Genomic DNA, 56,123 nt, shown 5'->3' on the forward strand with positions numbered 1-56,123 from the left:
GAGCTCCTCACCGGTGGCGGGGTGCGGACACTGCGCCTCCACACCAGCCTTTAGAACTTCGGATACCTAGACACATTGAGGCTCTGCGCATGTTCTGGCCCATGCTCGCCATCGCCCTGGGGTTTCTCGGGATCGCCGTCCTCGGCGTGCTGGCCGTCAAGGTCTTCATCGAGGCCCAGCGTCTGGGACGTCAGGTGACGCGAACGACCCAGCGCATCAACCGGGCGGCGGAGGACCTGGAGCGGGCCGCGACGGATCTTGCCGCCACCGGTGACGCGTTGCGCTAGATGTACTGCCCCACGATTGTGCGAGCCTGTGAACAGGGGCGATGGATCCGCGAGGGCGCGGCCTCCAGTTTCTCGGGTTCGGAGGGTACGCTGCTGAAGCGGCCCTGAGAGCGAGGCATGGGCCGTAATCGCAAGGATGCATGGGTATTGCCCTGCGTTTACTCCTGCGGGATACGATCGCTGACAGTACGACGATCGGACGTCCGTCCGACGTTCGATCCGCCCCACCCCTGCTGCCTCGGTGAGAAGGTACACGCATATGTTCGGAAGGCTCGGCGCTCCCGAGATCATCCTGATCCTCGTCGTCATTGTTCTGCTGTTCGGCGCGAAGAAGCTTCCTGACATGGCTCGCTCGCTCGGCAAGTCGGCCCGCATCCTCAAGAGCGAGGCCAAGGCCATGAAGTCCGAGGGCAGCCCGTCGGCCACCCCGGCCGAGCCGGCGAACGACGCAGCCCAGGACCAGGCCGCCCCGCGCACCATCAAGGCCGCGCCCGGTGACGTGACCAGTTCGCGGCCGGTCGCCGAGCCGACCGACTCGACCAAGCGCTGACAAGACTCGATCAAGCGCTGACAAGAAACGGGCCGACGCAGGCGCCCTGATCGGTGAGGGCCTGCTGCACGAGATGAGGACGTGGGTTGCTCAAGTCTGCCCGCAAGCAGGAGATGGACCCAGAGGGCCGCATGCCCCTGGTGGAGCACCTGCGTGAGCTGCGCAACCGGCTGGCGAAGGGCATGCTGGCCATCGTTGTCGTGACGATCGCCGCAGCCTTCTACAGCCAGGCGCTGATGGAGTTCCTCTCTGCTCCCGTGCCCCGTTGCGAGAAGGGACTGGGCGAGACAACCGGGGGCGCGTGCGCGGTCATTGCGTACACCGACCTTCTCTCCCCCTTCACGACGACGGTGAAGGTCAGCCTCATGGCCGGCGTCATCATCGCCAGCCCGGTCTGGCTGTACCAGCTGTGGGCGTTCGTGGCGCCCGGGCTCCACAAGCACGAGCGGAAGTACACGTACGCCTTCGTGGCGGCCGCAGTGCCGCTGTTCCTCGGTGGTGCCGCGCTCGCCTACACGATCCTGCCGATCAGCATGCGTGTCCTGTTGGGCATTACGCCCGACGGGTCGGCGAACATCCTCCCGATGGACAAGATCCTCGACTTCACGGTCCGGATGGTGCTCATCTTCGGAGCGGCTTTCGAGCTGCCGCTGCTCCTGATCATGTTGAACCTGACGGGCATAGTGACCGGACGTCGCATGCTCGGCTGGTGGCGCGGTGTGGTCATGGGAGTGTTCGTCTTCGGGGCAGTGGCGACTCCCACCACCGACCCCGTGGGGATGATCGCGCTCGCGGGTCCGATCGTGGTCCTGTACTTCATGGCAGTCGGTTTCTCTGTGCTGAACGACAGGCGGCGACGCCGTGCCGATCCCGACGCCGAACTGGACGACGACGAGGCATCGGATCTGGACCTCACCCCCGAGGACGTCGGTGAGATCGAATCGGTCTCGTCCGCCCGGGCGTTGCCCGCACAGGCGAGTTCGGACCGGGACCGCGTGAACGGTTACGACGACATCACCTGACCTTGTAAGGTCCCCGGGTGACCAGCGAGATCACCCTTTTCGTCAATCCCACCGCAGGACGCGGACGGGGCGCGCACGCCGCGCAGCCGGCCGCTTCCGCGTTGCGGGACGCCGGATTCTCCGTGCGCACGGTTCTCGGCGAGGATGCCGACGACGCCCTGCGGCGGGCCCGTGAGGCCGTCGCGGGCGGGACCGGTGCACTGATAGCCGTCGGTGGGGACGGCATGATGTCCCTCGCCCTGCAGGCGGTCGCGGGAACGACGACCCCGCTCGGGGTCGTGGCCGTCGGCACCGGGAACGACTTCGCCCGCGCGCTCGGGCTGCCGATACGGGATCCGGCCGCCGCCGGACGGCTGGCCGCCGAGGCCCTCAAGGGCGGCGCCGTCCGCGAGATCGACCTCGGCCGGGTCGGTGAGCGGTGGTTCGGATCCGTGCTCGCCTCCGGCTTCGACTCCCGGGTCAACGACCGCGGGAACCGGATGCGGTGGGTCGGCGGGCGGTTCAAGTACGACCTCGCGATCCTCGCCGAACTCGCCGCGTTCAAGCCCATTCCGTACCGCGTCAGGCTGGACGGCGGACCGGTCCGGGAGATCGAGGCGACGCTCATCGCCGTCGGCAACGGATCGACGTACGGAGGCGGCATGCGGATCTGCGCGGACGCCGTCATGGACGACGGGCTGTTCGACGTGACCGTCGTCGGGGACTGCAGCCGCACCACCCTGCTGAAGGTCTTCCCCCGCGTCTACAAGGGAACGCACCTCAGCCACCCCAAGGTCACCGTGCACAGGGTTTCCTCGATCGAGCTGGCCGCAGCCGGTGTCACCGCGTACGCGGATGGTGAACAGCTCGGGGCGCTGCCGCTCACCGCGACCTGTGTGCCGGGTGCGGTGAGAGTGCTCGCGCCGGGTTCTCCCACGGGAATTTAAAGATCGCGTCACTGTCAGAGGCGGCGGGTAGGCTCGTAAGCAAGATGACAGAGGACCTCTCACCAGCTGAGCGATACCAGGCTTCTCGGACCCGTGCCGCCGAGCTGGCCACGGCACTCGCGCCCTTCCGCGAGATGTACGAGTTCGATCTGGACCCCTACCAGATCGAGGCATGCGAGGCACTGGAGGCCGGCAAGGGGGTGCTCGTCGCCGCCCCGACCGGCTCGGGCAAGACCATCGTCGGCGAGTTCGCCGTGCACCTCGCCCTCGAACAGGGCCGCAAGTGCTTCTACACCACCCCGATCAAGGCCCTGTCCAACCAGAAGTTCGCCGATCTGGTCAAGCGCTACGGACCGGAGAAGGTCGGCCTGCTGACCGGTGACAACAGCGTCAACGGCGATGCCCCGGTGGTCGTCATGACCACCGAAGTGCTGCGGAACATGCTGTACGCGGGCTCGCAGGCGCTGCGCGGCCTCGGCTATGTGGTGATGGACGAGGTGCATTACCTCTCCGACCGCTTCCGGGGCGCCGTCTGGGAGGAAGTGATCATTCATCTCCCGGACTCCGTGACCTTGGTGTCACTGTCGGCGACGGTGTCCAACGCCGAGGAGTTCGGCGACTGGCTGGACACCGTCCGCGGCGACACCCAGGTCATCGTCTCCGAGCACCGCCCCGTGCCGCTCTGGCAGCACGTGCTGGCAGGCCGCCGGATGTACGACCTCTTCGAGGAGGAGACCGATCACGGCGGCCGCGGAGCGGGACGCCGCGAGGTCAACCCCGATCTGGTCCGGCTCGTCCGGATGGAGAACCAGCGGGCGTACAACCCGCGTGAACGCCGCCGCGGCAAGATGGTCCGCGAGGCGGACCGTGAGCGCGAACGGCGCCAGCGCAGCCGGATCTGGACCCCGGCCAGGCCCGAGGTCATCGACCGGCTGGACGCCGAAGGGCTGCTCCCCGCCATCACGTTCATCTTCAGCCGGGCCGGCTGCGAGGCCGCCGTACAGCAGTGTCTGCACGCCGGACTACGGCTCAACGACGAGGACAAGCGCCGCCTGGTCCGCGAGATCGTCGAGGAGCGGACCGCATCCATCCCCGGCGAGGACCTCCATGTCCTGGGCTACTACGAGTGGCTCGAAGGGCTGGAGCGAGGCATCGCCGCGCACCACGCAGGCATGCTGCCCACGTTCAAGGAAGTCGTCGAGGAACTGTTCGTACGAGGGCTCGTCAAGGCCGTCTTCGCGACGGAGACCCTCGCCCTCGGCATCAACATGCCCGCACGTTCGGTCGTGTTGGAGAAGCTCGTCAAGTGGAACGGCGAACAGCACGCCGACATCACCCCGGGCGAGTACACCCAGCTGACCGGGCGGGCCGGACGGCGTGGGATCGACGTCGAAGGCCATGCGGTGGTGCTGTGGCAGCGCGGCATGGACCCGGGGGCGCTGGCCGGACTCGCGGGTACGCGTACATATCCGCTGCGGTCCAGCTTCCGGCCCTCGTACAACATGGCCGTGAACCTGGTGCAGCAGTTCGGGCGGCACCGCTCGCGCGAGCTGCTGGAGACCTCCTTCGCACAGTTCCAGGCGGACCGGTCGGTGGTCGGCATCTCCCGCCAGGTCCAGCGGAACGAAGAGGGACTGGAGGGCTACCGGGAGGGCATGACCTGCCACCTCGGTGACTTCGAGGAGTACGCGCGACTGCGCCGCGAACTCAAGGACCGGGAGACGGAGCTCGCCAAGCAGGGCGCGTCGCAGCGGCGGGCCGCGGCCGCGGCGTCCCTGGAGAAGCTCAAGCCCGGCGACGTCATCCATGTCCCCACCGGCAAGTTCGCCGGACTTGCACTGGTCCTCGACCCGGGGCTGCCCGCTGGACGGACCAATGGGCACGGGCACCGCGGGCTCGAATACCACGACGAGCCGCGGCCGTTGGTGCTGACCGCCGAGCGGCAGGTGAAGAGGCTCGCCTCGATCGACTTCCCCGTTCCGGTGGAGGCCGTGGAGCGGATGCGGGTGCCGAAATCCTTCAACCCGCGTTCGCCGCAGTCGCGCCGTGATCTGGCCTCCGCGCTGCGGACCAAGGCCGGGCACATAGTGCCCGAGCGGCACCGCAAGGGGCGGTCCGCCGCGGCCGACGACCGGGAGATCGCCCGCTACCGGGCGGAGCTGCGCGCGCACCCCTGCCACGGGTGCGACGAGCGTGAGGACCATGCGCGATGGGCCGAGCGGTATCACCGGCTGCAGCGCGACACCAGGCAGCTGGAGCGGCGGATCGAGGGGCGGACGAACACGATCGCCCGCACCTTCGACCGGATCGTCGCACTGCTCACCGAGCTCGACTATCTGCGGAGCAATGAGGTCACCGAACACGGGCGGCGGCTTGCGCGGCTCTACGGCGAGCTGGATCTGCTGGCGAGCGAATGTCTGCGGGCCGGGGTGTGGGAGGGCCTGAACCCTGCCGAACTTGCCGCGTGCGTCTCGGCGTTGGTGTACGAGGCGCGGCAGGCCGATGACGCGGTGGCGCCGAAACTGCCGTCGGGGCCCGCGAAGACCGCGCTGGGCGAGATGGTCCGGATCTGGGGTCGGCTCGACGCCCTGGAGGAGGAATTCAAGATCAACCAGGCGGAGGGGGTCGGGCAGCGTGAACCCGACCTGGGGTTTGCCTGGGCGGTCTACATGTGGGCGTCGGGGCGGACGCTGGACGAGGTGCTGAGCGAGGCGGGAATGCCGGCGGGGGACTTCGTGCGGTGGTGCAAGCAGGTGATCGATGTGCTGGGGCAGATTGCGGCCGCGGCTCCGCGGGACGGCAGCTCTGTGGCGCGGAGTGCACGTAAGGCGGTGGAGGCGGTGTTGCGGGGGGTTGTGGCCTACAGCTCCGTGGGGTGAGGTCTGCGGGGTGCGGGGTGGTGCGCCTGCGGCGGGTGTCCTACCCGCGCCTTCCCGAAACCGGGGCTCTGCCCCGGGCCCCGGTCCTCGAACGCCGGACGGGATGGAAGGGTGCCGGACGGGTCGGGTGTACCGGCCCGCCCGGCACCTCTTGGTGTTACGGGGCCGTACGGGCCGCGTCCCGCTTGGCTACTTCCTCGCGGACTATCGGGATGACGTGCCTTCCGAAGTCGATCGCGTCGTCCAGCAGGTCGTAGCCGCGGGCGGACAGGATTTCCACGCCCAGGTCGTAGTAGTCCAGCAGCGCCTGCGCCACCGTCTCCGGTGTTCCCACCAAGGCCGTCGAATTGCCGGCGCCGCCCGTTTCCGCCGCGGTCGGTGTCCATAGTGCCCGGTCGTGGCGCTCGTTCTCGGCGGCCACTGCGAGGAGTCGTTGAGAGCCGGCGTTCTCCGGGCTGTTCAGCGGGGGACGGCGGCTCAGCGGTGCGCCTGCCTTGCGTGCCTTGATGCGTGCCAGCGTTCGGTGAGCCTTTTCCCAGGCCAGTTCCTCGGTCGGTGCGATGATCGGCCGGAAGGCGACTTGGATCCTGGGGACGTCCCGACGGCCGGCTGCCTTCGCCGCGGCCTTCACCGATGCGATCTGTTCCGCGGTCTGTGCCAGCGGTTCGCCCCACAGGCAGTAGATGTCGGCCTCGGCGCCCCCGGCCGCGTACGCCGCCGGTGAGGAACCCCCGAACGAGACCCGCGGATGCGGCTGTTGCACAGGGAAGGTGTCGCTCACGAAGTCGTTGAAGCGGTAGTGCGTACCCTCGTGGTCGAAGGGCTCGTGCGAAGTCCACGCCTTCTTGATGATCCGGATGGCCTCACGGGTGCGCGCGTATCGCTCGTCCTTGGTGAGGAAGTCGCCCTCGCGCTGCTGCTCATGGTCATTGCCGCCGGTGATGAAATGCACGGCGAGGCGGCCGTCGCTGATCCGGTCCAGGGTTGCGAAGGTCTTGGCCGCGAACGTCGGGTACGAGACGTTGGGACGGTGCGCGACCAGGATCTGGAGCGTTTCGGTGCGGGCCGCGATGTAGGCGGCGGCGGGGGACGGGTCGGGGGAGCCGGAGCCGTAGGCGAACAGCACTCGGTCCCAGCCGTGGTCCTCGTGTGCGCGGGCCAGTTTGAGCGTGTACGTCTTGTCGAAGGACGCCCCGGAGCGGGGTGTCACTTCGGAACCTTCATTGGTTGCTGCGATGCCGAGAAACTCGACGGGCATGGCGAAGCCTCATCTCGTGCTGCGGGGGAACCGGTCGTGTGAAGCGCTGACGTCGGAGCAGTCAGGAACAACACGAGGCGGACCACACTCGACCGAAGTCGATGTGGTCACGGGTGACCAGCCGCAGCTGAGGGCGCATCTGCCCAGTGGAACAGGCGTGTTGGTGCCGAGTCAACTGTTTCTGGGGTCAACGACCGAGGTACGCGCGCCACCCGCCGTGCGATGTGATGTCCGCGGCGCCTTCCAGCGCGTACGGCTCGCACAGGAAACCGGTCACCGCGGCTCCGTCCGCGAGTTCGACCCGGCCCAGCGTCATGGGCGCCGGGAGAGCGGCGACGAGTCGCCCGAGTCCTTCGGCGGGCAGCTCCCACAGCTCTGCCTCGATCGCGGCCCCGCCCTCCCCGATCCGTTCCAGGCCGGGCTTGGGCGGGTCCGTGCGCAGGGCGTGCAGACGGTAGACGGGGGCGGTGGTCGTGGTACGGACCAGACGGGCGCCCAGGGAGAGGAGTTGGGGGTTCAGAGGTTCGCCGGTCAGGTGGGCGCCCACCACCGCGATCCGGGTGGGCGGGGTCAGCAGCGTGGCGATTCGGGCCAGGCGTTCATCGGTGTGCGCCGGGCCGATCAGCATCACGCCGAACGGCAGGCCGTCCACCTCGCCCGCAGGGGCTGCCACCGCGCACAGGTCGAACGGATTGGTGGAGTTGGTGAACCGGCCGAGGCGGGCATTGGCGCCCAGCGGGTCGGCGGCGACCTCGGCGAGCGTGGGGTGGCCCGGTGCGGTGGGCAGCAGGAGGGCGTCCGCGTCGCCGAGCGCGGCTGTTGCGGCGGTGCGGAGGGCGGCCAGCCTCGCCTGGTCGGCGAAGAGCCGGTGCGCCGGGATGTCACGGGACGCGGTGATGATCCGGGCGACCGTGGGGTCGAGGTCGGGCGCGGTGGGTGCGCCGTCGATGAATGCTCCCACCGCGGTGTAGCGCTCGGCGACGAACGCACCCTCGTACAGCATCGCGGCGGCCTCGGTGAACGCGGTCAGGTCGATGGCCCGGAGCACCGCGCCCGCCGCACGGAGGCGGGCAGGTGCGGCGCTGCGGATCGTGGGCGTGAGGGCCTGAGGTCCGGGAACGGTCGAGGTCCGGGAGCGGTGGGCGTCAGGGCTTTAGGTACGGCTGTGCGGACGGCTCGCCCGGGGACGTGGACAGGCCGGCGCGGCAAGCCAGTTGGAGGGCGAGCCGGACATCCGGATCGTTCAGATCGGCGCCCGTCAGCTGGACGATCTTGCGAATGCGGGCGCCCACCGCGTTCCGGTGCAGATGCAGGGCCTCTGCCGCGCGGGCGGGCGAGTTGTTGTGGTCCAGATACCCCTGGAGCGTGCGCAGCAGCGGCTCGGCGCGTTCCGGACCCAATGCCAGTACGGGGGCCAGGAGTTCGGCGACCGCTTCGCGCGCCGTGTCGGAGGCGTACCACTCCAGCAGCATCCGGTCGAGGCCCACCGCGTCATGCGCGGCCACCGTCGGCCCCGCATCGCGCGGCACGGCGGCCCGGGCCTCACGGGCGGAGGTGCGGATACCCAGCGGGCCCCGGTGCGGTGAGCCCACGCCGCATCTCAACCCGGCCTCGGGGCGCAGTCCGGCCAGCCGGTCCACCACACGTCGGGCACGGGCCAGGGTGGCGCGCCGCCCGTCCGTCCCCGGGTCGGCGGGCCAGGTGCTCAGCAGGACGAGGGCATCGTCGACCAGGGCGGCATTCCACTGGACGGTGTCGGTGGGCGGTAGCACGGGGGCGGTGGCGTGCGCCGCCGGTCCGTCCCAGGCCCGCAGCAGGGTCAGCGCCTGGGACATCACCGCGTCCAGTGCCTTCGGCCGGTTCGCGGCGTCGAGGCCGCCGGCCTCCACCCGCAGTGCGATGTGCCAGCCGTCGACGGGCAGCGCGAGCGCCCGGCCCCGGGCAGCCAGTCGGGCGGCCTGGTCCTGCGGGGCCACGAGCAGTTCGGCGAGCAGCCGGCCGCGGGATCGCACGGGGACGTCGCCGTGTCCGCCGCCCGCTGCCGCGAGGGCCGCCAGCGCGAGGACGGAGCGCACCGCCGACCCCGCGTGACCGGTGCGGGCCGGGGCTGCGAGCCGGATCTCGCCGTCCGGACCCGCGGCGGCCGCGCCCTCCTCGCCCGGACCCGCTGCCCGCAGCTCCACGGGTACGCCGAGCGCGCGGGCAGCCGCCGCGGCCACCCGGTCCGGGTCACCCGCAACGGCCGGCACCTCCAGTGCCGCGGCCGCGACCCGGGCCAGCGCGTCGGCCGCGGACCCGGCCACCGCCCGCTCCACGGCCACCACGAGTCCGGCGAGATCCCCGTAGGCGTACAGCACCGCGACCCGGCCCCGCTCGGCGAGCGCCCGCGCCGTGGCGGTCACCTCGGCGGGCAGCCCGTGCGGCGCCTTGGTCACACCCGTCAGGACCAGTGCGGCGGCCCCGGCTGCCGCCGCGTCCCGCACCGCCACATCCAGCAGATGCCCCGGCACCGGCGCCAGCAGCACGGCGACCGTCCCGGCGGGCAGGGCGGCGAGCCGGTCCGGGCGCGGTTCCAGGCGCACCCCCGTGACCTCCACCGCGTCGAGCGGGCCCACCAGCGGTCGGACCCCGTCGAGTCCGGGGGAGGAGAGGAGCTCCAAGATGTTCGGCATCCGTCCAAGTGTGCTGCAAGCACATCGAGCCGTTCAATCGTGAGCCGCCGGCCCATACGGGGCGTGCTCTGCCTCCCTACGCTGGGGTTCATGCACGTGGACGCCGGAGCACTCGCCGACTTCGCGCGGGGCTGTGCCGTCCTGGGATCAGGGGGCGGCGGACCCGCCGATGTGACCCTTCCCGTCGCCGGACAGGCGATCGAGGAGTGCGGTCCGGTGCCCGTCGTCGACCCGGCCGCGCTGCCCGCCGACGCGCTCGTCATGCCCGTCGGGCTCGTGGGGTCGCCCGCGGTCGCCGCCGAGCGGATCGGCGGCCGGGACGAACCCGCACGGCTGCGTGCCCGCTTCGAGACCCTGCACGGTGCGCCGGTGGCCGCGGTGATGAGCAGCGAGATCGGCGGCCTCAACGGCTGCGTCGCCGTCGCCTGGGCGGCCCGGCTGGAGCTGCCGCTGCTCGATGCCGACTCGATGGGCCGCGCCTTTCCGCGCATGGACCAGAACGTTCTCGAACTGGCCGGACTGCGCCCGGGACCGGCCGTCCTCGCCGACGAACACGGCCACACCGTCGTCATCGACGATGTCGACGGCGCGCACCTCGAACAGTTCGCCCGCGCCGCCGTCGTCGCCTTCGGCGGGCGTGCCGCATCCACCGACTACCCGCTCACCGCCGGGCAGGCGGCCCGGCACGCCGTCGCCGGATCCGTCACGCGCGCACTCGCCCTCGGCCGCGGCGAAGGCCCGGCAGCGCTGCTCACCGGCAAGGTCTCCTCGGTCCGCAGGTACGCCACCGAGGGCGCCGACGGCGACGACGCGACGGGCGTTCTGCTGGAGGGCGCGGGCCCCGATGCGGGACGGCTGGTGCTCGTCGAGGCCCGCAGCGAGTTCGTCGCGGCCCTGGAGGACGGCACACCGCTCGCCGTGGTGCCGGACGTGATCGCCCTGGTCGATGTACGGACGGGCTGGGCCGTCCCGGTCGAGGAGGTCCGCTACGGCCTCCGCGTCCACCTCGTCACGCTGCCCTCCGCCCCGGCCTGGTACACGCCGAACGGGCTGCGACTGGCGGGCCCGTCCGCCTTCGGCCTCGCAGGACTCGCAGGCCTCGGTGGGTCCGGTGGGGTCGCCCGGGACGGTTCTCCGAGCACTCGCAGTCGCCCGCCCCGGGGAGGCACCCCGTGATCCTCGGTGTGGATGTAGGGCCCACCAACACCGATGCCGTCCTCCTCGACGGTGATCGGGCGGTACGGGCCGTCAAGGTTCCCTCGGTCGCCGGCGACGCCGTCGGGTCGCTCGCCGCTGCCGTCGGCGCGCTGCCTGCCGAGCTGCGCCGCCGGGCCACCCAGCTCGCCGTGGGGCTGCGGGTCGCTGCCCGTGCGGTGAAGGAGCGGGACGGGCTGGCCCGGGTCGGAGTGCTGCGCGTCGGGGGCGCCGCCGCCGACGCCGTGCGGCCGTTGTTCGGCTGGCCCGAGGCACTGCGCGACGCCGTGTGCGCGGGCACCGCGAATGTCAGGGGCGGCGGGGGCCTCGCCCCGCGTGACACCACTCCGCTCGACCGGGACGCCGTCGCCCGGTTCGGCGCCGCGCTCGCGGGCCGCGCCGAGGCGTTCGCGGTCACCGCCGTGTTCTCGCCCGTCGACGGCAGCCAGGAGCGGGAGGCCGCCGAGATCCTGCGTGCCGAGACGGGCCCCGAAACGACCGTCCTGCTCTCCAGCGACGTCGGCACCCTCGACCTGCTGGCCCGAGAGAACGCCACGGTCCTCGACGCGGCCCTGTCCGTGCTCGTGGCGCGGGTGGCCGGCGAACTGACCGCCACCCTCCCGGGCCTCGGCCTCGCCCCCGGTGCCGCCGTCCTCGTCACCCGCAGCGACGGCACCCTGATGAGCCTGGAGTATCTGCGCCGCCAGCCCGGACTCAGCCTGGGCAGCGGCCCGGCCTGCACCATCCGCGGCGCCGGACTCCTGGCCGGACTCCGCGACGCCGTGGTCGCCGACATCGGCGAACGCCGGGCCCGGGTCGGAGCACTGACCGGCGGCTATCCGCAGGAGGCCGGCCCCGGCGAGCGCATCGGCGGCGTCCCGGTCACCCTGCGCTTCCCCGACCTGATCACCGTGAGCGCCGACGCACACCGCGAACTGGCCGAGGCCGCCGACCGGATGCGCCCCGCGGCCGGACTCCTCCCGCTGATCCTGGTCGGCGGCGGTGCGGACGGTGTGCCCGGCCGGGTACTCACCGGATTCGACGTCGTACGGCCCGAACACGGCGGCGTCGCCGGGGCGTTCGGCGCCGCGGCCAGCCCGGTCGGCGGGCACTGCGACCGCATCGTCCGCCGAGGGACCGGCCGCCGCCTCGATGTCGTACGCGACGAGGTACGGGACCTGGCCCGGGCCGGCGCCGTACGGGCAGGGGCCGATCCGCGGCGCGTACGCACCCATGCCGAGCCGGACCTGCCGGTGCCTTATCTGCCCGGCGCGGTACTCCTTCGCGCACGGGCCGTGGGACCGCCTCTCCCGCTCTGACCCCCGCTCCCCACCTCATTTCTCCCCTTCGGAGCAGCCCGGTGCCGTGCTGCTGCGCCCTCCTGCCCGCCCCGCCCACCCGAGGACCGTCCCCATGACCCAGCAGTTCGATGTGCAACCACAGCCGTCCGCACAGAAGCAGAAGCAGAAGCAGCCGCTGCAGCAGTCGCAGGCGCAGACGGACGAGGACTACCCGCTTGAGCGGGTGCCGCGCGCGGCCCGCTACTCCTGGTTCAACGTCGCCGTGCAGCGCTTCGGCCAGCTCTCCGACCTGACGCAGTTCCTGCTGGGCGCCGCGCTCGGCGCCGGGCTCTCCTTCTGGGGCGCGTTCTGGGCGTTCACGCTCGGCTCGGTGATCCTGGAGATCGTCTGCATCTTCGTAGGCATCGCCGGTATGCGGGAGGGCCTGTCCACCTCGATGCTGGTCCGCTGGACCGGCTTCGGACGTTACGGCTCCACCCTCATCGGACTTGTCATCGCGGTCAGCCTGTTCGGCTGGTTCGGTGTGCAGACGGCGGTGTTCGCGGCCGGACTGCACTCCATCGTGCCCGCGCTGCCCGTCTGGGCCTGGTGCCTGATCTGCGGGCTCGCCGTCACCGCGCTCGTGCTGCGTGGTTTCCGCGCCATGGGCTGGACCGCGTTCGTCACCGTCCCCGCCTTTCTCGGCCTCGCGGGCTGGGCGATGATGGTCGAGTTCTCGCGGCACAACATCGGCGATCTGGTGGCCTCCGCGCCGTTCGGCGCCCACATGTCCATCGCCACCGGCGCGACCATAGTCGCCGGCTCGTACATCGTCGGCGCGGTCACCACCCCCGACATGACCCGCTTCAACCGCAACACCGGCGATGTCGTCAAGCAGACCGTCGTCGGCATCAGCCTCGGCGAGTACGTCCTGGGCCTCGGCGGTGTGCTGCTCGCCTACGCGGTGAAGTCCTCCGACCTGATCGCCATCATCACGTCCTCCTCCGGAGTCATCGGCGTCATCGTCCTGGTCTCCGCCACCGTGAAGATCAACAACTGGAATCTTTACTCGTCGTCGCTCGGCCTGATCGGCGCGGTCGAGGCGCTCTTCAAGGTCCGGCTGAACCGGGTCGGTACGACCGTCACGATCGGGGTGCTCGGCAGCCTCGCCGCCGCCGCCGGAATCCTGGACCGGTTCACCGACTTCCTCACGGTGCTCGGCGTCCTCACCCCGCCGGTCGCCGGAATCATGGTCGCCGAGTACTTCGTGGTGAAGAAGTGGCGGCCGCAGCTCGACGCGTCCCGCTCCGTCGGACGGCTGCCCGAGACCGAACCCAGCTGGGTGCCGGCCACGATCGCCCTGTGGGCCGCCGGATCCCTCTTCGGCTGGCTCGGCGACCACTACCAGTGGTGGGGGATCCCGGCACTCAACTCCCTGCTGCTGGCCGGGCTCGGCTACGTCGTCCTCGGCAAGCTCGGCCTGGTGCGCGGCGCCCGCGACCTGCCGTTCGCACAGCCCGTACGACCCGCCGCGGCGATCGAGGCGGAAGCGGGCACGGCCTGGTCGTCGAACGCCACCGCCTGACCCGTACTCCCACCCCCTACGAAAGACAGACACACCATGCGCATCGGAATCGACGTCGGAGGCACCAACACCGACGCCGCCCTTCTCGGGGACGACGACCGGATCGTCGCGACCGCGAAGACCCCCACCACCTCCGACATCACCTCCGGCGTCACCGCGGCGATCCGGGCACTCGACCCGCCGATGGAATCCGTCAACGCCGTCATGATCGGCACGACCCACTTCCTCAATGCGCTGATCGAGGGCGCCCGGCTCGCACCCGTCGCCGCCGTACGCCTCGGCCTGCCCGCGACGGCCGCCCTGCCGCCGATGACCGACTGGCCGGATCGCCAGCGGGCGGCCGTCGGAGGGCACGGCTATCTCTGCCACGGCGGGCGGGAGTTCGACGGACGGCCGCTGTCGCCGCTCGACCCGCAGGAGCTGAAGCGCACCGCCGCCGACATCGCCGCGCGCGGGCTGACCTCGGTGGCCGTCTCGTCCGTGTTCTCACCGGTCGCCGAGGAGGACGAGCGCCGGGCCGCCGAGATTCTCGGCGCGGAGCTGGGCCCGGGCGTCCACTTCTCGCTCTCCCACGAACTGGGCCGGATCGGACTGCTCGCCCGTGAGAACGCCACGATCATCAACGCGGCCCTGCGCGACCTGGCGGCCGCGATCGTGGAGTCGTTCGCCAAGTCGCTCGCCGAGGTCTCGTTGACCGCGCCGTTCTTCCTGTCGCAGAACGACGGCACCCTGATGGACGTGGACTTCGCCCGCGCCTACCCGGTGGCGACCTTCGCCTCCGGGCCCACCAACTCGATGCGCGGCGCCGCGTTCCTGTCCGGTCTCGGCGACTGCGCGGTCGTCGACGTCGGCGGCACGACCGCGGACGTCGGCATACTGGCGGGCGGCTTCCCGCGCGAGGCGGCGGGCGAGAGCGAGGCCGCGGGCATCCGCACCAACTTCCGTATCCCCGACGTCCTCTCGCTCGGTATCGGCGGCGGATCCCTGGTGTCGGCCGACGGCGGGACGGGCCCCCGCTCGGTCGGCTTCCGGCTCACCGAGGAGGCGCTGGTCTTCGGCGGTACGACCCTGACCGCGACCGATCTCGCGGTCGCCGCGGGCCGCGCCGACATCGGCGACCGCTCCCGTGTCGCGCATCTGGACCCGGAGTTCACCGCCCGTGCGCTCGACCGGATCGCCGAGCGGCTGGCCGAGGCCGTCGACCGGATGCGCACCTCGGCCGGACCGCTGCCGGTCGTCGCGGTGGGCGGCGGCAGTGTGCTGGTGCCTTCGGCTCTGCCCGGCTTCGACGATGTGCGCCGCCCCGGTCACTTCGACGTCGCCAACGCCGTGGGCGCCGCCATCGCCCAGGTCGGCGGGGAGGTGGACCGGGTCTTCCAGGTCCCCGAGGGGCGCAGGGACTCCGTACTCGCCGAGGCCCGCGAGGAGGCCGTGGGCCGCGCCGAGAGCGCCGGCGCCAGGCCCGGCACGGTCCGCATCGTGGATGTGGAGGAGGTCCCGCTCGCCTATCTGCCGGGCGGTGCAACCCGTATCCGGGTCAAGGCGGTCGGCGACCTCGACCTGAACGGCATCGGCAGCACCCACGCCCCGACCGGGGCGCGCGACACCCATGGAGCAGCGTCACATGCGTGAGATCAACCTCGACAATCTGGACGACATCGCGCGCGGCGCGGGCATCCTGGGCACCGGCGGGGGCGGCGACCCGTACATCGGCAAACTGCTGGCCCGCGAGGCCATCCGCAAGCACGGTCCGGTCCGGCTCGTCGCCTTCGACGAGGTGCCGGCCGACGCGACCGTCGTACCCGTTTCCGGGATGGGCGCGCCGACGGTGCTGCTGGAACGTGTCCCGGCCGGTGGCGAGGAAGTGGCCGCCCTGCGTGCCCTGGAGAAGCACATCGGCCGGCCCGCCACCCACATCGCGCCGATCGAGGTCGGTGGTGTCAATTCCATGCTGCCCATCGCCTGCGCCGCCGAGGCGGGGCTGCCGCTGGTCGACGGCGACGCCATGGGCCGTGCCTTTCCCGAGGCGCAGATGGTGCTGCCCGGTCTGATCGGAGTGGCCAACACACCGATGGCGCTCGCCGACGACAAGGGCAACAGCATCATCGTCGACGCCGTCTCCAACCACGCCGCCGAGCGCATCGCCCGGGCCGTCTGCGTGGAACTCGGCTGCCAGATCTCCAGCGCCGACACCGTGATGCGGGGGGACCAGCTCGCCGACGGTCTCGTCCCCGCCACGCTGACGCTCGCCGAACGGCTCGGCGTTGCCGTCCGCGAGGCGCGCGCGGCACACGCCGACCCGGTGCACGCGGCCCGCACCATGCTGTCGGGCACCCATCTGCTGACCGGCAAGGTCGTCGATGTCAGCCGCCGCACCCAGGGCGGCTTCGCCCGGGGCAGCGCCCGTTTGGAGGGCATCGGCGACGAGGCGGGCCGGGTCCTGGAACTGGGTTTCCAGAACGAGCATCTGCTCGCCACCCGCGACGGCGAGACCGTCGCCACCACACCCGACCTCATCTGTGTGCTGGACACCGACACCGGTGACCCGGTGACGACGGAGGGCCTGCGCTACGGCCTTCGGGTCAGCGTCCTCGCGGCCCCTTGCGACCCGCGTTGGACCACACCGGGCGGCCTGGCACTCGCCGGGCCGCGGTACTTCGGGTACGACGTGGACTATCTGCCGTTCCGGCCGGTCTGATACGCGGCACCGGCCCGGCAGCCCTCGGCCGGTCCGCTCCGCGCGGACCGGCCGGGGTTCCCTGTCTCAGACCGAGCGCTTGCCGCTCTTCATCGACACCCCTACGCAGACCAACCCCAGCAGCACGGTCAGTCCGCCGATGATGACGTTGTTGAGGATGATGCCCAGGTCGGGGCCGCTGCCGACGACCCACGTCGAGGCGATCAACCAGGCGCCCATGGCGCATATGGCCCAGCTCAGGCCGTACATCCGCTCCGGCATGACGGTGAACCCGAGGCCCAGCACGGCGATCGCGATACCCATGATCAGGTTGTTCGTCATGAGTGCGGGCTGACTCGCCGTGAAGTGGAGCACCCAGGGCGAGATGGCGCAGTAGAGACCGATGAGGAACACCGGTGCGTCCACCAGGGCCACATCACGCCCGCCGAGCATTCGGGTGTAGCGATCGCGCATTTCAGAAATATCGGGGTGACTGGCCATGTCACGGCCGGTGTGCGAGACGTTTGACATGAGTTCGTCTCCTTCGCTGTCGCAGACCTGAACGGCGCCTTTGTGTGCAGAATGGCCTGTTATGAATATTCTGCTCTTATCTCACCCTTATGTGTAGATTCAAGGTGTACGGATATCCGTGGGAACCGCACCACATCGGTCGCTGTCCAGCCGCCTGGCCAGGGCCAGCAGATCGGTCGTCCGCAGCACACGGTCCCCGTACCCCGGCATCGGCACGTGCAGGGGCTCCGTCCAGCGCGACGGAATCGCTTCGAAGCCGTACACCGCCCCCGCCAGACCACCGGTCACCGCCGCGACCGTGTCCGTGTCCCCACCCACGTCGACTGCTGCGGCCAGGGCGTTCTCGTACGTACGTGCCGTGCGCAGCGCCCAGAGCGCGGTGCCCAGACACGGCCACACCGCACCGTTGAACTCCGTTGCCGCGTCCGGATGCCAGCCGGGCGCGAGGACGGTGGCCCAGCGCTCGCGGTGATCCTCGTGTACGCGGTCCAGGGCGCTCGGGACGGCGGCGAGCGGATCGTCGCCGTTCAGCGCCACCCTGATCAGCTCATGGAACACGGCGGTGCCCTCCCAGGCGGCCCGGTCTCCGTGCGTCGGCGCCGCGATCCGGCGGGCGGCGTCCATCGTCGCCACCCGCCCCGCCCGCGCGAAGTACACCGCCGGCGCGGCGGCCCGCATCAGCGAACCGTTGCCTGCCGCGCGCCCGTTGACCTGGAAGTGCAGCGCTGCCGCGAGGTCCCAGGGGGCACCGCTCGTCAGGACGTCCTCGGTCTGCAGGCCGATGTCCTTCGGCCCGCCTTCCGCCCATCGGCGAAACCGGCCGAACATGTCGGGGAGATCGAGTCCGTCCTGCTCCAGCAGGGACTCCGCGACCAGAACGGCCATCTGGGTGTCGTCCGTGGCCTCGCCCGGATCCCAGCCACCACCGCCGCACATCGTGCCCACGCCGTCCGGGAAGCGGGCCGCGTACACACAGGCGGGGCCGAATTCGAACGGCGCCCCCAGCGCGTCACCGACCGCCGATCCGACGACGGCACCTGCCACCCGGTCCTGCCGGTCCACGACGCTCGGACGGTTCATCCGGTCAGCCTACGGAGGACGACCTCCTCCCGTACACGCGATGACCCGCACCGAGCAGCACCGTCGCGCCCAGGAAGAGGAGCGTGAACCACTGGAAGTACCAGTGGCCGCCCGCCGGGTCGTACACCGCTGCCCGCGGCCAGGCCAGATCGACCGTCATGCCCGCCCCGTACAGGAAGGCCAGGGCGTTGACCGGGACACCGTCACCCCGGCCGCGCTCCGTGGAGCGGTGGTGCGGTCGGGGTGAGGCCCGGCTCGGTCTGCCCCGGTTCAGGGCACGTCGACCACCACCGAGTGCCAGCCGGTCGCACCGTTGGGCACGGTGCCTGTGCGATCGCCGGTCTGGGTGGCGCCGGTTCCGTCGGTTGCGCGGACCTCAAGGGTGTGATGGCCGGATGCGGCGGGCCACTCCCACACCCACTGGCGCCAGGTGTCCTGGGTGTCCGCGGCAGCCAGCCGTGCCGTGTGCCACTCCCCGCCGTCCACCCGGACCTCAACCCGGGAGATACCGCGGTGCTGGGCCCAGGCCACCCCGGCCACCGGCACCGTGCCGGCCTTCGGGGAGGCGAACGGACGGGGGGTGTCGATCCGCGACTCGGTCTTGACCGGTGCCTCCTGGGACCAGCTCCGTTCGACCCAGTAGGCGTCGTAGGCATCGAACGTGGTGAGTTCGATGTCCTTGATCCACTTGCAGGCGGACACGTATCCGTACAGGCCGGGAACGACCATCCGGACCGGGAAGCCGTGCTCGAAGGGCAGCGGCTCGCCGTTCATGCCGAAAGCGAGCATCGCGTCGCGCCCGTCCATGACCGTCTCGACCGGTGTGCCGATCGTCATGCCGTCCACGGAACGCGCCACGATCTGGTCGGCGGGCCCGCCCTTCGACGGGGGGCGCACCCCGGCATCGCGCAACAGATCGGCCAGTCGTACGCCGAGCCACCTGGCGTTGCCGACGTAAGGGCCACCGACCTCGTTGGACACGCAGGTCAACGTGATGTCGCGCTCGATGACCTCCCTCCGCAGCAGGTCGTGGAAGCCGACAGTGACGGGCCGTGTCACACCCTTGCCATGGATCTTCAGCTGCCATCTGCCGGCATCGACGCGTGGCACGACCAGAGCCGTATCCACCCGGTAGAAGTCCTTGTTCGGAGTGATGAACGAGCTCAGCCCCCGGATCCTCAGATCGGCGCCCGCCGGGACCGCCGGTGCGGCGGAACGGGGTACCGGGAGGACCAGGTCATGACGTGAAGCGGAGGCTCCGGCCTGGACGGAGGACGTGAGCCGCCGCCCCAGGACTCCCGCGCCGGCGGAGGCCACCGCCGCGGCGGTCGCCGCGACCACGAAACCACGGCGGTCGAAGACGCCGTTCGCCTCTTCGTCCCTCTCCCCGGCCGCGGGAGAGGGACGAAGAGCGGGTGTGAGCCGTCCGACCAGGAGATACAGCACTCCTGCGGCCACCACGGCACCCACCACCGAAGGCAGCGCGTCGGCAGGCGCGCCCTCCGGATGCCCTGCCGCCGCCACTGCCCCGACCAGACCGAAGACCAGGACGGCAGCCGAACCGAGCCGCCGGTGCCGCAGCGCCAGCACCCCGACCGCCATGGCGAAGAGCGCCAGCAGGATCAGGATCCCGAGCTGGAGCACCAGCTTGTCGGCGGTGCCGAAGTTCCGTACGGCGAAGTCCCTCACGGCCGGGGGCGTGCGGTCGATCACCGCACTGCCCACTGCCGTGACCGGGCCTGCCTCGGGACGTACGACAGCCGCGACCAACTCGGCGACCGCCAGGGCGCAGAACCCGGCGATCAGACCACTGAGCGCGGCGAGGGCGGCGCGCGCCCAGCCCGATCGCCGGGAACGCGTGGCCCCGGTTTGCCGCGAATCGTCTCGATCTTCACTCACAACCGGGATTCGTCGCCCCGCGCCGGACGGATTGGTCTGTCACTCGATCGGGTGCGAGTTTTTTCGGTCGATCCGGGACGGCACCTGTGACGAATCACGGCCGAGAGGCATCCGGAAGCGCCGGAAACGGCAGGGGGCCGGTCGGTGCCTGCGACCGGAGGGACGGGCATGACAGGGCAGCGGCGACGCATGGCCGCGCCGGTCGCGGTCGCGGCGACGCCGGCGACACCGCCGCCGGTGAGCTTCCTGCTGATCGGCGGAATCGCGCCGTCAGTCCAGGCCGCGTGCCCGTTCGAACCGGGCCCGTGCCTCTGCCAGGTCGACGAGCGGATCCGGGTAGTCGATCGCGGCCCTGCGCGGACCGGTCAGTTTCCACGGCTCATGGATCTCGCCGTTCGCCAGTTCCGCAAGCTCCGGCACCCAGCGGCGCACGTAGGCGCCGCGCGGATCGAACCGCTTGCCCTGGATCACCGGGTTCAGGACCCGGTTGGGGCGGGTGTCGGTGCCGGTACCCGCCATCCACTGCCAGTTGAGCTGATTGTTCGCCAGGTCGCCGTCGACCAGCAGGTCCAGGAAGTGCCGGGCGCCCACCCGCCAGTCCGCGTACAGCGTCTTGGTGAGGAAGCAGGCCGCGAGCATCCGGCCCCGGTTGTGCATCCAGCCCTCGTACGCCAGCTGTCGCATCGCCGCGTCGACCAGCGGATAGCCTGTGCGCCCCGCGCGCCAGGCCTCGATCTCGTCCTCGTCGGACCGCCAGCGGTCGTGCCGTGTGCGGTAGTCCTCCCAGGCGGTGTCCGGTCGTGCGGCGAGCACCTGGTGATGGAAGTCCCGCCACGCCAGTTGCCGTACAAACGCGTCGGCGCCCGGTCCGCCCCGCTGCCTCGCCCGGTTGATCACTTCGGCCGCCGAGAGACAGCCGAAGTGGAGGTACGGGGAGAGTCTGGAGGTCGCGTCACCGGCCAGATCGTCGTGACCGCTCTCGTAGTCGGCCAGGGGGCCGTGCAGCCAGGACGACAGCAGCCGGCGTCCGGCCGACTCGCCGCCCCCGGCGAGCCCGGGGGAGACCCCGGTCACCTCCGCCCGTTCCGGCAACGGCCCGGACTTCACGCCGTCCGGCAGCCGCACCGTGCGTGGCGCGGTGAGTGTTCCCCGTACTCCCGCCGCCTGCCAACGGCGGAAGTACGGGGTGAACACCGCGAAGTGATCACGGCCCGCCGGGACGACCCGGCCCGGGGCGAGCGCGGTGACCACTGCGTCGTGGACGTGCAGGGCGCAGCCGACGGCTGCCAGAGCCGTATGCAGTCGCGCCTCGCGGTGCATCGCGTACCCGCTCACCCCGCCGGCGATGTGCAGGCTCCGCGCGCCGGTCTCCACGGCCACGGCACGGGCAGCGGCCACGACGTCGGCGTCCCGGACGACGAGCCGTCCGCCGCGGCGGCGCAGCCCCGCGTCGAGGTCGGCGAGGCAGTCCGCGAGGAACGCCCGCCGGTTCGGCGCGTCGAAGCCGGCCCGGTGGATGCCCTTGTCGCGCACGAACAGCGGAACGACGGCATCCGCGTCCCGCACCGCGGCCCGCAGCACCGGATTGTCGTGCACCCGCAGGTCGGAGGTGAACAGTGCCACGGAGACGGTCATGGAGGCGGCGCGCCCTTCCCTGCGTCGGTCATTCTGTCCCCGCGCAACGGGTTGTCCCGGCTCTGCCCGGCGAACGCGGTCCGCCGGGCAAGTCCGCCCGGCGGAGCGGCCCCGGTCATGCCGGCGGAAAGTTCATCAGCGCCAGCGGCGCGGACGTCGGCCGCGCGGAGCCACCGGCCGGTTCCATCGTGATGCCTATGCCCGACGCACCGTCGACCGGGCCGTCCAGCAGGACGGCGTCGCTCGCGGCCGGGGTGTTCGTCAGCCCGGCGGAACGCATGGTGCCGTGGTCGTCGAACCACAGCTGATACACCCAGCCGCTGGGCGGCTGCCACATCCCAGAGGCCATGAACACGGCCCGGTTCTCACTCCGCGAGACCACGACCGTTCCCTTCGCGCCGCCCTTCATCGTGCCGGAGGAGGTCTTGGCGTCCGGAGCGGCAAGGACCCGGGCCAGCTGCTCGTTCTGCTGCTGAGCCGCCCGCACCTCCTGCCGGGCGTCCTGGGCCGCCCGGTGCTGCCGGACGGCGATCCCGCCGAATCCGACGGCGGCGGCGAGACAGACGGCGAGCGCGTACCTCGGCCACCGGCCGCCCAGCCCCGTACCGCCGGCGCCCCGCACCGTTGTGCTGTCGCCCTGGGATGCCGCGCCCGAGCGGCCCCGGCCGGCGCCCGACGGCGACTCCTGCCGTACGGTCGTGATCTCCCGCAGCACCCTGTCCCGCAGCCCTCGCGGTGAGGGCTCGGCCACCGCGAAGCCGAGTCGGGTGGCGGTCTCGGACAGCTCGCGCACTTCGACGGTGCAGGCCTCGCAGTCGCCGAGATGCCGTTCGAAGTCCACCCGTTCGGTGTCCGGCAGCGCGTGCAGGGCGTATGCCCCGGTCAGCGTGTGCAGTTCGGCGTTGCTCATGCGCTCACCCCGAGGCAGTCGCGCAGCCGGATCAGCCCGTCGCGCAGTCGTGTCTTGATCGTCCCGAGCGGTACGGAGAGCAGCTCCGACACTTCGCGGTAGGTCAGCCCCCGGTAGTAGGCGAGGGTCACGGACTGCCGTTGCAGCTCGGAGAGCGTCCGCATGCAGCGGCGGACCTGTTCGCGCTCCAGCCGGCTCTCCACCTGCTCGACGACCTCGTCGAAGGCGGGCGTACGGTCCAGCAGCGCCGCCCTGTGCTCACGGGCCGCCGATGCCCCGGCCGAGCGCACCCGGTCCACGGCCCGGCGGTGAGCAAGCGTCAGCACCCAGCTCATCGCGCTGCCGCGGGAGGCCCGGAAGCGAGGGGCCGTCCGCCACACCTCGACCAGGACTTCCTGCGCGACCTCCTCCGACTGGGCGGGATCGCGCAGCACGCTCCGTACCAGCCCGAGGACGGGCCCGCTGACCGCGTCGTACACCTTGGCGAAGGCATCCTGGTCGCCCCGGGCGACCAGTCCCAGCAGCTCCTGGAGATCGGGCGCCGCCGAGGGCGCTCCGCTGATGTACACGGCTTCTTTCACGCGGGCTTCCTCCCTGATCGCACATCGGTTCTCCGAGTGATCCGGAGCCGACGGCAGCACGGATTGGTCAGTGCGCGAGATCCTTCCACGCATCCCGAAATTCGCGATACATCGCGGTTGACGCGTCCGGGTGAACGCGATATGTTCGCACACGAGTATTCGAAAGCGGAGTGAAGGGCGGTGGGGCGGGTGGCCAAGCGGCGCAAGCTCGGCAATCCACTGGCGCTGACGGTCATGGTGCTGCTCGCCGAGCGTTCCATGCATCCGTACGAGATCGCCCAGACGCTTCGCCGACGCGGCAAGGAACACAGCGTCAAGATCAATTTCGGCTCGCTGTACACCGTCGTCCAGAACCTGGAGAAGCACGGTTACGTCGAGGTCGCGGGCGTCCAGCGGCAGGGCAACCGCCCCGAGCGCACGCTCTACGGCATCACCGAGGCCGGGCGTGCTGAAATGCTCGACTGGCTCTCCGATCTGCTCGCCGTTCCGGCCGTCGAGTACCCGGTCTTCGAGACGGCCCTCTCGCTTCTGCCGGTGCTGCCGCCGGAGGATGTGGCGGAGCTGATGGAGACCCGGGAGGCGGCGCTGGCGGTCCAGGCCGCGGCTCTCCGGGGGGTCCTCGGTCAACTGGGGGAGAAGCTGCCCCGTGTCTTCGTCGTCGAGACCGAGTATCAGCTCCACATGATCGACGCGCAGCTGGAGTGGATCAAGAACTTCCGCAAGGAACTCACCGACGCCTCGATCAGTGGCATCGCGGAGTGGAAGTCCTTCCATGAATCCGGTGAAGTCCCGCAGGACTGGAAGGACTTGGATCAACAGGAGATCGTCCTCGACCCCGGGTGGAAGGCGTAGCAGAAGCGGCACCACAGAAAAGGACCCCGGCGGGAGCTGTTGGAGCAGCAATCGCCGGGGTCTCGAACCCCGGACCGGCCATGCCGTGAGGGCTTAGCCAGGCGATCGAGGTGCGGCACACCCAGGATAGCCCGGCGCTCTTCACGCGGATCGGCTCGGCATACCCGAGTGCTCGGTGGACCCGAGCACCCCGCTGACCACAGGAGAGCTCTGTCATGAGCACCCGTGCGCCCGCAGTAGCGGCGCGAAATCTGACCAAGACCTATCCCGGCGATGTCACCGCACTGGGCGGCATGGACCTCGACGTCGATGCCGGCACGGTCTTCGGACTCCTCGGCCCGAACGGCGCCGGAAAGTCCACCACCGTCAAGATCCTCACCACCCTGGCCCGCCCCGACTCCGGCACCGCGACCGTCGCCGGACACGACGTCCTGCGCCACCCCGACCGGGTCCGCCGCGCGATCGGCGTCGTCGCCCAGAAGTCCGGCGCCGACCCCGTCGCCACCGGCCGTGAGAACCTCCTGCTCCAGGGCAGGCTGTACGGGATGCGGGGCGCCGCCGTCCAGCGCCGCGCCGATGAACTGCTGGACCACTTCGACCTCGCCGACGCCGCGAAGCGCCAGGTCAAGGGGTACTCCGGTGGTATGCAGCGACGCCTCGACGTGGCGCTCGGCCTGGTCCACCGCCCCGAGGTGCTCTTCCTCGACGAACCCACCACCGGACTCGACCCCGAGGCCCGCACGGCCATGTGGGACGAGATCTCCCGGCTGGCCGGCGACGAGGGACTGACCATCGTCCTCACGACGCACTATCTGGAGGAGGCCGACCGGCTCGCCGAGCGCATCGCGATCGTCGACCGCGGCCGGGTCGTCGTCGAGGGCACCCCCGACGAGCTCAAGGGTGAACTCAGGGGCGACGCCGTCCACATGGAGCTGCGCGCCGAGGGCGATGCCACGGCGATCACCGCCGGGCTGGCCGGACTGCCCGGGGTGCACGAAGTGCTGGTCGACGGCCGCCGGGTGAGCGTCCGCGCCGAGGACGGCGCCGCGGCCGTCCCCGTGCTGCTCGCCGCCCTGGAGCGGGCCGGTGCGGCGGTCGCCGCCGCCACCGTGGCCCGCCCCTCCCTCGACGACGTCTATCTGCGCTATGCCGGACGCCGTTTCTCCGAGGCCGAAGCAGCGGACGCCCGGCAGGTCCCTGCCCTCACCTCTGCGGGAGGCACCCGATGAACAGTCAAGTTCTCGCCCAGACCTGGTACATGACTCAGCGTCAGCTCATGGCGATCATCCGGCAGCCGGTCTTCCTGGCGATCTCGCTGATCCAGCCGGTGATCTGGCTGTTCCTGTTCGGCAACCTCTTCAGGAAGGTCGTCGAACTCGGAGGCTTCGGCACCACGTCCTATCTGGACTATCTGATCCCGGGCATCGTGGTGATGAGCGCCCTCGGATCAAGCATGTGGGCCGGTATGGGCACCCTGGAGGAGATCGAGCGGGGCACGCTCAATCGCTTCCTGACGACGCCGGTCAGCCGCAACGCGCTGATGAACGCCAATGTCGTACAGAACGGCATCAGTACCGCTGTGCAGTCCGTCATCATCGTGCTGCTCGGCTGGGCCGCCGGGGCCACTTACCCGGGCGGTGCGGGCGGGCTGCTGATCCTGGTCGTCGCCTCGATCCTGCTCGGTACGGTTTTCGGCGCGCTCTCCAATGCCCTGGGCATGCTGGTCCGTCAGCGCGAGTCGATCATCGGCATCAACACCTTTCTGCTGCTGCCGCTGACCTTCCTCTCCTCCTCCTTCATGGCCCCGAGCCAGATGCCGTCCTGGATGCGGCACATCGCCGACTTCAACCCGGTCGACTGGGCGATGGTGGCAGGTCGTTCGGCGCTGACGGCCGACCCCGACCGGAGTCTGGTGCTCAGTCGCGGGGGAGCCCTTCTGGTCCTTGCGGTGGCGGCGGTCTGGCTGTCGACCCGTACGTTCCGCTCCTACCAGAAGTCCGTCTGACGGGCGCCCTCACCGCAGCGACGCGTGACCGGCCCGGTCAGGGATTCCGTTCCCGGGCCGGGCCTTCGGCCGCAGCACCGCCCGTAGCACGAGAAAGATCAGCAGCCCGAAGGGTGACAGCACAATCGTCAGCACCAGCAGTGGCCCCATCACCGGCGCAGAGATCCCCAGCCGGCGTCCTTCCAGGAACATCCACTGGCCCAGCAGCAGATCCCAGGCGATGACCTGTGCCCAGATCGCCCCCGCTCCGTTCGCCAGGGCCGTCAGGTCGCGGAAGGTGTCGATATCGGGACTGCGGACCGCGTCCCAGAGCTCGGGGAAGACCGGCACGGCCATGACCAGATAGAGCGCAAGCACCGGCAGGACGGTGAGCGGGGACGCGGCGATACGCGCCGTGGGACGCCAGTTCGGTGCGAGGATCATGAGCAGCCAGAACGGGGCTGCCAGGAAGAACGAGATCTCGAAGAGTGCACCGGTCATGCCACGAGCTCCTTGTCGGCGAAATCGGAGGCGGAGTCTGAATCGGCTTTCTGTGGTGCGGCGGTTGACCTCAGTGCCCCATGGCCGCAGACGGCGGTCGCCGTCACGATCAGGGCCGCGGCGACGAGCGTCGCACCGTCCGGGTGGATCAGCGGCTGACCGCGCAGCGCCTGCCAGGTGACCAGCGCGACAACTGCCGCGTACGCACCGGAGGCGACCAGCACCAACCGCAGCCGGACCCGTGGGTCGCGCAGTCGGGGGAGGCGTGGGGCCAGGGCGACCAGTGCCAGCAGGAAGAGGGGCAGCAGTTGGAGCGCGTGCATGCCCACGAAGTGCGGTATGCGCAGATCCCCGCCCGTTGTCGACCAGCCTGTGAGGGGCATCGACGGGCCGCCGTCCGCTACACCGACGGAATGCGCGCCGATCACATCGGCGGTGTCGAGATTCCCGGCCGCCCGCTGCTCGGGCGTGGGCTGCGTCATCAGGAAGCCGAATCCGGCACCCACCAGGGCGAGCAGCACGCCCGAGCGGATCGCCCAGGCGGTGGCGCGGTCGGCTATGCGGGCGCGCAACAGCAGGACGGCTATGACCAGTGTGCCGGTCCAGAGCACGACGACGGTGACGGCCATCGTGTTGAACAGCGTCTCGTCGAACGGGGTGGCGTGGTTGAAGTGGCTGCGCTTCCCGCGGATCACCTGGCCGGTGATGATCGCCATTTCGCCCAGGCAGGCCAGGGCGACCACGGTTCCGGCCCACCAGCCGACGCGCCGGCCGCGGGTGACCAGCGCCAGCATCCAGGCCAGTGCGAGTGCGTACACGATGAACGAGACCGCGAACTTGAACGGCTTGAACCATATTGCCGAGCCCGCCAGGACCCGGTCGTCGACCAGCAGTCCCACGGCCGAGACGACCGCCATGACGGCCATCGTGGCCGCGAAGAGGACTAACGGACGGTGCCATGAACGCCATGAAGGCATGAGGACCCCTTTGCAATTATGGATAGTGGCACTTACCGCTATCCGATAGTGGAACTATCTATGATGGGTCGGGGGGTTGGCAAGCGCGGAAGGAAGAACACGCGGTGCGCATCGGCGAGTTGAGTCGCAGGTCCGGGGTTCCGGTACCGACGATCAAGTTCTATGTACGTGAAGGGCTGCTGCCCGCCGGGCAGTTGACCAGCCCGAACCAGGCGAGTTACGACTCCGGTCATGAGCGCAGACTGCGGCTGATCCGCGCCCTGCTGGATGTCGGCGGGCTCTCGCTCGCGGCCATCGGTGATGTGCTCCGGGCGGTCGAGGACCCGGAGCAGCCGGTGCACAAGGTGCTGGGTGTCGCGGCGAAGCGACTCACTCCGCTGCAGGGGGACGAGCCGGGGCCCGAGCTGGACGACGCCCGCGAAGACGTGGCGGAGCTGGTGGAGCGACGCGGCTGGCGGGCCGAGGCGCACGGTCCGGCCGGCGAGTGCCTGGCCGGGGTGATCGTCGCACTGCGGCGGGCCGGGCACGGCGGGTTCGTCGAGCTGCTCGACGACTACGCGGCCGCCGCCGAACCGGTCGCGCGGGCCGACCTCGACTATGTGGGGCGGCGGGTGGCGCGCGAGGACCTGGTGGAGAGCGTGGTCGTCGGCACGGTGCTGGGGGAGGCGATGTTCAGCGCACTGCGACGGCTCGCGCATGTGGACGCGTCCTCGCGCGCGTACGACGGCGAGGGTCGTCCGGGCGGCGGCGACGGGGCAGCGGTGCATGCCGCCGGTGGGTGAGCCGGCACCCCGGGAACACGTACGCCCCGGTCGGGGACCGGGGCGTACGCGAGTGAGCCGGTGTTACGCCGCGATCTCCTGCTCGCGCTCCACCTGTGCGTTCCACTCGCGCTTGACCGAGCGCCAGGCGTCGTCGTTCTGGCCGAGCCGCCAGTAGCCGGAGATGGACAGCTGGGCGAGCGGGATCTTGCGGTCCAGGCGCAGATGGCGGCGGATCTCCTTCACGAAGCCCGCCTCGCCGTGGATGAATGCCCGGACCTCGCCCGCCGGGAACTCCAGCTCCTTGACCGCGGCTGTCAGCGCCTCGCCGACCGGGCGCTCACCGCGGTGCAGCCAGGTCACCTCGACCCCGTCGGGTCTCACGATCCTCTGCTCCTCCGAGGCGTCCGCCACCTCGACGAACGCGTGCACCACCGCACCCGCCGGCATCTGCTCCAGGGTGGCGGCGATGGCCGGCAGGGCGCTCTCGTCGCCCGCCAGGAGATGCCAGTCCGCCGAGGCGTCCGGGCCGTAGCCCCCGCCGGGGCCGAGGAAGGTCACCTGGTCGCCCGCGACCGCCCGCATCGCCCAGGGTCCGGCGAGGCCCTCGTCGCCGTGGACCACGAAGTCGATGGCCAGCTCCCGGGCGACCGGATCCCAGGAGCGCACCGTGTAGGTGCGGGTGGTGGGCCACAGCTCCCGCGGCTGCTCCTCACGGATGCGGGCCATGTCGAACGGGTGCGCGTAGTCCGCACCCTCGGGGGCGAAGCAGAGCTTGACGTAGTGATCGGTGAACCCGGAGAGTCCGAAGCCGGCGAGACCGTCACCGCCGAGCACCACGCGCACCATGTGAGGGGTGATCTGCTCGGTGCGCAGAACGTGGGCCCCCTGCGCCTTGGGTGCCTGCCGTGCCGGTCGTTCTGCCACGAGGTTCTCCCTGCTCCGATTGCTTAGGCTTACCTAAGCTAGCACCTCAGTCGTGCAGTGTGGAGAGCAGGCGTTGCAGGGCACCGCCCAGCCCCCACTGCTTCGCGAGAGCTTCGAGGGCGGCGGGATCGCGTGGCTCGGTGGGCAGCGCGGGGTCGAACTCGGGCAGGGGTACGTCACCGGCGACGCGGACCACCTGCGGCGCGACGGCCACATAGTCCCGGGCCTCGTCGAGGCGCTTGCGCTGCGAGGGCGTCAGCTTGGCCGACGGATCGTCCACCGCGGCCATGATCCCGGCCAGATCGCCGAAGGCGTCCAGCAGTTTCGCCGCCGTCTTCTCGCCGATGCCGGGAACGCCCGGCAGCCCGTCGCTCGGGTCGCCGCGCAGCAGGGCCAGATCGACATAGCCGGAGCCGTCCACTGCGTACTTCTCCCGCAGCCACGCCTCGTCCGTCAGCTGGAGCGAGCCGACCCCCTTCAGGGGATAGAGCACCCGCACCCCGCGGGCGTCGTCGACCAGCTGATAAAGATCCCGGTCGCCGGTGACGATGTCCACGGGGCCGGTGGCCAGACCGGTGAGCGTGCCGATCACATCGTCCGCCTCGTAGTCCGCGACGCCGACCCGGGCGATGCCGAGCGCATCGAGGACATCCTCGATGATCGGCACCTGCGGGGCCAGTGTGTCGGGGGTCTCCTCCTCGTCGGGCAGCCCCTCGGCGGTCTCCACCGCGACGCGGTGCGCCTTGTACGTAGGGATCAGCTCCACCCGCCAGTGCGGCCGCCAGTCCGCGTCCATGCAGGCGACCAGGTCGTCCGGCCGGTGGTCCTGCACCAGGCGCCCGATGAAGTCGAGCAGCCCGCGGACGGCGTTGACCGGGGTCCCGTCCGGGGCGCGCACCGAATCGGGAACCCCGAAGTAGGCGCGGTAGTAGAGGGAAGCGGTGTCGAGGAGCATCAGGCGTCGCGTCACACCCCGATGATGCCGCACCCCACCGACACCGGCCGTCGCGGACACCGGAGCGAGGGGGCGAGCCCCCGGCGTCGGCCGCTCATGGGTGACCTGGGTCACTCTTGTGTTTGGCTCGTGTAAGTGGGGGCAGGCGCGCAGCCGGAGCGGATCACGTAGCAGTTTCAACTAGTGCACGTGCCATGCGGACCGAATCCGCGCTGCTCCACGGTCTGCCGGAGGGGGTGGCAGACCGTTTTTCGGTTCAACCCGCGAGGTGTATGTGTCAAGGCTGCAAGCTGAGCACTTGTACAAAGTGTTCGGCAGACGACCCGATCAAGCTGTGCAGAAGCTCGAAAGCGGCGCCGACCGCGACGAGCTGCGCGCCGACGGAACGACCGCAGCGGTGATCGACGCCTCGTTCACCGTCGAACCGGGACAGATCTTCGTCGTGATGGGTCTGTCCGGGTCCGGAAAGTCCACGTTGCTGCGCATGCTCAACGGACTTCTGGAGCCCACAGCCGGACGCGTGCTGTTCGACGGCCAGGACCTGACCGCCCTGAGTCCCGCAGAACTGCGCCATGTCCGGTCCTCCAAGATCAGCATGGTGTTCCAGCACTTCGCGCTCTTCCCTCACCGGAGCGTGCTGGAGAACGCCGCGTACGGCCTCGAAGTGCAGGGTGTGCCGCGCGCCGAGCGTGAGAAGCGTGCCGCCGAGGCGCTGGAGATGACCGGGCTCGCCGGCTGGGAGAAGTCCTGGCCCGACGAGCTGTCCGGCGGCATGCAGCAGCGTGTCGGCCTGGCCCGCGCTCTGGCCACCGACGCCGACCTGCTGCTGATGGACGAGTCCTTCAGCGCGCTCGACCCGCTGATCCGCCGCGACATGCAGGATCAGCTGCTCGAACTGCAGAAGCGCCTGAAGAAGACCATCGTCTTCATCACCCACGACCTCAACGAGGCCATGCGCCTCGGCGACCGTATCGCCGTGATGCGCGACGGGAAGATCGTCCAGCTCGGCACCGCCGAGGACATCCTCGTCACCCCGGCCAACGACTACGTCGCCTCCTTCACCCAGGACGTCGACCGCACCCGGGTGCTGACCGCGGGCGCCATCATGGCCGAACCGCACACCGTCATGGGCACCAGCACGGACAACGGCGAGGAACTGCGTACCGCCGACGACGTCCTCAGGGCCGCCCCGGCCACCGTCACCGAGTCCACGCCGATCATCGAGCTCTTCACGCCCTGCTCGCGGAGCGGAGTCGCGGTCGCCGTGACCGACGCCAAGGGCGAGCTCGTCGGTGTCGTCCCGCGCGCCCGGCTGCTCGCCGTCCTCGGTGAGCCGATGAGCCCCGCCGAGGCCCCGCAGGACGTCACGACCACCGCGAAGAAGGTGGCCAATGTTTAGGCTTCCTCTCGGTGACTGGGTCGACTCCGCGGTCGACTGGCTGCAGACCCACCTGGCCTGGCTGTTCGACGCGATCAGCTCGATCGTCAGCGGCATGTTCGACGGCATAGCCGCCGTGCTCTCCGCCCCCGCACCGCTGCTCTTCGCGGGCATCGTCGCCGTCATCGCCTGGTGGCTGCGCGGTCTGCTCGCGGGGGTGCTCGCCTTCGTCGGCTTCGCCGTCATCGACTCCGTCGAGCTGTGGGACGAAGCGATGGACACCCTCACCCTGGTGCTCGTCGCCACCATCATCGCGCTGGTACTGGCCGTACCGCTGGGCATCTGGGCGTCCCGCTCCAAGACCGTCAGCGCGGTGACCCGGCCCGTCCTGGACTTCATGCAGACCATGCCCGCCATGGTCTATCTGATCCCCGGCGTCATCTTCTTCGGCGTCGGCGTGGTCCCCGGCATCATCGCCACCATCATCTTCTCGCTGCCCCCGGGCGTCCGGATGACCGAGCTCGGCATCCGCCAGGTCGACGGCGAACTCGTCGAGGCGGCCGAAGCATTCGGCACCACCCGGCGCAACACCCTGCTGCGGGTGCAGCTGCCGCTCGCCCTGCCCACGATCATGGCGGGCATCAACCAGGTCATCATGCTGGGCCTGTCCATGGTGGTCATCGCCGGCATGGTCGGCGGCGGCGGCCTCGGCGGCGCCGTCTACCGCGCCATCGGCAACGTCGACGTGGGCCTCGGCTTCGAGGCGGGCATCTCCATCGTCATCGTGGCGATGTACCTGGACCGGATGACCGGCGCGCTCGGCCGCGAGGTCTCCCCGCTCGCCCGCCGCGCCCTCGCCAGGGCGCAGTCGATGGCCGGCGGACTGAAGGTCTGGAACCACCGCCCGCAGCCCGTCGTCGCGGTCGCCGGCATCGTCGTCCTCGCGCTTGTCGCGGGCGGCATGGGCCTCTTCGGCTCGTCCGACTCGGACGAGGCCACCACCGCGGGCGGCTCGAAGATCGGTGCGGGCAAGAAGATCAGCATGGGCTACATCCCGTGGGACGAGGGCATCGCCTCCACCTTCCTGTGGAAGGAGCTGCTGGAGCAGCGAGGCTTCCAGGTCGACGTCAAGCAGTACGAGGCCGGTGCGCTCTACACCGGTATGGCCAACGGCCAGATCGACTTCGAGACCGACTCCTGGCTCCCGGTCACCCACGCCAGCTACTGGAAGAAGTACCAGGACCGCCTGGAGGACGTGGGCTCCTGGTACGGCCCCACCTCGCTGGAGCTGGCCGTCCCCTCGTACATGAAGGACGTCCAGTCGCTGGACGACCTCAAGGGCAAGTCCTCGCAGTTCAAGGGCCGGATCGTCGGCATCGAGCCGAGCGCCGGTGAGATGGGCCTGCTCAAGGACAAGATCCTGCCGGGCTACGGCCTGGACAAGGAGTACAAGGTCGTCGACGGCTCCACGCCGTCGATGCTGGCCGAGCTGAAGCGCGCGTACGCCAAGAAGGAACCGATCGTCGTCCCGCTCTGGTCGCCGCACTGGGCGTACAACCAGTTCGAACTGACCAAGCTCAAGGACCCCAAGAACCTCTGGGGCAAGGGCGACGGCATCCACACCCTGGCCCGCAAGGGCTTCTCCGCCGACAACCCCGAGGTCGGCACCTGGCTCAAGAACTTCAAGATGAGCGAGGACCAGCTCACCAGCCTTGAGGCAGAGATCCAGAAGGCCGGCTCCGGCAACGAGCAGGAGGCCGTCCGCACCTGGCTGAAGGCCAACCCGGGCGTCGCCGACAAGTGGACCCCCGTCGCCGGGAACAAAGCGTCCGAGGACGCGGGCGGCAAGGACGAGCGGGACCGCGCCGTCGAGATGGCCTGGTTCCCCTGGGAGGAGGACATCGCCGCCACGTACCTGTGGAAGGCGGTCCTGGAGGAGCGCGGCTACAAGATCAACCTCAAGCAGTTCGAGGTCGGTCCGATGTACACCGCGATGTCCCGCGGCCAGATCGATGTGCAGTTCGACGGCTGGCTGCCGTACACCCAGAAGAACTACTGGAACAAGTACGGCTCCCGGCTGACCGACATCGGTTCGTGGTACGGCCCGACATCGATCGAGGTCGCGGTTCCCTCGTACGTGAAGGACGTCAAGTCCCTCGCCGACCTCAAGGGCAAGTCCTCGCAGTTCAAGGGACGGATCGTCGGCATCGAGCCGGGCACCGCCACGATGGAGAACCTCAAGAAGAACGTGCTGCCGACGTACGGGCTGGACAAGGAGTACGAGGTCGTCGACTCCTCGACGCCCGGCATGCTGGCCGAGCTGAAGCGCGCGTACGCCAAGAAGGAGCCCATCGCGGTGCTGCTCTGGACGCCGCACTGGGCGTACAACGAGTTCGGCATGACCAAGCTGAAGGACCCCGAGAAGGCCTTCGGCAACGGCGACCGGCTGCACACCATCGCCAGCAAGGACTTCCCGGAGCAGTACCCGCAGCTGACGAAGTGGTTCAAGAACTTCAAGCTGAGCGAGGACCAGCTCGCCGGCCTGGAGAACCAGATCCAGAAGCACGGGACCGGCCACGAGGAAGAGGCCGTGAAGGCCTGGATGGGGAAGAACCCGGGCATCGCGGACAAGATGGCTCCGCAGTAGGGCTCTCCGCAGGGCCTGTGCATGGGAAGGGGTGGGCGCGCCGTCGGCGGGCCCACCCCTTCCGGCTGTCCGGAAGACGTTCATCAACCGGCCGACCTTGCGTAACCGTGTGCGTATTGTGCTGGCAGCCGGAAGGATGACGAGTCGGGAGGGAGCCGGACATGGACGACAAGGAAGCACTCCGCGTGGGCGCCGCGGTCCGCCGACGGCGCAGATCCCTGGGGCTCACACTGGCCGCGGTCGCGACCCGCAGTGGTCTGTCCGTGCCGTTCCTCAGCCAGATCGAGAACGAGCGGGCCCGGCCCAGCGCCCGGTCCCTGGACCGGGTCGCAGAAGCCCTGGAGACCACCACGGCGCGGCTGCGCGCCGCCGCGGACTCGGCGCGCGCCGTCGATGTCGTACGGGCGGGCGAGGGCGACGGGGTACGCAGGGTGGTGCGCGGACGTCATCAGCTCAGCGCCCTGGAGTTCACCGGTGAACTCGACCTCGGGCGTGAGTTCCAGCACCGCAACGACGAAGTGATGTACGTGGTGCAGGGCGCCGCGGAGGTGGAGGCCGAGGGGCAGGCGCACCGGCTGGAGCAGGGCGACACACTTTTTCTGTCCGGCGGAGTGCGGCACCGCTGGCGGGCCACGATGCCCGGTACACGGCTGCTGGTCGTCGCGGTCGCCGAGCACATCGACGCCACCTTCGACCCGCGTCGCTGAGAGGGGTTTCCCGCCGTGCGAGTCGTCTCTCTGGTCCCTTCGCTCACCGAGGCCGTCGCCGTCACCGCTCCCGGCCTGCTGGTCGGCGTCACCGACTGGTGCACCCATCCGGCCGGTCTGACCGCCGCCCGTATCGGCGGCACCAAGAATCCCGACGTGGCCGCGGTCGTCGCACTCCGGCCCGATCTCGTCGTCGCCAACGAGGAGGAGAACCGCGAACCCGACCTCGCGGCCCTCAGGGCCGCCGGGATCGAGGTGCTCGTCACCGGTATCCGGACCCTCGACCAGGCCTTCGAGGAACTGGAACGGGTCCTGGTCACCGCCTGCGGACAGGCCAGGCCGCGCTGGCTGGACGAGGCCGAGGCCGCCTGGGCCGCACTCCCGCCACCCCGCGCCCCGCGCCGTGCGGTCGTGCCCGTCTGGCGCAGGCCCTGGATGGTGCTGGGCCGCGACACCTTCGCCGGAGATCTGCTGGCCAGGCTGGGCGTCGACAACGTCTACGCGGACCATGCCGAGCGCTATCCCCGCATCCCGCTCGACGTACTCAACACGGCGGGCGCCGATCTGGTGGTCCTGCCCGACGAGCCGTACCGCTTCACCGCGGACGACGGGCCCGAAGCGTTCCCCGCACTGCCCGCCGCGCTCGTCGACGGGCGGTTCCTCACGTGGTACGGGCCGTCTCTGGCGCAGGCGCCTGCGGCGCTGCGAGCAGCGCTCCGCTGAGCAGTCCGCGCAGCGTCCGCACCCCGGCCACCGCCCATGCCGTCACCAGCAGCACGTACAGCGCCACGGCCAGCCAGGTGTATGCGGTGAGGCCGGTGTGCCGGGCCAGACCCGCGGCGCCCGTGACGCACGTACCGACCGGGAAGGTGAAGCCCCACCACGTCATGCTGAAGGTCATGCCGTTCCGTACGGCCCGCACCACCAGTGCCACGGCCAGCGCCAGCCACAGCAGCGCGAAGCCCATCACCGGCACCCCGTACAGCACGGCGAACACGCCGAGCCCCGAGTCGTACGGCGCCCGGATCGCCCCCGGCGCCACATCGGCGAGCTGATTGACCGCGGTCGTCGACTGGCCCAGCGGGCCGAGGACCAGGAACAGCGTGGGCGTCAGCGCGAGCGGCAGCGGGCCCTGGTGGACGAGCCGGGCGAAGATCAGTGGCAGCATCACCAGCGTGGCCAGCAGGCTCAGACCGAACATCGCGTAGCAGGCCAGCAGCATCGCCTCCTGCCACTGACCGGCGGGCAGTTCCGGCACCAGCAGCGGACCGAGCGCCGCGGAGACCATCGGGGCCACCACCGGCAGCAGCCACACCGGCGACGCGGTGCCGGGCTCCACCCGGTGGCGCACGACCATCAGATACGGAATCGCGACCGCGGAGGCCAGACCGACCACCGTGCCCGCCGTGTACAGCACCACGTCCACGGACAGGGCCGCCCGGTGCCCGATGACGTCCCGGCCGACCACCATCGACGAGCCGCCGACCGCCAGCAGCGCCATCGAGAGACAGCCGTAGAACGGGGCGACGGCGGGGTCGAGCAGATGGGTGCGGGCCTGGTCGCGATGGGCGATCCAGTGCCCGGCACGGGCTGTGAGAACCGCGGCGAGCATGACCGTCGCGAGCGCCCACACCACCGTGCAGGCACCCCGCAGTCCCGGGACGTGCACGGGCAGCGCGGCACCCGCGCTCGCGACGATCGCGGTGCCCATGACGGTCGCGTACCAGTTGGGGCCCATGTACCGCAGACGGGGCAGCCGCAGGGCGGCCGAATACGGGGCTGGGGGCTGCTGCGTCTGCGGAAAGATGGCCATGCCACGATTTTCGTGGCGCGGGCCGGGCCCCACCAGGGACTCCATGTCTATGAGGTCATAAGGTGGCTTTATGACCGGTGAAGAACATATACCCCTCTCCCACCGGGTCCCCGACCTCGGTGCGCTGGAACTGCTGCTCGCCGTCGCCCGGCACGGCAGCCTGGGGCGCGCGGCACGGGACGTCGGCGTCAGCCAGCCCGCGGCCAGCAGCCGCATCCGGTCGATGGAACGGCAGCTCGGCCTGGCCCTGCTGGACCGCTCGCCGCGCGGCTCCCGGCTCACCGACGCGGGCGCGCTGGTCACCGACTGGGCGCGCCGGATCGTCGAGGCGGCCGAGGCATTCGACGTGGGCGCGCAGGCGCTGCGCGACCGGCGGGACTCCCGACTGCGGGTCGCCGCTTCCATGACCATCGCCGAATACCTGCTGCCGGGCTGGCTGATAGCGCTGCGTGCCGAACGGCCGGACACCGCTGTCTCGCTGCTCGCCGGAAACTCGTCGGCGGTCGCGGGGCGGCTGCTCGTCGGAGAGGCCGACCTCGGCTTCGTGGAGGGCCTGTCCGTGCCCGAAGGGCTCGACGGCACGGTCATCGCCCATGACCGCCTGGTTGTCGTGGTCGCCCCGTCCCATGCGTGGGCCCGCCGCCGTACGCCCCTGACGCCGCAGGAACTGGCCGCGACCCCGCTGATCCTGCGCGAGCACGGCTCCGGCACCCGCCAGGTCCTGGACGCGGCCCTCGCCGTGCACGGCGGCCTCGCCCAGCCACTGCTCGAACTCTCCTCGACGACCGCGGTGAAGGGAGCGGCGGAGAGCGGGGCGGGACCGTGCGTGCTGAGCGAACTGGCGCTGGGCGAGGAGCTGTCCTCCCGGCGCCTGGTCAAGATTCCGATCGCCGGGGTGCGGCTGAGGCGCCAGTTGCGCGCGGTATGGCCCTCGGGCCACCGTCCGACGGGTCCGGCGCGCGATCTGCTGTCGCTGACGGGGCGGGACACATAGCGGGGAATATCGTGTCCGGCCCGCGCGCCGGTTCGTCCTGCTGACGCCTCTTTCGAGGCCGCGGCGGTCCGAGGCCGCCGGGACCTAGGGCCGCAAGCGCTCGCGGGCCCCTGTGGTCCGCGGCGCTGCGAGGTCCTCGGACGGCGTACGGGCCGGGATCAGCCGGGCCGTCGATGCCGCCACCAGTGCCTGCATCAGCCGTGGGTCGTCGCCCATCTCCGGATGCCACTGCACCCCGAGCACCCACTGTGGCCTGGGCAATTCGATCGCCTCGACCGTGCCGTCCGCCGCGTGTGCCGAAGCCACGAGTCCCGGTGCGAGCCGTTGCACGCACTGGTGGTGGTAGGTGGGGACGGCTGATTCTCCGGGCACGATCGATGCGCAGAGCGTCCCCGGCACGGTCTTCACCGGGTGTGCGCCGAGGACTCCGGTCGAGCCCAGCGGGCCGGTGTGCCCGTCGAGGTGCTGGGTCAGGGTGCCGCCGAGCGCCACATTGAGCAGCTGCATACCGCGGCAGATGCCGAGCAGCGGCGTACCGGACTCCAGTGCGGCCCTGATCAGGGCCAGCTCCCAGGCATCGCGCTCCTGTGCGGGGGGACCGGTCCTGAAGTCGCGCTCCGCGCCGTACAGCCCGGGTTCCACATCGGCGCCGCCCGCGACGACGAGGCCGTCCAGCCGGGCCACCGCGGCCCCGGCCCGGGAGGGGGCGTCCGGCGGGAGCAGGGCGGCCAGGCCGCCGGACCGCTGGACCATCCGCGGGTAGGCGGCCGGGAGGAGAGTGGCGGGCAGCTCCCAGACGCCCCAGCGGGCCACGGGCTCCAGATAGGTGGAGACGCCGATGAGAGGTTCGGACACGGGGCGGTCCCTCCGGTCGGCCGCCTGTGGGGGCGGGCTCGGTCCATGGTTTCAATGGTGGCAGAGAATACCTTTAAGTTTCGGGAGGCTGTCACCGAGGCGGAGCCGGTGGCACGTCGTTCAGGCCAGGAACCCGCGCAACAGCGCGGCCGTACCCGCACAGTGCTCGCGCATCACCGCGCGCGCGGCCTCCGCGTCCCCGTCGAGAACCGCCTCGACGAGACTCGTGTGCTGATGCTGCGAATGCTCCAGGTTCCGCACGAGCAGCGGTATGCAGTCCAGCAGGTCGTTCACGGTGGCCCGGACGGCCGCGTACTGCGCTGTCAGGGATGCGGAGCCGGAGAGTTCCGCCAGGGTCAGATGGAACAGGGTGTCGCGCCTGCGGTAGTCGGGCAGAGGTGCTTCGTGAGTCGCCGCCAGAGCCGTACGCAGCCGGTCCGCACCCTCGTCCGTGAGCCCCTGCGCGGCGCACAGTCCCGCCGCCCCGGCCTCCAGCACCTCGCGGAAGCGCAGCACGTCCTCGATGTCGACCGACTCCACCCTCCGGCGCAGCTCGTCCTCGCCGGGGCTGCCGGTGCGGGGCAGCACGAACGTGCCGCCGTACCGCCCACGCCTGCTCTCCACCAGGCCCTGGTCCTGCAGGACCTTCAGCACCTCGCGCAGCGTGACCCGGCTGATCCCGAGCAACTCGGCCAGCTCGCGCTCGGCCGGCAGCCGCCCGCCGCCGGGCACCAGCCCGAGCCTGACCACCTGGAGGATCTGCTCCAGGGCCTCCTCGAAGCCGTTCCCCGCCCGGACGGGCCGCAGTACGGGCATCAGACGGTCGGTGAACTCGCTTTCCTCGGCCACGTCCCGTTCCCTTCACAATTAATGGTTCTCTCGCATACCTTAAGCCTTCCGGCTGACCGAAGGAGGAATATCCCGTGGCAGACCGAACACCACCGCTGGGGATCGAGGAGCTGCGCGTCCTCGTCAGAAGCGGTGAGGTCGACACCGTCGTCCTCGCCTTCCCCGACATGCAGGGACGGCTGCAGGGCAAACGGTTCGCTGCCCGCTTCTTCCTCGACGAGGTCGTGGAGCACGGCACCGAGGGATGCAACTATCTGCTCGCCGTCGACACCGACATGAACACCGTCGACGGATTCGAGATGTCTTCCTGGGAGCGCGGCTACGGCGACTTCGCCATGCACGCCGACCTCTCCACCCTGCGCCTGGTGCCCTGGCACGAGGGCACGGCCATGGTCATGGCCGACCTCACCCAGGAGGACGGCTCGCCCGTCGCCGCAGCGCCCCGCCGGATCCTGGGCCGCCAGCTGGAACGCCTGGCCGAGCACGGCTACACGGCCCATGTCGGCACCGAGCTCGAATTCATCGTCTTCAAGGACACCTACGAACAGGCCTGGGACCGCAACTACCGCGATCTGACCCCGGCCAACCAGTACAACGTCGACTACTCCGTCCTCGGCACCGGCCGCGTGGAGCCGCTGCTGCGCCGTATCCGCAACGAAATGGCCGCCGCGGGTCTCACCGTCGAGTCCGCGAAGGGCGAGTGCAACCCCGGCCAGCACGAGATCGTGTTCCGTTACGACGAGGCTCTGGTCACCTGTGACCAGCACGCCGTCTACAAGACCGGCGCCAAGGAGATCGCCGCCCAGGAGGGCGTCGCACTCACCTTCATGGCCAAGTTCAACGAGCGCGAGGGCAACTCCTGCCACATCCACCTCTCACTCCGGTCCACCGACGAGGCCGGGCACAGCGTCATGGCGGGCGAGGACGGCGGCATGTCACCGGTGATGCGCCACTTCCTCGCCGGACAGCTGGCCGCCCTGCGCGATTTCTCCCTCCTCTACGCGCCGAACATCAACTCCTACAAACGCTTCCAGCCGGGCTCCTTCGCCCCGACCGCCGTCGCCTGGGGCCACGACAACCGCACCTGCTCGCTCCGCGTCGTCGGCCACGGCCGCTCGATGCGCTTCGAGAACCGGCTGCCCGGCGGTGACGTCAACCCGTACCTCGCCGTCGCCGGACTGATCGCAGCGGGCATCCACGGCATCGAGAAGGGCCTCGAACTCCCCGAGCCGTGCGGGAGCAACGCCTACACCGCCGACTACGACCACGTCCCCACCACGCTGCGCGAGGCCGCCGGACTCTGGGAGAGGAGCGAGATCGCCAGGGCGGCCTTCGGCGACGACGTCGTCGCGCACTACCGCAACATGGCCCGTGTCGAACTCGAAGCCTTCGACGCCGCAGTGACCGACTGGGAGCTCCGCCGCTCCTTCGAACGCCTGTGAGGCACCCCGTGACCACGCCCGACCACCCGGTGGAACACCACGTACTCAACCCGGCGACGGAAGAACTCCTCGCCACCGTCCCGTCCACCACCGCCGCCGAGGTCGACGCGGCAGTCGTCCGGGCCGCAGCCGCCCAGCGCACCTGGGCCGCCCTCGCCCCCGCCGACCGCGCCAGGCTGCTGCGCCGCTTCGCCACCGCCGTCGACGGCGAAGCCGAACAGCTGGCCCGCCTGGAGGTCCAGGAGGCCGGCCACACCCTCGGCAACGCCCGCTGGGAAGCGGCCAACGTCCGCGATCTGCTCGACTACGCCGCCGGGGGAGTGGAACGACTCGCCGGCCGGCAGATCCCGGTCCCCGGCGGACTCGACATCACCCTCCTCGAACCCCTCGGCGTCATCGGTGTGATCGCACCGTGGAACTTCCCCATGCCGATCGCCGCCTGGGGCCTCGCCCCCGCCCTCGCCGCCGGCAACGCCGTGCTCCTCAAGCCCGCCGAGACGACCCCGCTCACCGCCCTGCGGCTGGCCCGGCTCGCCCTGGACGCAGGGTTGCCCGAACACCTCCTCCAAGTGCTGCCGGGCGCCGGCGACATGACCGGCAACGCCCTGGTCGAGCACCCCGGCGTCGCCAAGATCGTCTTCACCGGCTCCACCCGGGTCGGCAAGCAGATCATGGCCAAGTGTGCCGACCGCGTGAAGCGGATCACCCTCGAACTCGGCGGCAAGAGCCCCAACATCGTCTTCGCCGACGCCGACATCGAGGCCGCCGCAGCCGCCGCACCCATGGCATTCCTGGACAACGCCGGCCAGGACTGCTGCGCCCGCACCCGCATCCTGGTCCAGCGATCCGCGTACGACCGCTTCCTGGAACTGCTCGCCCCCGTGATCGAATCCGTCGTGGTGGGCGACCCGTCCGACGAGAACACCCGGATGGGCCCGCTGATCTCCCGGGCGCAACTGGAACGGGTGCGAAGCTACGTCCCCGAGGACGCGACCGCCCTCAGAGGCAAAGCACCCGAAGGGCCCGGCTTCTGGTTCCCGCCGACCGTCCTCACCGACGCCCGCCCGGACTCACCCGTCGCCACCGAAGAGGTATTCGGGCCGGTCGCCGTCGTTCTTCCCTTCGAGGACGAGGCCGACGCCGTCCGGCTCGCCAACGCGACGGAGTACGGCCTCGCCGGGTCGATCTGGACCCGCGACGTGGGCCGCGCACTGCGCGTCTCGCAGTCGGTCCGGGCCGGGAACCTCTCCGTCAACTCCCACTCCAGCGTCCGTTACTGGACCCCGTTCGGCGGCTACAAACAGTCCGGACTCGGCCGCGAACTCGGCCCCGACGCGCTTGCCGCATTCACCGAAACCAAGAACATCTTCATCAGTACGGAGGCCTGAGCCAGCATGACCACCACCGACAGCGAGAACATCTGCCGCCGCCTGGTCGGCCGCACCGCCGTCATCACCGGAGCCGCCAGCGGCATCGGCCTGGCCACCGCACGCCGACTGGCGTCGGAGGGCGCCAGTGTCGTCTGCGGCGACATCGACGAGAACGCGGGCAAGGCCGCGGCCGAGGAGGTCGGCGGCACGTTCGTGCGCGTCGACGTCACCGACCCCGAACAGGTCGAGGCGCTCTTCAAGACCGCGTTCGACACCTACGGCTCCGTCGACATCGCCTTCAACAACGCGGGCATCTCCCCGCCCGACGACGACTCCATCCTCACCACGGGACTGGAGGCATGGAAGCGCGTCCAGGACGTCAACCTCACCTCCGTCTACCTCTGCTGCAGGGCCGCCCTGCCCTACATGCGCCGCCAGCGCCGCGGCTCGATCATCAACACCGCGTCCTTCGTCGCGATCCTGGGAGCGGCCACCAGCCAGATCTCCTACACCGCGTCCAAGGGCGGTGTCCTCGCCATGTCCCGCGAACTCGGTGTGCAGTTCGCCCGCGAAGGCATCCGGGTCAATGCGCTGTGCCCGGGACCGGTCAACACCCCGCTGCTCCAGGAGCTGTTCGCCAAGGACCCGGAACGCGCGGCCCGCAGGCTCGTGCACATCCCGGTCGGGCGGTTCGCCGAAGCCACGGAGATCGCGGCAGCCGTCGCCTTCCTCGCGAGCGACGACTCCTCGTTCGTCAACGCCACCGACTTCCTTGTCGACGGCGGTATCTCCGGGGCGTACGTCACACCGCTCTAGAGTTCCACCGCCGACAGGGGTTCGCCGGGGTCCCGTGGGCGGCGGAATCCTAAAGTGGTGGGATGAGCAACGCGACACCGCCCGGCTGGTATCCGGACGCCGCGACACCGGGCACCGAGCGGTGGTGGGACGGTACGGCATGGACCGCGCATACCCGCCCGATCACCTCCGTACCCCAGCAGTTCGGGCCGCCCGAGCCGGTCGCGAATGCGTACGGGGACGGCAGCGGCAGTGCGGCGACCGGTGGCGGCACCCGGATCGTCGCGCTCGCCGTGGCCGCACTGGTCGTCGTCGGCGCAGCCGTCACCGGAGCCGTACTGCTGGGCAGGGGTGACGGCGGCACGCAGCCGAAGGCCGGGCCGAGCAGTTCCGCGCCGCTCCCCACCGCGGACCGGGACTCCCCGTCGCCGAGCGGGTCACCGGCCGAAGGCGACCCCGAGGTCCTCGTCGATCAGCTCAACGGCATCACGCTGCCGATCCCCGACGGCTGGGAGAAGCCCGAGAGCACCGGCGAAGAGGCCCTCACCATGCGGACCGTCGACTCCTACAACTGCCCCGGCGACTCCTCCGACTTCTGCTACCACGGCACGGTGACCACCCGCACCGCGAGCGGCACGGACATCACATCCGCCGAGGAGCTCGCCAAGCGGGACATCACCACCGCCGCCGACAGCGCGTACGAGGAGGACATCGTCGGCGACCGGATCCACGGCGGCATCACGTCCCACAGACAGCTCGCATCCGCGTCCGTGAGCGTCGCCGGGCGCACCGGCCACCAGGTGCGCTGGCGGGTCACCACCGGCAAGGGCCCCGGCGGCTATGTGCAGTCGCTCGTCTTTCCGTCGACGGTCGGCAGCGAATCACTGATCGTCGTGCGCTACGCCTTCGACGCGGGGCCCGACGGCCCGCCGCTCTCCCTCATGGACACCATCACCGAGGCGATCCGGCCGATCGACGACAGCGGGACGAGCGGCGGCGTGGGCAGCTCCGTGGCTCCCTGAGCTCAGAGGAACGTGCGGCCCTCGCCGCGGTACGTCGGCACGGCCGCCGTCACCCGGTCACCCTCGATCAGCTGCAACTCGTCGAAGCGTTCGCACAGTTCACCGGCCTTCGCGTGCCGGAACCACACCTTGTCGCCGATCAGCAGATCGTCGGCCGGGGCACCGAGCAGCGGGGTCTGCACCTCGCCCGGCCCCTCCTGCGGGTCGTAGCGCAGTCCTTCCGGCAGATACGGGACGGGCAGCCGGTCCGCACCCGCGGGCCCGGACGCCGGATAGCCGCCACCGAGGACCGTCACCACACCCACACCCGGCCGGCGCACCACCGGCTGGGCGAACAGTGCCGCCGGACGCGCCGTGAACGACGTGTAGTTGTCGAACAGCCGCGGTACGTAGAGCCCCGATCCGGCCGCGATCTCGGTCACCGCGCGCTCCGCCGCGGTGTGCTGCACACTGCCGGTGCCGCCGCCGTTCACGAACTCCAGTTCCGGCGCGACCGCCCGTACCGCCCGCACGACGTCGGCCCGCCGGGCGGCCAGCTCCTTGCGGCCCGCGGCCTGCAGCAGCCGGATCGCCCTGGAGCGCAGCGGCCGTCCCTCGACCGAATCCCCGACCCCGGCGATATGACCCTCGTACGCCATCAGACCCACCAGTCGGAAGCCGGGCCTGCGCGCCACCGAGCGTGCCAGTTCGGCCAGTTGGGCGGGGGAGCGCAGCGGTGAACGCAGGGCGCCGATCCTGACCCGTCCGCCGAGCAGTTGCAGTGAGGTGTCCAGCTCCAGACAGACCCGGATCTCCTCGCGGCCACCGGCCCGTGCCGCGTCGATCAGTTCCAGCTGTGCGTGATCGTCCACCATCACCGTCACGGCGGCGGCCAGCTTCGGATCGGCGGCCAGCTCCGCGAAGGCGGACCGGTCGGCCGACGGATAGGCCAGCAGTACATCGTCGAAACCGGCCCGCGCCAGCCACAGCGACTCGGCCAGTGTGAACGACATGATCCCGGCGAACCCGGGCCGCGCGAGCACCCGCTCCAGCAGGGCCCGGCAGCGCACGGACTTGCTCGCCACCCGGATCGGCTTTCCTGCGGCCCGGCGGACGAGGTCGTCGGCATTCGCATCGAACGCATCCAGATCGACGATGGCGATCGGGGCGTCCAGATGGGCGGTGGCCCGGTCGTAGCGGGTCCGGTCAGCGGCGCGGGCAGTCATGGCGGCAGCTTGCCAGAAGGCCGTACCGCTGGGTAGGGGGACGATCTGCGCAGATCGTCCAGGGGCAGGGCGTCCCGCTCCCACCGGGGCCGTTCCACCCCGTAGAGTGACGGGCACGCGGCAACCAACGGGCCTGCCTGTGACGTCGATCCGCGCGCGGTACGGAACAGGACCAGGGGGGCGGATGAGTACCGAGGCGCAGCGCGCTCCTGTCCCGCCCCGCCCCACGACCCCACCACCGGCGCCCGCGCATCCCGCGCAGGCCCCTTCCGCGGCCTCCGCGAGCGTGCCCGTTCCGCCGGGCCCGAAGACGCCGCCGCCCGCAGTACCGGCGCCGATGCCCGGCCCAGCGGCGCCGGCGGGATCGGCCGCCCCGGCATCGATGCCCGCACCTCAGCGGCAGCAGCCGGACCCGAAGCCGGTCGCGCCCCCTCAGCCGACGCACGCCTGCGAAGTCCCGCCCGTGGAGACCACAGCGCGGCTCCGGCCCGTGCCCCCGGCTCCCGTGCCCGCCGCGCCCGCGCCCGCCGCGCCCGCCGTCGCCCCGCCCCGCCCCGAGCAGCCGCCCGCCGCGACCCGTCGGCGGCCCGTCGGCGCCGTGGACCTCACCCCGCGTCCAGGAGCGACCCCGCCACCGCCCGGGCAGGTGTACGTCCCGCACGCGTACCCGTACCGCCATCCGCTCCCCGAGACACCCGTGGAGACCACCACCCGGCTGCGCCCCATCCGCACCCGCCACCCCGTCCGGACCGCGACCGCCGCCGCCTGCGTCGTACTCGGGCTCGGACTGATCGGCGGTGCGGCCACCGGCGCCTGGCTCACCAGCGACTCCTCGGCCGACCCAGCCGCCCACAGCGCGTACACCGTGGGCCGCTCGGCCTGGCACAGCGTCCCCGTGGACACCCTCTTCCCGCGCACGCTCAAGGGCGACGGAGCGGGGCCCGGCGGTGCCGACCGGGTCTGGACCCGGGTCGGCGTCGCCCCGGACAGCGGCTGTACGTCGGCCCTGGACCCGCTGCTGGCCAGGACACTCGGCCCGGTCGGATGCGAGCGCATGCTCCGCGCCACCTACACCGACGCCACCAGCAGCAGTGTCACCACGGTCGGGGTGATCTTCACCGAGGCCGACACCGAGGCCATGAGAGCGCTGAGCACCCGCTTCACCGACCAGCACCTCGACCGGCGCACCGACCTGATGCCCCGTACGTACCCCGTCAAGGGCACGGTCGCCGCCGGGTTCGGCGACCGGCAGCGCGCCAGCTGGACCGTCCATGTACTGACCGAGGTACCCGTCGTCGTGTTCGCGGTCTCCGGGTTCGCCGACGGGCGCACGGTCACCGATCCGCAACCCGTCGACAAGGCGATCGCCGCGAACGCCACCACGGCCGCCGCCCAGGCCGGGCTCGGCCACGAGGCCAAGGGAATCGCCGACCGGATCGAGCGCGGTCTGCGCCGGACCATCACAGACCTCACGGAGAAGCCGGAATGAGCCGCCGCACCCGCCACCGCCGCGCCCTGGGTGCGGTCTGCGCCGCCACCGCGCTCGCGCTCCTGCCCGCGGCGCCGGCCAGGGCCGATGCCATCCGGGACCAGCAGTGGGGCCTTCAGGCGCTCCACACCGATCAGGCATGGCGGACCACCAAGGGCAGGGGGATCACCGTCGCCGTCGTCGACACCGGGGTCGACGGCAGCCTCCCCGACCTGGCGGGCCAGGTGCTGCCCGGCAAGGACATGATCGGCTTCGGTGCCGGCCGCGGCGATCGGTCCTGGGCCCGGCACGGCACCGCGATGGCTGGGATCATCGCAGGTCACGGCCATGGTGCAGGACGCGGCGACGGAGTGCTGGGCATCGCGCCCGAGGCGAAGATCCTCCCGGTCCGGGTGATCCTCGAAGCCTCCGACCCGGCCCGTGCCAAGGCCCGGGAGTCCCGCGGCACGGCCCTCGCCGACGGCATCCGCTGGGCCGCCGACCACGGCGCCGATGTCATCAACCTCTCGCTCGGCGACGACAGCGAGTCGGCGCACCCCGAATCGGGCGAGGACGCCGCCATCCAGTACGCGCTGAAGAAGGGGGCCGTCGTCGTCGCCTCGTCGGGCAACGGAGGCGAGAAGGGCGACCACATCTCGTACCCCGCCGCGTACCCCGGCGTGATCGCGGTCGCCGCCGTCGACCGGTACGGCACACATGCCGCGTTCTCCACCCGACGCTGGTACGCCGCCGTCAGCGCCCCCGGAGTCGACATAGTCGTCGCCGCCCCCGACCATCAGTACTACGTGGAGTGGGGCACCTCCGCCGCCTCCGCGTTCGTCTCGGGCGCGGTCGCGCTGGTCCGCGCCGCGCATCCGGGACTGACGCCCGCCCAGATCAAGCAACTGCTCACGGACACGGCCCGCAGCGCCCCGGCGTCCGGCCGTGACGACGCCCGCGGGTACGGCATCGTCGACCCCGCCGCGGCGATCAAGGCCGGAGCCGCGCTCCGTCCCGCCGGCCTGCGTGCCGACTCCGCGGAGGCCGGATACCGAAAGCGGTACTTCGGCCCCGGCCCCGCCCCCGATCACCATGACAGCGGCCCCGCAGGCTGGCTCGCCCCCGTCGCGGGCGGCCTCGGAGCGGTCCTGCTGGCACTCGCCGTGGTGCTGTGGCGAGGCAGGGGCAACAGGCCGGCCACCGTACGGCGCTGAACGCTGCTCCAGCAACGCTCAGGCCGCGCTCACCGGGCGGCGTCGAGCACGCCCACCGCCGCCTTCGCCACCGACTCCACGACCGCGATCCCCGTCTCCTTCGTCCGCTGCCCGCCCGAGAGCACGGCCACCAGATAGGTGCGGCCTTCCGCCCTCACCCGCCCGATGCTGTTGATGTCCCACAGCCCGGTCGTCGTCCGGGGCATCCAGCCGTTCTTCAGCGCCCAACTGCTGCCCGCCGCCGACACACCCCACTGCTGGTCGGCCTCGACCTGCCCCATCAGCTCCTGCAGATAAGTACGGGAACCCTCGCTCAGCTCCGATTCCGTACCGAACACCGCTTGCAGCAAGGCCAGTTGATCCGCCGCCGTGGTCTGGGTCAGTCCCCATGCGTGCGCCGCCGTCGTCCCGGTCAGGCCCAGGCGTTCATTGGCCGCGTCGAGTGCTTCCGCCCCGCCGATCGCCCGCAGCAGCGCGGTGGCGGAGGCGTTGTCGCTCCACCCGATCATGGCCCTCGCGTGGCCGTGCTCGCCGACGGTGAGCGCGCGCTTCTCGTCCTGGGCCATGAGCAGCAGCGCCGCGAGTATGTCGACCTTGACGATGCTGGCGGTGTCGTACGCCCCGTCCCCGTAGACCGCCCGCGTCCCGCTCCCGGTGTCCAGCACGGCGACGGACACCTCCGCGTCACCCACGTCGGTCAGCAGCGGCTCCACCGCCGCGGCCAGCGCCGCGTCGAGATCCACCGTCGGCTCCTCACTCGTCGTTGCCGGGACCGGAGTGCTCCCGGCGGCCGGTACGGACGATACGGACGCCGCGGCGCGGGGAGCGTGATCCGAGGACCGGCCGGCCAGACAGATGCCACCCGCGGCCGAACCCGCCAGCAGGATCACGGCCGTCACGGATGCGGACAGGGCGGAGCCGCGGAATCTGTTTCGGGACATGCCCCGGACGCTAGGAACGGCACCTGGGAACAGGCTGGGTCCGACCTGTTGTCAGGGTAAGAAACCCCCGGTTGCCGGGGTAAGAAACCCCCAGTTGCCAGGGTGGGAAACCCCGGGCACTACGCTCGCCCTGTGGCGCTGAAGAACATTCCGGACCCCGGTTACTCCGACGACGACGGCACGGCCTCCCCGGCCCTGACCGCGGCACTCGCCGCCTGGGCCGAGGACAGGAAGGCCATCGGGCCGGTACTCGAAGCTCTCAAGGGCGCCCGGCTCCTGGTCCCTGTCGTCGCCGTCCTGGGGGAGGTGGAGGAGGACGAGAAGGGACTGCGCCGCGAGAAGACCAGTGACATGGCAGTCCCCACCCTTCAGGCGGGGGACCGTCGCGCCCTGCCCGCCTTCACCTCGACCGCCTCACTGGCCCGCTGGGATCCGCAGGCCCGCCCCGTCGCCGTACCCCTGCACCAGGCACTGCAGGCCGCCGCACACGAGAAGGCGGACACGGTCGTCCTCGATCTCGCCGGCCCGGTCGCATTCGAGCTGACCGGCTCCGCACTGCTCGCCCTCGCCGAGGGCCGCACCAGCGCCGATCCGCTGGACGACCCCGCGGTCACCGCGGCGGTACGGGACGCGGTCGCCGCCGAGCCCGCGGTGCTCCGTGCCCACCTCGGCCCCGGCCGGGCCGACGGCACCCTGGCCCTCGTCCTCGCACCCGATGCGGACCCCGCCGACGCCGCCCGCCGGGTTGCGGAACTGCTGGCGGCCGACGACGTCCTGCGCGCCCGCCTGGTGCGCGGCCTGGACCTGGCGCTGCTCCCGGCCGATGCGACCGCGCCCGGCGAGGCCCTGTTCACGCGCTGATCCCCGAGCCGGCCGCCGGCTCGACGACGTGAGCCCCCGCCCGTCCCGGGCGGGGGCTCACGTCGTCAGAAGTCGTAAGTCGTAAGAACAGGGAAGGCGGGCGGGCTCAGCCGAAGACCGGGCCGGTGTACTTCTCGCCGGGGCCCTGGCCGGGCTCGTCCGGTACGAGCGATGCCTCGCGGAACGCCAGCTGCAGGGACTTCAGGCCGTCACGCAGCGGAGCCGCGTGGAAGGAACTGATCTCGGTGGTGCTGGCGTCCAGCAGGCCGGCCAGCGCATGCACCAGCTTGCGGGCCTCGTCGAGGTCCTTGTGCTCGTCGCCGTCCTCGGTCAGCCCGAGCTTCACGGCGGCGGCGCTCATCAGATTGACCGCGACCGTCACGATCACCTCGACCGCGGGCACCTCCGCGATGTCGCGGGCCATGTCGTCGAAGCCGGGGGAATCGGTGGTGGGGGTCGCGTCACTCATGGGCCATACGATAGGCCCACTCCGGTGTCGCCCGATCTGCGGGAGCGGTGGGCGAGAGCTGGTTCGCGCCCGTTCCGGGGAGCTGCTAACCTTGTGTAACGACCGGCTGGGCAGCTATGTGCCCGGCCCACAAGTGGAGGCTCCGATCTCCCACCTGGCTGTCCTTTCGGGCAGCGGGTCACCGGTCAGGTGGCGCCCATCGTTCCGTACGGACGATGGAGCCGCCCGATGCGCCCCGCGGTTGACCGCGGCGGTGTTCCGGTTTTCCAGGAGCCCCGCCTGTGTCCCGTCCGGGGCATTTTTGATGTGCTGGTGCGGTTGGTCTCAGGAAAACAGACGTTACGTGGCTGTCCGCCAGGCGGCCGCGTGGTGCTACCGAGGAGGATCCATCAGCGCCGAGCCCCGCATCAACGACCGGATTCGCGTTCCCGAGGTGCGACTTGTCGGTCCCAGCGGCGAGCAGGTCGGGATTGTTCCGCTTGCCAAGGCCCTGGAACTCGCACAGGAGTACGACCTCGACCTGGTCGAGGTGGCGGCGACCGCCCGTCCGCCCGTGTGCAAGCTCATGGACTACGGGAAGTTCAAGTACGAGTCGGCCATGAAGGCCCGTGAGGCGCGCAAGAACCAGGCGCACACGGTCATCAAGGAGATGAAGCTCCGGCCGAAGATCGACCCGCACGACTATGACACCAAGAAGGGTCACGTCGTCCGGTTCCTCAAGCAGGGCGACAAGGTCAAGATCACGATCATGTTCCGTGGTCGTGAGCAGTCCCGCCCTGAGCTGGGCTTCCGACTGCTCCAGCGTCTCGCTTCGGACGTGGAGGAACTCGGCTTCATCGAGTCCAACCCGAAGCAGGACGGCCGGAACATGATCATGGTTCTGGGCCCGCACAAGAAGAAGACCGAAGCCATGGCCGAGGCCCGCGAGGCCCAGGCCGCCCGCAAGGCGGAGCGTCAGGGTTCCACCCCCGACGCCGAAGCTGCGGGCGAGGCTGCCGAAGCGCAGTCCGAGGCTCCGGCCGAGACACCTTCCGAGGCGTGATCTCAGGGGTCGCCATCCAGGCGGCCCCGGGTCTCCCCGGAATTCCCACCAAGATCTGACGCCCCTGCTGTCCGGTGCCCGCACCGCGAGGGGCGCCACTGACGAGGAGAGAACGGCGCGATGCCGAAGAACAAGACGCACAGCGGTGCCAGCAAGCGCTTCAAGATCACCGGCTCCGGCAAGGTGCTCCGCGAGAGGGCCGGCAAGCGCCACCTGCTCGAGCACAAGTCGTCCAAGAAGACCCGCTCGCTGACCGGCACGGTCGTCGTGGCTCCGGCCGACGCCAAGAAGATCAAGAAGCTTCTCGGCAAGTGAGGCTCGGCCCCCGGTGAATCCGGGGGCGCGACCTCGATCACACCGGGACCAATTCGTTTCCGGGCTGGGTGAGTCGATACCGTGAACACCAGCCCCGCTACAAGGAGTTAACAAGTGGCACGCGTCAAGCGGGCAGTCAACGCCCACAAGAAGCGCCGGGCAATCCTCGAGGCCGCCAGCGGTTACCGCGGTCAGCGCTCGCGCCTGTACCGCAAGGCCAAGGAGCAGGTCACCCACTCCCTGGTCTACAACTACAACGACCGCAAGAAGCGCAAGGGCGACTTCCGTCAGCTGTGGATCCAGCGCATCAACGCCGCTGCCCGCCAGAACGGCATGACGTACAACCGCCTCATCCAGGGTCTGAAGGCCGCCAACATCGAGGTGGACCGCAAGATCCTGGCCGAGCTCGCGGTCAACGACGCCAACGCGTTCGCCGCCCTCGTCGAGGTTGCCCAGAAGGCCCTCCCGAGCGACGTCAACGCCCCGAAGGCCGCCTGATCCAGGTCGCACTTCTTGGCTTCTGAGCCGGACCCGCAGGCGCTCGTCGTCTGCGGGTCCGGTGCGTTGCACGACATGTTCCGTACGTCCGTCACCTCCGTACGCAGAGAGGCTCGCCGCCGACCATGGGCACCCCCGAACTGATCTCCCCGCGATCGCCGCGCGTCACCGCCGCCCGGCGGCTGGCCAAGCGCAACTTCCGCGGCAAGGAGCGCAGGTTCATCGCCGAGGGGCCGCAGGCCGTGCGCGAGGCCGCCGGGCACCGCGGCAGCGACGGCGAGGCGACGCTGATCGAGTTGTTCGCCACCGTCGAGGCGGCCGAGCGGTACGCCGACATCGTCGACGCCGCCCACGCGGCCGGCGCCCGGGTGCACCTCGCGGACGGAGATGTGCTCGCCGATGTGTCGCAGACCGTCACCCCGCAGGGCCTCATCGGTGTCTGCCGCTTCCTCGACTCGCCGTTCGACGCGATCCTCGCCGCGAAGCCGAAGCTGGTCGCCGTCCTCGCCCATGTACGCGACCCGGGGAACGCCGGTACGGTGCTGCGCTGCGCCGACGCCGCGGGTGCCGACGCCGTCGTGCTCACCGATGCCTCGGTGGACCTCTACAACCCCAAGTCCGTCAGGGCCTCGGTCGGCTCGCTCTTCCATCTGCCGGTCGCCGTCGGTGTTCCGGTGGAGCAGGCCGTGCAGGGGCTGAGGGACGCGGGCGTACGGATTCTCGCCGCCGACGGAGCGGGCGACGACGACCTCGACGACGAGCTGGACGCGGGGACCATGGGCGGGCCGACCGCCTGGGTCTTCGGCAACGAGGCCTGGGGCCTGCCGGAGGAGACCCGGGCGCTGGCCGACGCCGTCGTGAGGGTGCCGATCCACGGCAAGGCGGAGAGCCTCAATCTGGCGACGGCGGCGGCCGTCTGCCTGTACGCCTCCGCACGGGCCCAGCGCCCGCGCCGCTAATCCGCGGCCGCGGTCCTGGCCCGCAGGGCCACCGCGACCAGTGCCGCGTCGTCGGGGCGCCGGACGTCGCGGCCGGTCAGCTCGTGGAAGCGGGCGAAGCGGTGCTGGACCGTGTTGCGGTGGCAGTACAGCGCGGCCGCGGTGTCCGCGATGGAGCCGTTGCCGCGCAGATGCTCGGTGACGGTCTCCAGCAGACGTGCCGCCTCCGTGGCCGACACTCCGGGGCCGTCGAGACCGCCCAGCACATCGGCGGCCAGATCCGTGCCGAAGTCCCCGGCCCGCCGCACCAGCACATCCAGCCAGCTGTCCTCCAGCAGCCTCGGTGAATGGGCGTCCGGCGGCAGCATCTGCGCCGTCGCGATGGCCAGCACCGCCGCCCTGGGTACCGCTGCGAGCCCGTTCGCCTGCGGCGAGACACCGCACGGGGTGGACGCGAGCCGGACCAGCACCGACTGCCACGTGGTGCGCCGGCCCAGCTCCACCACCAGCACCGCGTCCCCGCCGACCGCCTGGTACTGCACCGGAGCACCCGCCGCGCGCAGCGCCGTCGCGGCCCGGTGCAGCCCCGAACCCTCCGCCGCCGGGGCCGCCGCGCACAGAAACGTGCCCGCGCCGTCGAAGCCCAGGGCCAGCGCCGCGTTCCGTACCACCGTCGGGTTGTGGCCCTCGCTCTCCAGCAGCCGGGAGAACCACATCCGCCGCTCGTCCTCCTGGCGCCGGCCCATTTCCAGAACCGTGCGTTGATACGCCGTCATGATGCCCGTGACATGGGACTCGACGGCCTCCCATACGTGGTACGCGGACGTCACCAGCTCCGCCATGTCCTCCTCGTCCGCCCGCTGGACCAGCGCCGCCCACACCACCCGGAAGTCCAGCCGGGCCGCTTCCAGCAGCGAATCCAGCGGGACGCCCTGGCGGGCCCGCTGCTCACCCACGCGCTGCGACACCCCGGCGATGTGCACGGGCACCGGAAGCTGCGCCACCGTACGCAGCAGCAGCTCGAACGCCTGCCAGGCGGAACTGCGGAAATCGGCGTCCGGCACTCGGTCCGCATAGGCGCTCCGGACCGGATTGATCATCTCCATCCACTGGCCGATCAGACCGTCGATGTTGTCCAGGCACTGGCCCGCGAGCTCGGCGATCCGACGGGACGGGGGAGGGAAACCGGAATCCGGAGTGTGCATATGACCAATGTAAGGGGCTGTACGGGTGATGTTTCGACGTTGGATCTGTGCTCGTTGCCCTTGAAGCTGAGGCAATCCGGAATCCCCCTCCGGGCCCACCGCATTCAGGGAGGTCCTGGCAGTGCATCTGACGCCTCGCGAGCAGGAGCGTCTCCAGCTGTTCACCGTCGCCGAACTGGCCCGCCGCCGCAGGGCGCGCGGCCGGCTGCTGAACACGCCGGAGGCCATCGCGCTGATCTGCGACGAGGTGCTGGAAGCCGCCTGGGACGGGCTCGGTCTGGACGAAGTGATCGAGGTGGGCCGCTCCGTGCTCACCGAGGCCGACGTGATGGACGGCGTGGCCGACATCGTCACCACCGTGCAGGTCGAGGCGCTCTTCCCGAGCGGCACCGCCCTGGTCGCCGTCGACCGGCCGATCGGCCCGGGGACACCCGACACCGCACCCGGTGCCGTACGGACCGCCCCCGATCCGGTACGGATCAACGAGGGGCGTCCGCGCACCACCCTCACCCTCCGCAACACCGGTGACCGTACGGTGTTCGTCTCCTCGCACTATCCGCTGCACGAGGTGAACGCGGCCCTGGAGCTGGACCGGGAAGCGGCGCGCGGTCTGCGGCTGGACATCGCGGCCGGCACCGCGCTGGCCTTCGAACCGGGGGAGTCCCGGGAGGTCTCGCTGATCCCCCTCTCCCGTCACCCGCAGCACGCCCAGTCCGAGGAGCAGCGCGCATGACCAGCATCGACCGCCGTACGTACAACGCTCTGTACGGTCCCACCACCGGTGACCGCATCCGGCTCGGCGACACCTCCCTCTGGGTCGAGGTGGAGGCCGACGACGGCACCCCCGGCGACGAACTGCTCGGCGGCTGCGGCAAGACCGTACGCGACGGGCTGCTGGCCTCGCCCCGCTCCGACCGGGACTCCGCCCTGGACATGGTGGTCGCCGGAGTCGTCCTCATGGACCCGGTTCTCGGCGTCCGCAAGACCGACATCGGCATCAAGGACGGCCGGATCGTCTCCGTCGGCGGCGTCGGCAACCCGGACGTGATGCCGGTCGAGTACGCCATCGACTCGCACACCTCGGTCGTCCCCGGCGAAGGGCTGATCGCCACCCCCGGCATCGTGGACAGCCACGTCCATCTCTCCTCGCCCGAGGTGGCGCCCGCAGCGCTCGCGGCCGGAGTCACCACGCTCGTCGGCATGGGGCTCGGCGGGGTCTGGGAGATCGGCTGCAATCCGGCCCACAATCTGCACACCCTGATGAGCTCCTGGCAGGGCACCCCGCTCAACATCGCGTTCCTGGCCCGCGGTTCGTCCAGCTCCCGCACCCTGCTCGACGAGTCCGTCCTCGCAGGGGCCGGCGGCTTCAAGATCCATGAGGACTTCGGGGCCACCCCGCGCATCATCGACAACTGCCTCGACACCGCCGAGGCCGCCGACCTGCCGGTCGCCCTGCACACCGACTCCATGAACGAGTCCGGCTATCTGCGTGACACCATCGGCTCCACCCGGGGCCGGACCGTGCACGCGTACCACGTGGAGGGCGGTGGAGGTCACCCCGATCTGCTGGAGATCCTCTCCGAGCCGAACATCCTGCCGTCGTCGACCACGCCGACCATCCCGTACACCCCGAACACTGTCGGGGAACTCTTCCCGATGACGATGACCGTGCACCGGCAGAACCACCACTCCCCCAGCGATGTGGAGATCTCCAGGGGCCGTATCCGCGCCCATGCCATCGCCGCCGAGAACGCCCTGCACGACCTCGGCGCGATCTCCATCGTCAACTCCGACTCCATGGGCATGGGCCGCATCGCCGAGACCGTCCGCCGCACCTGGCAGCTCGCGCACCTCCAGGCACTGGCGGCCGGGGAGGGCGGCGTCGAGCACCGTGCCAACCGGCGGGCCCTGCGCTACCTCGCCAAGATCACCCTCAACCCGGCGATCGCCCACGGCCTCGCGCACGAGGTCGGCACCGCCCAGGTGGGGCGCCTCGCCGACCTGGTGCTCTGGCACCCCGCCTACTTCGGCTCGAAGCCCGAACTGGTCATCAAGGCCGGGTTCGTGGCGTGGGGCAACACGGGGTCCGGTTCGGGATCGACCCGGCTGACCCAGCCCCGCACGTACAAGCGCTATTTCGGCGCCCTCGGCCAGGCGCCCGCGCGGCTCTCC

General features: G+C 70.8%; 52 protein-coding genes and 2 pseudogenes (2 of these 54 cut by a window edge). 33 read left to right on the plus strand and 21 right to left on the minus strand.

Going from position 1 to position 56,123, the window contains the following annotated elements; genetic code table 11:
• From ACFVYE_RS06015 to ACFVYE_RS06040, 6 genes are all read left to right on the plus strand, one after another.
• Positions 1–54 carry the 3' portion of a hypothetical protein gene (locus ACFVYE_RS06015; RefSeq protein WP_383963759.1) on the plus strand. The gene continues 216 nt to the left of window position 1, outside the view, so the window shows 54 of its 270 coding nt (coding positions 217–270); its start codon lies beyond the left edge, outside the window; the stop codon is at positions 52–54.
• 35 nt (positions 55–89) lie between these two features.
• On the plus strand, positions 90–287 hold the full coding sequence (locus tag ACFVYE_RS06020; RefSeq protein WP_382950814.1) for a hypothetical protein: 198 nt from the start codon (positions 90–92) through the stop codon (positions 285–287).
• A gap of 259 nt (positions 288–546) precedes the next feature.
• On the plus strand, positions 547–837 hold the full coding sequence (tatA, locus tag ACFVYE_RS06025; protein ID WP_327276145.1) for a Sec-independent protein translocase subunit TatA: 291 nt from the start codon (positions 547–549) through the stop codon (positions 835–837).
• 131 nt (positions 838–968) lie between these two features.
• Positions 969–1,859, plus strand: coding sequence for a twin-arginine translocase subunit TatC (tatC, locus tag ACFVYE_RS06030; protein ID WP_383963863.1), 891 nt, complete (start codon positions 969–971; stop codon positions 1,857–1,859).
• A gap of 17 nt (positions 1,860–1,876) precedes the next feature.
• Positions 1,877–2,785 carry a diacylglycerol kinase gene (locus ACFVYE_RS06035; protein WP_383963762.1) on the plus strand — a complete coding sequence of 303 codons (909 nt, stop codon included), beginning with the start codon at positions 1,877–1,879 and terminating at the stop codon, positions 2,783–2,785.
• A 44-nt stretch (positions 2,786–2,829) separates the two neighbouring features.
• A complete protein-coding gene (locus ACFVYE_RS06040; protein ID WP_383963764.1) occupies positions 2,830–5,664 on the plus strand; it encodes a DEAD/DEAH box helicase in 2,835 nt (944 codons plus the stop codon).
• Between the two features lie 157 nt (positions 5,665–5,821).
• Here the strand turns inward: ACFVYE_RS06040 and ACFVYE_RS06045 are convergent, their stop codons facing one another.
• The 3 genes and pseudogenes from ACFVYE_RS06045 to ACFVYE_RS06055 all read right to left on the minus strand — a co-directional run bounded on the left by ACFVYE_RS06045 (position 5,822) and on the right by ACFVYE_RS06055 (position 9,594).
• Positions 5,822–6,922 carry an LLM class flavin-dependent oxidoreductase gene (locus ACFVYE_RS06045; protein WP_389604291.1) on the minus strand — a complete coding sequence of 367 codons (1,101 nt, stop codon included), beginning with the start codon at positions 6,920–6,922 and terminating at the stop codon, positions 5,822–5,824.
• A gap of 187 nt (positions 6,923–7,109) precedes the next feature.
• Positions 7,110–8,003: pseudogene (locus ACFVYE_RS06050) on the minus strand (amidase family protein); the annotation flags it as partial.
• 64 nt (positions 8,004–8,067) lie between these two features.
• Positions 8,068–9,594: a PucR family transcriptional regulator gene (locus tag ACFVYE_RS06055; protein ID WP_383963770.1), complete on the minus strand. Its 1,527-nt coding sequence runs from the start codon at positions 9,592–9,594 to the stop codon at positions 8,068–8,070.
• 90 nt (positions 9,595–9,684) lie between these two features.
• On the opposite strand from ACFVYE_RS06055, the gene ACFVYE_RS06060 reads away from it, so the two are divergent.
• The 5 genes from ACFVYE_RS06060 to ACFVYE_RS06080 all read left to right on the plus strand — a co-directional run bounded on the left by ACFVYE_RS06060 (position 9,685) and on the right by ACFVYE_RS06080 (position 16,351).
• On the plus strand, positions 9,685–10,770 hold the full coding sequence (locus ACFVYE_RS06060; RefSeq protein ID WP_383963771.1) for a DUF917 domain-containing protein: 1,086 nt from the start codon (positions 9,685–9,687) through the stop codon (positions 10,768–10,770).
• Positions 10,767–12,107, plus strand: coding sequence for a hydantoinase/oxoprolinase N-terminal domain-containing protein (locus ACFVYE_RS06065; protein ID WP_389604294.1), 1,341 nt, complete (start codon positions 10,767–10,769; stop codon positions 12,105–12,107). The genes ACFVYE_RS06060 and ACFVYE_RS06065 overlap by 4 nt, the downstream gene beginning before the upstream one ends.
• Positions 12,108–12,201: 94 nt before the next feature.
• A complete protein-coding gene (locus ACFVYE_RS06070) occupies positions 12,202–13,653 on the plus strand; it encodes a purine-cytosine permease family protein (RefSeq protein WP_389604296.1) in 1,452 nt (483 codons plus the stop codon).
• Positions 13,654–13,689: 36 nt separating this feature from the next.
• Positions 13,690–15,285, plus strand: a complete 1,596-nt coding sequence (locus ACFVYE_RS06075; RefSeq protein ID WP_389604298.1) for a hydantoinase/oxoprolinase N-terminal domain-containing protein — start codon at positions 13,690–13,692, stop codon at positions 15,283–15,285.
• Entirely contained in the window at positions 15,278–16,351 is a 1,074-nt protein-coding gene (locus ACFVYE_RS06080) for a DUF917 domain-containing protein (protein WP_383963782.1), read from the plus strand. Before ACFVYE_RS06075 ends, ACFVYE_RS06080 begins: the two co-directional genes overlap by 8 nt.
• 66 nt (positions 16,352–16,417) lie before the next feature.
• Here ACFVYE_RS06080 and ACFVYE_RS06085 read toward each other — a convergent pair whose 3' ends face one another.
• The 7 genes and pseudogenes from ACFVYE_RS06085 to ACFVYE_RS06115 all read right to left on the minus strand — a co-directional run bounded on the left by ACFVYE_RS06085 (position 16,418) and on the right by ACFVYE_RS06115 (position 22,966).
• Positions 16,418–16,861 carry an SPW repeat protein gene (locus ACFVYE_RS06085; RefSeq protein WP_383963785.1) on the minus strand — a complete coding sequence of 148 codons (444 nt, stop codon included), beginning with the start codon at positions 16,859–16,861 and terminating at the stop codon, positions 16,418–16,420.
• 99 nt (positions 16,862–16,960) lie between these two features.
• Entirely contained in the window at positions 16,961–17,941 is a 981-nt protein-coding gene (locus ACFVYE_RS06090; RefSeq protein ID WP_383963788.1) for an ADP-ribosylglycohydrolase family protein, read from the minus strand.
• A gap of 4 nt (positions 17,942–17,945) precedes the next feature.
• A pseudogene (locus ACFVYE_RS06095) lies at positions 17,946–18,143 on the minus strand (amino acid permease); the annotation flags it as partial.
• 68 nt (positions 18,144–18,211) lie between these two features.
• Complete coding sequence (locus tag ACFVYE_RS06100; protein WP_383963790.1) at positions 18,212–19,840, minus strand: molybdopterin-dependent oxidoreductase; 1,629 nt, start codon at positions 19,838–19,840, stop codon at positions 18,212–18,214.
• Between the two features lie 270 nt (positions 19,841–20,110).
• Positions 20,111–21,475: a cryptochrome/photolyase family protein gene (locus tag ACFVYE_RS06105; RefSeq protein WP_383963793.1), complete on the minus strand. Its 1,365-nt coding sequence runs from the start codon at positions 21,473–21,475 to the stop codon at positions 20,111–20,113.
• A gap of 115 nt (positions 21,476–21,590) precedes the next feature.
• The gene (locus tag ACFVYE_RS06110; RefSeq protein ID WP_383963796.1) at positions 21,591–22,385 is read right to left on the minus strand and encodes an anti-sigma factor domain-containing protein; all 795 of its coding nucleotides are present in this window, start codon (positions 22,383–22,385) and stop codon (positions 21,591–21,593) included.
• Positions 22,382–22,966 (minus strand): sigma-70 family RNA polymerase sigma factor, encoded by a 585-nt coding sequence (locus ACFVYE_RS06115; protein WP_383963799.1) that lies wholly within the window; start codon positions 22,964–22,966, stop codon positions 22,382–22,384. Before ACFVYE_RS06115 ends, ACFVYE_RS06110 begins: the two co-directional genes overlap by 4 nt.
• Positions 22,967–23,155: 189 nt before the next feature.
• On the opposite strand from ACFVYE_RS06115, the gene ACFVYE_RS06120 reads away from it, so the two are divergent.
• From ACFVYE_RS06120 to ACFVYE_RS06130, 3 genes are all read left to right on the plus strand, one after another.
• Positions 23,156–23,818 (plus strand): PadR family transcriptional regulator, encoded by a 663-nt coding sequence (locus ACFVYE_RS06120; RefSeq protein ID WP_389604302.1) that lies wholly within the window; start codon positions 23,156–23,158, stop codon positions 23,816–23,818.
• Between the two features lie 215 nt (positions 23,819–24,033).
• Positions 24,034–25,047 carry an ABC transporter ATP-binding protein gene (locus ACFVYE_RS06125; protein WP_389604304.1) on the plus strand — a complete coding sequence of 338 codons (1,014 nt, stop codon included), beginning with the start codon at positions 24,034–24,036 and terminating at the stop codon, positions 25,045–25,047.
• Positions 25,044–25,823, plus strand: a complete 780-nt coding sequence (locus tag ACFVYE_RS06130) for an ABC transporter permease (RefSeq protein ID WP_383963807.1) — start codon at positions 25,044–25,046, stop codon at positions 25,821–25,823. The genes ACFVYE_RS06125 and ACFVYE_RS06130 overlap by 4 nt, the downstream gene beginning before the upstream one ends.
• A gap of 9 nt (positions 25,824–25,832) precedes the next feature.
• Here ACFVYE_RS06130 and ACFVYE_RS06135 read toward each other — a convergent pair whose 3' ends face one another.
• Both ACFVYE_RS06135 and ACFVYE_RS06140 read right to left on the minus strand, forming a co-directional pair.
• Positions 25,833–26,303 (minus strand): ABA4-like family protein, encoded by a 471-nt coding sequence (locus ACFVYE_RS06135; protein WP_383963809.1) that lies wholly within the window; start codon positions 26,301–26,303, stop codon positions 25,833–25,835.
• Complete coding sequence (locus ACFVYE_RS06140; protein WP_389604456.1) at positions 26,300–27,229, minus strand: hypothetical protein; 930 nt, start codon at positions 27,227–27,229, stop codon at positions 26,300–26,302. Before ACFVYE_RS06140 ends, ACFVYE_RS06135 begins: the two co-directional genes overlap by 4 nt.
• Before the next feature lie 155 nt (positions 27,230–27,384).
• On the opposite strand from ACFVYE_RS06140, the gene ACFVYE_RS06145 reads away from it, so the two are divergent.
• Positions 27,385–28,062: a MerR family transcriptional regulator gene (locus ACFVYE_RS06145; protein WP_389604307.1), complete on the plus strand. Its 678-nt coding sequence runs from the start codon at positions 27,385–27,387 to the stop codon at positions 28,060–28,062.
• 63 nt (positions 28,063–28,125) lie between these two features.
• Here ACFVYE_RS06145 and ACFVYE_RS06150 read toward each other — a convergent pair whose 3' ends face one another.
• Positions 28,126–28,968, minus strand: a complete 843-nt coding sequence (locus ACFVYE_RS06150) for a siderophore-interacting protein (protein WP_383963818.1) — start codon at positions 28,966–28,968, stop codon at positions 28,126–28,128.
• 46 nt (positions 28,969–29,014) lie between these two features.
• Positions 29,015–29,923, minus strand: a complete 909-nt coding sequence (locus ACFVYE_RS06155) for a 5'-3' exonuclease H3TH domain-containing protein (protein WP_389604458.1) — start codon at positions 29,921–29,923, stop codon at positions 29,015–29,017.
• A 334-nt stretch (positions 29,924–30,257) separates the two neighbouring features.
• Here ACFVYE_RS06155 and ACFVYE_RS06160 point away from each other — a divergent pair, with 334 nt between their 5' ends.
• The 4 genes from ACFVYE_RS06160 (at position 30,258) to ACFVYE_RS06175 (ending at position 35,378) form a co-directional block, all read left to right on the plus strand.
• Positions 30,258–31,322, plus strand: a complete 1,065-nt coding sequence (locus ACFVYE_RS06160) for a glycine betaine/L-proline ABC transporter ATP-binding protein (protein ID WP_389604309.1) — start codon at positions 30,258–30,260, stop codon at positions 31,320–31,322.
• On the plus strand, positions 31,315–33,948 hold the full coding sequence (locus tag ACFVYE_RS06165; protein WP_389604311.1) for an ABC transporter permease/substrate binding protein: 2,634 nt from the start codon (positions 31,315–31,317) through the stop codon (positions 33,946–33,948). The genes ACFVYE_RS06160 and ACFVYE_RS06165 overlap by 8 nt, the downstream gene beginning before the upstream one ends.
• A gap of 161 nt (positions 33,949–34,109) precedes the next feature.
• A complete protein-coding gene (locus tag ACFVYE_RS06170) occupies positions 34,110–34,655 on the plus strand; it encodes a helix-turn-helix domain-containing protein (RefSeq protein ID WP_383963825.1) in 546 nt (181 codons plus the stop codon).
• 15 nt (positions 34,656–34,670) lie between these two features.
• Positions 34,671–35,378 carry a helical backbone metal receptor gene (locus ACFVYE_RS06175; RefSeq protein ID WP_389604314.1) on the plus strand — a complete coding sequence of 236 codons (708 nt, stop codon included), beginning with the start codon at positions 34,671–34,673 and terminating at the stop codon, positions 35,376–35,378.
• Here the strand turns inward: ACFVYE_RS06175 and ACFVYE_RS06180 are convergent.
• Positions 35,317–36,468, minus strand: a complete 1,152-nt coding sequence (locus ACFVYE_RS06180) for a TDT family transporter (RefSeq protein WP_383963832.1) — start codon at positions 36,466–36,468, stop codon at positions 35,317–35,319. The genes ACFVYE_RS06175 and ACFVYE_RS06180 overlap by 62 nt on opposite strands.
• 70 nt (positions 36,469–36,538) lie before the next feature.
• On the opposite strand from ACFVYE_RS06180, the gene ACFVYE_RS06185 reads away from it, so the two are divergent.
• Positions 36,539–37,462 carry a LysR family transcriptional regulator gene (locus tag ACFVYE_RS06185; RefSeq protein ID WP_383963834.1) on the plus strand — a complete coding sequence of 308 codons (924 nt, stop codon included), beginning with the start codon at positions 36,539–36,541 and terminating at the stop codon, positions 37,460–37,462.
• An 84-nt stretch (positions 37,463–37,546) separates the two neighbouring features.
• On the opposite strand, the gene ACFVYE_RS06190 is transcribed toward ACFVYE_RS06185, so the two are convergent.
• Entirely contained in the window at positions 37,547–38,317 is a 771-nt protein-coding gene (locus tag ACFVYE_RS06190) for a gamma-glutamyl-gamma-aminobutyrate hydrolase family protein (RefSeq protein WP_389604316.1), read from the minus strand.
• Positions 38,318–38,437: 120 nt separating this feature from the next.
• Positions 38,438–39,133: a FadR/GntR family transcriptional regulator gene (locus tag ACFVYE_RS06195; RefSeq protein ID WP_383963868.1), complete on the minus strand. Its 696-nt coding sequence runs from the start codon at positions 39,131–39,133 to the stop codon at positions 38,438–38,440.
• A gap of 107 nt (positions 39,134–39,240) precedes the next feature.
• On the opposite strand from ACFVYE_RS06195, the gene ACFVYE_RS06200 reads away from it, so the two are divergent.
• From ACFVYE_RS06200 to ACFVYE_RS06215, 4 genes are all read left to right on the plus strand, one after another.
• A complete protein-coding gene (locus ACFVYE_RS06200) occupies positions 39,241–40,608 on the plus strand; it encodes a glutamine synthetase family protein (RefSeq protein WP_383963840.1) in 1,368 nt (455 codons plus the stop codon).
• 8 nt (positions 40,609–40,616) lie between these two features.
• A complete protein-coding gene (locus ACFVYE_RS06205; protein WP_389604318.1) occupies positions 40,617–41,996 on the plus strand; it encodes an aldehyde dehydrogenase family protein in 1,380 nt (459 codons plus the stop codon).
• 6 nt (positions 41,997–42,002) lie between these two features.
• Complete coding sequence (locus ACFVYE_RS06210) at positions 42,003–42,794, plus strand: 3-oxoacyl-ACP reductase (RefSeq protein WP_383963846.1); 792 nt, start codon at positions 42,003–42,005, stop codon at positions 42,792–42,794.
• A 62-nt stretch (positions 42,795–42,856) separates the two neighbouring features.
• On the plus strand, positions 42,857–43,795 hold the full coding sequence (locus ACFVYE_RS06215) for a DUF2510 domain-containing protein (RefSeq protein WP_389604320.1): 939 nt from the start codon (positions 42,857–42,859) through the stop codon (positions 43,793–43,795).
• Positions 43,796–43,797: 2 nt separating this feature from the next.
• On the opposite strand, the gene ACFVYE_RS06220 is transcribed toward ACFVYE_RS06215, so the two are convergent.
• On the minus strand, positions 43,798–45,000 hold the full coding sequence (locus tag ACFVYE_RS06220; protein WP_389604322.1) for an amino acid deaminase/aldolase: 1,203 nt from the start codon (positions 44,998–45,000) through the stop codon (positions 43,798–43,800).
• Between the two features lie 598 nt (positions 45,001–45,598).
• Here ACFVYE_RS06220 and ACFVYE_RS06225 point away from each other — a divergent pair.
• Positions 45,599–46,489, plus strand: a complete 891-nt coding sequence (locus ACFVYE_RS06225; protein ID WP_383963871.1) for a hypothetical protein — start codon at positions 45,599–45,601, stop codon at positions 46,487–46,489.
• A complete protein-coding gene (gene mycP / locus ACFVYE_RS06230) occupies positions 46,486–47,682 on the plus strand; it encodes a type VII secretion-associated serine protease mycosin (protein WP_389604324.1) in 1,197 nt (398 codons plus the stop codon). The genes ACFVYE_RS06225 and mycP overlap by 4 nt, the downstream gene beginning before the upstream one ends.
• 29 nt (positions 47,683–47,711) lie before the next feature.
• On the opposite strand, the gene ACFVYE_RS06235 is transcribed toward mycP, so the two are convergent.
• Positions 47,712–48,623 (minus strand): serine hydrolase, encoded by a 912-nt coding sequence (locus ACFVYE_RS06235; protein WP_383963858.1) that lies wholly within the window; start codon positions 48,621–48,623, stop codon positions 47,712–47,714.
• A 132-nt stretch (positions 48,624–48,755) separates the two neighbouring features.
• On the opposite strand from ACFVYE_RS06235, the gene ACFVYE_RS06240 reads away from it, so the two are divergent.
• Positions 48,756–49,484 carry an SseB family protein gene (locus ACFVYE_RS06240; RefSeq protein ID WP_389604327.1) on the plus strand — a complete coding sequence of 243 codons (729 nt, stop codon included), beginning with the start codon at positions 48,756–48,758 and terminating at the stop codon, positions 49,482–49,484.
• Positions 49,485–49,590: 106 nt separating this feature from the next.
• On the opposite strand, the gene ACFVYE_RS06245 is transcribed toward ACFVYE_RS06240, so the two are convergent.
• Positions 49,591–49,953: a DUF1844 domain-containing protein gene (locus ACFVYE_RS06245; protein WP_093896122.1), complete on the minus strand. Its 363-nt coding sequence runs from the start codon at positions 49,951–49,953 to the stop codon at positions 49,591–49,593.
• Between the two features lie 304 nt (positions 49,954–50,257).
• Between ACFVYE_RS06245 and infC the strand changes: the two genes are divergently transcribed.
• The 4 genes from infC (at position 50,258) to ACFVYE_RS06265 (ending at position 52,767) form a co-directional block, all read left to right on the plus strand.
• On the plus strand, positions 50,258–50,995 hold the full coding sequence (gene infC / locus ACFVYE_RS06250) for a translation initiation factor IF-3 (protein ID WP_383974761.1): 738 nt from the start codon (positions 50,258–50,260) through the stop codon (positions 50,993–50,995).
• Between the two features lie 120 nt (positions 50,996–51,115).
• On the plus strand, positions 51,116–51,310 hold the full coding sequence (gene rpmI, locus ACFVYE_RS06255; RefSeq protein ID WP_003970213.1) for a 50S ribosomal protein L35: 195 nt from the start codon (positions 51,116–51,118) through the stop codon (positions 51,308–51,310).
• A gap of 114 nt (positions 51,311–51,424) precedes the next feature.
• Complete coding sequence (gene rplT / locus ACFVYE_RS06260; protein ID WP_003970214.1) at positions 51,425–51,808, plus strand: 50S ribosomal protein L20; 384 nt, start codon at positions 51,425–51,427, stop codon at positions 51,806–51,808.
• 125 nt (positions 51,809–51,933) lie between these two features.
• The gene (locus ACFVYE_RS06265; RefSeq protein ID WP_389604330.1) at positions 51,934–52,767 is read left to right on the plus strand and encodes a TrmH family RNA methyltransferase; all 834 of its coding nucleotides are present in this window, start codon (positions 51,934–51,936) and stop codon (positions 52,765–52,767) included.
• On the opposite strand, the gene ACFVYE_RS06270 is transcribed toward ACFVYE_RS06265, so the two are convergent.
• A complete protein-coding gene (locus ACFVYE_RS06270; protein ID WP_383974767.1) occupies positions 52,764–53,951 on the minus strand; it encodes a PucR family transcriptional regulator in 1,188 nt (395 codons plus the stop codon). The two genes, ACFVYE_RS06265 and ACFVYE_RS06270, sit on opposite strands and share 4 nt — an antisense overlap.
• Before the next feature lie 121 nt (positions 53,952–54,072).
• Between ACFVYE_RS06270 and ureA the strand changes: the two genes are divergently transcribed.
• Both ureA and ACFVYE_RS06280 read left to right on the plus strand, forming a co-directional pair.
• On the plus strand, positions 54,073–54,684 hold the full coding sequence (gene ureA, locus ACFVYE_RS06275) for an urease subunit gamma (protein ID WP_389604332.1): 612 nt from the start codon (positions 54,073–54,075) through the stop codon (positions 54,682–54,684).
• Positions 54,681–56,123, plus strand: partial view of an urease subunit alpha gene (locus ACFVYE_RS06280; RefSeq protein ID WP_389604334.1) — the 5' portion only. Its footprint extends 243 nt past the window's final position; only the first 1,443 of its 1,686 coding nucleotides appear in the window; its start codon is at positions 54,681–54,683; its stop codon lies off the right edge, out of view. Before ureA ends, ACFVYE_RS06280 begins: the two co-directional genes overlap by 4 nt.

This window comes from Streptomyces sp. NPDC058239, from assembly GCF_042882185.1.
GTDB lineage: Bacteria > Actinomycetota > Actinomycetes > Streptomycetales > Streptomycetaceae > Streptomyces.

What these genes read in the sequence shown, in the direction of transcription:
- ACFVYE_RS06020 (WP_382950814.1), top strand. Translation starts at nt 90, where the DNA reads ATGTTCTGGCCCATGCTCGCCATCGCCCTGGGGTTTCTCGGGATCGCC.
- tatA (WP_327276145.1), top strand. Translation starts at nt 547, where the DNA reads ATGTTCGGAAGGCTCGGCGCTCCCGAGATCATCCTGATCCTCGTCGTC.
- tatC (WP_383963863.1), top strand. Translation starts at nt 969, where the DNA reads ATGCCCCTGGTGGAGCACCTGCGTGAGCTGCGCAACCGGCTGGCGAAG.
- ACFVYE_RS06040 (WP_383963764.1), top strand. Translation starts at nt 2,830, where the DNA reads ATGACAGAGGACCTCTCACCAGCTGAGCGATACCAGGCTTCTCGGACC.
- ACFVYE_RS06045 (WP_389604291.1), bottom strand. Translation starts at nt 6,922, where the DNA reads ATGCCCGTCGAGTTTCTCGGCATCGCAGCAACCAATGAAGGTTCCGAA.
- ACFVYE_RS06055 (WP_383963770.1), bottom strand. Translation starts at nt 9,594, where the DNA reads ATGCCGAACATCTTGGAGCTCCTCTCCTCCCCCGGACTCGACGGGGTC.
- ACFVYE_RS06060 (WP_383963771.1), top strand. Translation starts at nt 9,685, where the DNA reads ATGCACGTGGACGCCGGAGCACTCGCCGACTTCGCGCGGGGCTGTGCC.
- ACFVYE_RS06070 (WP_389604296.1), top strand. Translation starts at nt 12,202, where the DNA reads ATGACCCAGCAGTTCGATGTGCAACCACAGCCGTCCGCACAGAAGCAG.
- ACFVYE_RS06075 (WP_389604298.1), top strand. Translation starts at nt 13,690, where the DNA reads ATGCGCATCGGAATCGACGTCGGAGGCACCAACACCGACGCCGCCCTT.
- ACFVYE_RS06080 (WP_383963782.1), top strand. Translation starts at nt 15,278, where the DNA reads ATGCGTGAGATCAACCTCGACAATCTGGACGACATCGCGCGCGGCGCG.
- ACFVYE_RS06085 (WP_383963785.1), bottom strand. Translation starts at nt 16,861, where the DNA reads ATGTCAAACGTCTCGCACACCGGCCGTGACATGGCCAGTCACCCCGAT.
- ACFVYE_RS06090 (WP_383963788.1), bottom strand. Translation starts at nt 17,941, where the DNA reads ATGAACCGTCCGAGCGTCGTGGACCGGCAGGACCGGGTGGCAGGTGCC.
- ACFVYE_RS06105 (WP_383963793.1), bottom strand. Translation starts at nt 21,475, where the DNA reads ATGACCGTCTCCGTGGCACTGTTCACCTCCGACCTGCGGGTGCACGAC.
- ACFVYE_RS06110 (WP_383963796.1), bottom strand. Translation starts at nt 22,385, where the DNA reads ATGAGCAACGCCGAACTGCACACGCTGACCGGGGCATACGCCCTGCAC.
- ACFVYE_RS06125 (WP_389604304.1), top strand. Translation starts at nt 24,034, where the DNA reads ATGAGCACCCGTGCGCCCGCAGTAGCGGCGCGAAATCTGACCAAGACC.
- ACFVYE_RS06130 (WP_383963807.1), top strand. Translation starts at nt 25,044, where the DNA reads ATGAACAGTCAAGTTCTCGCCCAGACCTGGTACATGACTCAGCGTCAG.
- ACFVYE_RS06135 (WP_383963809.1), bottom strand. Translation starts at nt 26,303, where the DNA reads ATGACCGGTGCACTCTTCGAGATCTCGTTCTTCCTGGCAGCCCCGTTC.
- ACFVYE_RS06140 (WP_389604456.1), bottom strand. Translation starts at nt 27,229, where the DNA reads ATGGCCGTCATGGCGGTCGTCTCGGCCGTGGGACTGCTGGTCGACGAC.
- ACFVYE_RS06155 (WP_389604458.1), bottom strand. Translation starts at nt 29,923, where the DNA reads ATGCTCCTCGACACCGCTTCCCTCTACTACCGCGCCTACTTCGGGGTT.
- ACFVYE_RS06165 (WP_389604311.1), top strand. Translation starts at nt 31,315, where the DNA reads ATGTTTAGGCTTCCTCTCGGTGACTGGGTCGACTCCGCGGTCGACTGG.
- ACFVYE_RS06170 (WP_383963825.1), top strand. Translation starts at nt 34,110, where the DNA reads ATGGACGACAAGGAAGCACTCCGCGTGGGCGCCGCGGTCCGCCGACGG.
- ACFVYE_RS06180 (WP_383963832.1), bottom strand. Translation starts at nt 36,468, where the DNA reads ATGGCCATCTTTCCGCAGACGCAGCAGCCCCCAGCCCCGTATTCGGCC.
- ACFVYE_RS06185 (WP_383963834.1), top strand. Translation starts at nt 36,539, where the DNA reads ATGACCGGTGAAGAACATATACCCCTCTCCCACCGGGTCCCCGACCTC.
- ACFVYE_RS06195 (WP_383963868.1), bottom strand. Translation starts at nt 39,133, where the DNA reads ATGCCCGTACTGCGGCCCGTCCGGGCGGGGAACGGCTTCGAGGAGGCC.
- ACFVYE_RS06210 (WP_383963846.1), top strand. Translation starts at nt 42,003, where the DNA reads ATGACCACCACCGACAGCGAGAACATCTGCCGCCGCCTGGTCGGCCGC.
- ACFVYE_RS06215 (WP_389604320.1), top strand. Translation starts at nt 42,857, where the DNA reads ATGAGCAACGCGACACCGCCCGGCTGGTATCCGGACGCCGCGACACCG.
- ACFVYE_RS06220 (WP_389604322.1), bottom strand. Translation starts at nt 45,000, where the DNA reads ATGACTGCCCGCGCCGCTGACCGGACCCGCTACGACCGGGCCACCGCC.
- mycP (WP_389604324.1), top strand. Translation starts at nt 46,486, where the DNA reads ATGAGCCGCCGCACCCGCCACCGCCGCGCCCTGGGTGCGGTCTGCGCC.
- ACFVYE_RS06235 (WP_383963858.1), bottom strand. Translation starts at nt 48,623, where the DNA reads ATGTCCCGAAACAGATTCCGCGGCTCCGCCCTGTCCGCATCCGTGACG.
- ACFVYE_RS06245 (WP_093896122.1), bottom strand. Translation starts at nt 49,953, where the DNA reads ATGAGTGACGCGACCCCCACCACCGATTCCCCCGGCTTCGACGACATG.
- infC (WP_383974761.1), top strand. Translation starts at nt 50,258, where the DNA reads ATGTGCTGGTGCGGTTGGTCTCAGGAAAACAGACGTTACGTGGCTGTC.
- rpmI (WP_003970213.1), top strand. Translation starts at nt 51,116, where the DNA reads ATGCCGAAGAACAAGACGCACAGCGGTGCCAGCAAGCGCTTCAAGATC.
- ACFVYE_RS06265 (WP_389604330.1), top strand. Translation starts at nt 51,934, where the DNA reads ATGGGCACCCCCGAACTGATCTCCCCGCGATCGCCGCGCGTCACCGCC.
- ACFVYE_RS06270 (WP_383974767.1), bottom strand. Translation starts at nt 53,951, where the DNA reads ATGCACACTCCGGATTCCGGTTTCCCTCCCCCGTCCCGTCGGATCGCC.